This is a genomic window from Pseudomonas baltica, from assembly GCF_031880315.1.
Taxonomy (GTDB): domain Bacteria; phylum Pseudomonadota; class Gammaproteobacteria; order Pseudomonadales; family Pseudomonadaceae; genus Aquipseudomonas.
Genome location: NZ_CP134771.1, coordinates 802,798 through 860,468, shown reverse-complemented (window position 1 = coordinate 860,468; position 57,671 = coordinate 802,798). Strand labels below are relative to the sequence as shown.

50 protein-coding genes and 2 pseudogenes (2 of these 52 only partly in view) are annotated in these 57,671 nt (G+C 60.8%); 37 read left to right on the top strand and 15 right to left on the bottom strand.

All coding sequences use genetic code 11. The features are described from left to right. The 4 genes from REH34_RS03790 to REH34_RS03775 all read left to right on the top strand — a co-directional run. Window positions 1-425 carry the 3' portion of a TetR/AcrR family transcriptional regulator gene (locus tag REH34_RS03790; RefSeq protein WP_311970823.1) on the top strand. Its footprint begins 217 nt before the window's first position, so 425 of the gene's 642 nt are visible here — the last part of the coding sequence; its start codon lies off the left edge, out of view; it ends in the stop codon at window positions 423-425. A gap of 108 nt (window positions 426-533) precedes the next feature. Beyond that, window positions 534-1,562, top strand: a complete 1,029-nt coding sequence (locus REH34_RS03785; protein WP_311970822.1) for an AraC family transcriptional regulator — start codon at window positions 534-536, stop codon at window positions 1,560-1,562. Window positions 1,563-1,694: 132 nt separating this feature from the next. Next, window positions 1,695-2,999, top strand: coding sequence for an alginate export family protein (locus REH34_RS03780; protein WP_311970820.1), 1,305 nt, complete (start codon window positions 1,695-1,697; stop codon window positions 2,997-2,999). Window positions 3,000-3,169: 170 nt separating this feature from the next. Beyond that, window positions 3,170-4,069, top strand: a complete 900-nt coding sequence (locus tag REH34_RS03775; protein ID WP_311970819.1) for a phytanoyl-CoA dioxygenase family protein — start codon at window positions 3,170-3,172, stop codon at window positions 4,067-4,069. A 368-nt stretch (window positions 4,070-4,437) separates the two neighbouring features. Here the strand turns inward: REH34_RS03775 and REH34_RS03770 are convergent, their stop codons facing one another. The 3 genes from REH34_RS03770 to REH34_RS03760 form a co-directional block, all read right to left on the bottom strand. Beyond that, complete coding sequence (locus REH34_RS03770) at window positions 4,438-5,481, bottom strand: alpha/beta fold hydrolase (protein ID WP_311970818.1); 1,044 nt, start codon at window positions 5,479-5,481, stop codon at window positions 4,438-4,440. Window positions 5,482-5,532: 51 nt separating this feature from the next. Beyond that, window positions 5,533-7,176 (bottom strand): NAD(P)/FAD-dependent oxidoreductase, encoded by a 1,644-nt coding sequence (locus tag REH34_RS03765; protein WP_311970817.1) that lies wholly within the window; start codon window positions 7,174-7,176, stop codon window positions 5,533-5,535. A 153-nt stretch (window positions 7,177-7,329) separates the two neighbouring features. Further along, a complete protein-coding gene (locus tag REH34_RS03760) occupies window positions 7,330-8,238 on the bottom strand; it encodes an AraC family transcriptional regulator (protein ID WP_311970816.1) in 909 nt (302 codons plus the stop codon). 440 nt (window positions 8,239-8,678) lie between these two features. Here REH34_RS03760 and REH34_RS30115 point away from each other — a divergent pair. Together REH34_RS30115 and REH34_RS30110 are read left to right on the top strand one after the other, a co-directional pair. Then, a pseudogene (locus REH34_RS30115) lies at window positions 8,679-9,449 on the top strand (PAS domain-containing protein); the annotation flags it as partial. After that, window positions 9,450-9,992, top strand: a complete 543-nt coding sequence (locus REH34_RS30110; protein ID WP_409373308.1) for a methyl-accepting chemotaxis protein — start codon at window positions 9,450-9,452, stop codon at window positions 9,990-9,992. A gap of 78 nt (window positions 9,993-10,070) precedes the next feature. Here REH34_RS30110 and REH34_RS03750 read toward each other — a convergent pair whose 3' ends face one another. Both REH34_RS03750 and REH34_RS03745 read right to left on the bottom strand, forming a co-directional pair. Continuing rightward, on the bottom strand, window positions 10,071-11,465 hold the full coding sequence (locus tag REH34_RS03750; protein ID WP_311970814.1) for a heavy metal sensor histidine kinase: 1,395 nt from the start codon (window positions 11,463-11,465) through the stop codon (window positions 10,071-10,073). Then, on the bottom strand, window positions 11,438-12,133 hold the full coding sequence (locus REH34_RS03745; RefSeq protein WP_226506901.1) for a heavy metal response regulator transcription factor: 696 nt from the start codon (window positions 12,131-12,133) through the stop codon (window positions 11,438-11,440). Before REH34_RS03745 ends, REH34_RS03750 begins: the two co-directional genes overlap by 28 nt. A gap of 224 nt (window positions 12,134-12,357) precedes the next feature. Here REH34_RS03745 and REH34_RS03740 point away from each other — a divergent pair, with 224 nt between their 5' ends. The 3 genes from REH34_RS03740 (at window position 12,358) to REH34_RS03730 (ending at window position 14,433) form a co-directional block, all read left to right on the top strand. Continuing rightward, a complete protein-coding gene (locus REH34_RS03740; RefSeq protein ID WP_226507044.1) occupies window positions 12,358-12,963 on the top strand; it encodes a hypothetical protein in 606 nt (201 codons plus the stop codon). Between the two features lie 83 nt (window positions 12,964-13,046). After that, entirely contained in the window at window positions 13,047-13,670 is a 624-nt protein-coding gene (locus tag REH34_RS03735; protein WP_226506900.1) for a cytochrome b/b6 domain-containing protein, read from the top strand. Then, window positions 13,663-14,433 carry a molybdopterin-dependent oxidoreductase gene (locus REH34_RS03730; RefSeq protein ID WP_226506899.1) on the top strand — a complete coding sequence of 257 codons (771 nt, stop codon included), beginning with the start codon at window positions 13,663-13,665 and terminating at the stop codon, window positions 14,431-14,433. The genes REH34_RS03735 and REH34_RS03730 overlap by 8 nt, the downstream gene beginning before the upstream one ends. Window positions 14,434-14,497: 64 nt before the next feature. On the opposite strand, the gene REH34_RS03725 is transcribed toward REH34_RS03730, so the two are convergent. After that, on the bottom strand, window positions 14,498-15,202 hold the full coding sequence (locus REH34_RS03725; RefSeq protein WP_311970813.1) for a Crp/Fnr family transcriptional regulator: 705 nt from the start codon (window positions 15,200-15,202) through the stop codon (window positions 14,498-14,500). A gap of 57 nt (window positions 15,203-15,259) precedes the next feature. On the opposite strand from REH34_RS03725, the gene REH34_RS03720 reads away from it, so the two are divergent. From REH34_RS03720 to REH34_RS03710, 3 genes are all read left to right on the top strand, one after another. Continuing rightward, window positions 15,260-15,778 (top strand): Mpo1-like protein, encoded by a 519-nt coding sequence (locus tag REH34_RS03720; protein WP_311970812.1) that lies wholly within the window; start codon window positions 15,260-15,262, stop codon window positions 15,776-15,778. Between the two features lie 91 nt (window positions 15,779-15,869). Beyond that, on the top strand, window positions 15,870-16,679 hold the full coding sequence (locus REH34_RS03715; protein WP_311970811.1) for a helix-turn-helix transcriptional regulator: 810 nt from the start codon (window positions 15,870-15,872) through the stop codon (window positions 16,677-16,679). A 96-nt stretch (window positions 16,680-16,775) separates the two neighbouring features. Beyond that, entirely contained in the window at window positions 16,776-18,185 is a 1,410-nt protein-coding gene (locus REH34_RS03710; RefSeq protein ID WP_409373241.1) for an NAD-dependent succinate-semialdehyde dehydrogenase, read from the top strand. 100 nt (window positions 18,186-18,285) lie between these two features. On the opposite strand, the gene REH34_RS03705 is transcribed toward REH34_RS03710, so the two are convergent. Continuing rightward, window positions 18,286-19,242 carry a WD40 repeat domain-containing protein gene (locus REH34_RS03705; protein WP_311970810.1) on the bottom strand — a complete coding sequence of 319 codons (957 nt, stop codon included), beginning with the start codon at window positions 19,240-19,242 and terminating at the stop codon, window positions 18,286-18,288. Window positions 19,243-19,379: 137 nt separating this feature from the next. On the opposite strand from REH34_RS03705, the gene REH34_RS03700 reads away from it, so the two are divergent. The 7 genes from REH34_RS03700 to cobF all read left to right on the top strand — a co-directional run bounded on the left by REH34_RS03700 (window position 19,380) and on the right by cobF (window position 27,261). Further along, window positions 19,380-22,706, top strand: a complete 3,327-nt coding sequence (locus REH34_RS03700; protein ID WP_311970809.1) for a DUF637 domain-containing protein — start codon at window positions 19,380-19,382, stop codon at window positions 22,704-22,706. 10 nt (window positions 22,707-22,716) lie between these two features. Then, window positions 22,717-23,040: a DUF6572 domain-containing protein gene (locus tag REH34_RS03695; protein ID WP_311970808.1), complete on the top strand. Its 324-nt coding sequence runs from the start codon at window positions 22,717-22,719 to the stop codon at window positions 23,038-23,040. A 613-nt stretch (window positions 23,041-23,653) separates the two neighbouring features. Then, complete coding sequence (locus REH34_RS03690; protein ID WP_311970807.1) at window positions 23,654-24,145, top strand: hypothetical protein; 492 nt, start codon at window positions 23,654-23,656, stop codon at window positions 24,143-24,145. Further along, window positions 24,142-24,546 (top strand): DUF6911 family protein, encoded by a 405-nt coding sequence (locus REH34_RS03685; protein WP_048725531.1) that lies wholly within the window; start codon window positions 24,142-24,144, stop codon window positions 24,544-24,546. The genes REH34_RS03690 and REH34_RS03685 overlap by 4 nt, the downstream gene beginning before the upstream one ends. 218 nt (window positions 24,547-24,764) lie before the next feature. After that, window positions 24,765-25,106: a hypothetical protein gene (locus REH34_RS03680; RefSeq protein ID WP_311970806.1), complete on the top strand. Its 342-nt coding sequence runs from the start codon at window positions 24,765-24,767 to the stop codon at window positions 25,104-25,106. 924 nt (window positions 25,107-26,030) lie between these two features. Beyond that, window positions 26,031-26,468 (top strand): hypothetical protein, encoded by a 438-nt coding sequence (locus tag REH34_RS03675; RefSeq protein WP_311970805.1) that lies wholly within the window; start codon window positions 26,031-26,033, stop codon window positions 26,466-26,468. Between the two features lie 37 nt (window positions 26,469-26,505). Then, window positions 26,506-27,261, top strand: a complete 756-nt coding sequence (gene cobF / locus REH34_RS03670; RefSeq protein ID WP_311970804.1) for a precorrin-6A synthase (deacetylating) — start codon at window positions 26,506-26,508, stop codon at window positions 27,259-27,261. 185 nt (window positions 27,262-27,446) lie between these two features. On the opposite strand, the pseudogene REH34_RS03665 reads toward cobF, so the two are convergent. Continuing rightward, a pseudogene (locus REH34_RS03665) lies at window positions 27,447-27,743 on the bottom strand (short-chain dehydrogenase); the annotation flags it as partial. Window positions 27,744-28,058: 315 nt separating this feature from the next. On the opposite strand from REH34_RS03665, the gene REH34_RS03660 reads away from it, so the two are divergent. Then, on the top strand, window positions 28,059-28,940 hold the full coding sequence (locus REH34_RS03660; RefSeq protein WP_226504885.1) for a manganese catalase family protein: 882 nt from the start codon (window positions 28,059-28,061) through the stop codon (window positions 28,938-28,940). A 49-nt stretch (window positions 28,941-28,989) separates the two neighbouring features. Here REH34_RS03660 and REH34_RS03655 read toward each other — a convergent pair whose 3' ends face one another. Beyond that, entirely contained in the window at window positions 28,990-30,093 is a 1,104-nt protein-coding gene (locus tag REH34_RS03655) for a Gfo/Idh/MocA family oxidoreductase (RefSeq protein WP_311970803.1), read from the bottom strand. 211 nt (window positions 30,094-30,304) lie between these two features. Here REH34_RS03655 and REH34_RS03650 point away from each other — a divergent pair, with 211 nt between their 5' ends. Continuing rightward, window positions 30,305-31,606: an FAD-binding oxidoreductase gene (locus REH34_RS03650; RefSeq protein ID WP_311970802.1), complete on the top strand. Its 1,302-nt coding sequence runs from the start codon at window positions 30,305-30,307 to the stop codon at window positions 31,604-31,606. Here the strand turns inward: REH34_RS03650 and REH34_RS03645 are convergent. Beyond that, window positions 31,555-32,436, bottom strand: coding sequence for an IclR family transcriptional regulator (locus tag REH34_RS03645; protein ID WP_311970801.1), 882 nt, complete (start codon window positions 32,434-32,436; stop codon window positions 31,555-31,557). The genes REH34_RS03650 and REH34_RS03645 overlap by 52 nt on opposite strands. 165 nt (window positions 32,437-32,601) lie before the next feature. Between REH34_RS03645 and REH34_RS03640 the strand changes: the two genes are divergently transcribed. The 8 genes from REH34_RS03640 (at window position 32,602) to REH34_RS03605 (ending at window position 41,186) form a co-directional block, all read left to right on the top strand. Further along, a complete protein-coding gene (locus REH34_RS03640; protein WP_311970799.1) occupies window positions 32,602-33,300 on the top strand; it encodes an SDR family NAD(P)-dependent oxidoreductase in 699 nt (232 codons plus the stop codon). Continuing rightward, window positions 33,300-34,634: an FAD-binding oxidoreductase gene (locus REH34_RS03635; protein ID WP_311970798.1), complete on the top strand. Its 1,335-nt coding sequence runs from the start codon at window positions 33,300-33,302 to the stop codon at window positions 34,632-34,634. Before REH34_RS03640 ends, REH34_RS03635 begins: the two co-directional genes overlap by 1 nt. Before the next feature lie 126 nt (window positions 34,635-34,760). Then, the gene (locus REH34_RS03630; protein WP_311970797.1) at window positions 34,761-36,437 is read left to right on the top strand and encodes a peptide ABC transporter substrate-binding protein; all 1,677 of its coding nucleotides are present in this window, start codon (window positions 34,761-34,763) and stop codon (window positions 36,435-36,437) included. 60 nt (window positions 36,438-36,497) lie between these two features. After that, window positions 36,498-37,448 carry an ABC transporter permease gene (locus tag REH34_RS03625; RefSeq protein ID WP_311970796.1) on the top strand — a complete coding sequence of 317 codons (951 nt, stop codon included), beginning with the start codon at window positions 36,498-36,500 and terminating at the stop codon, window positions 37,446-37,448. Between the two features lie 25 nt (window positions 37,449-37,473). Further along, window positions 37,474-38,358: an ABC transporter permease gene (locus REH34_RS03620; protein ID WP_226504877.1), complete on the top strand. Its 885-nt coding sequence runs from the start codon at window positions 37,474-37,476 to the stop codon at window positions 38,356-38,358. Further along, complete coding sequence (locus REH34_RS03615) at window positions 38,355-39,395, top strand: ABC transporter ATP-binding protein (protein ID WP_311970795.1); 1,041 nt, start codon at window positions 38,355-38,357, stop codon at window positions 39,393-39,395. The genes REH34_RS03620 and REH34_RS03615 overlap by 4 nt, the downstream gene beginning before the upstream one ends. Continuing rightward, window positions 39,392-40,450: an oligopeptide/dipeptide ABC transporter ATP-binding protein gene (locus REH34_RS03610; protein ID WP_311970794.1), complete on the top strand. Its 1,059-nt coding sequence runs from the start codon at window positions 39,392-39,394 to the stop codon at window positions 40,448-40,450. The genes REH34_RS03615 and REH34_RS03610 overlap by 4 nt, the downstream gene beginning before the upstream one ends. 97 nt (window positions 40,451-40,547) lie before the next feature. Continuing rightward, window positions 40,548-41,186 carry an isochorismatase family cysteine hydrolase gene (locus REH34_RS03605; protein WP_311970793.1) on the top strand — a complete coding sequence of 213 codons (639 nt, stop codon included), beginning with the start codon at window positions 40,548-40,550 and terminating at the stop codon, window positions 41,184-41,186. 176 nt (window positions 41,187-41,362) lie between these two features. Here REH34_RS03605 and REH34_RS03600 read toward each other — a convergent pair whose 3' ends face one another. After that, window positions 41,363-42,259 (bottom strand): LysR family transcriptional regulator, encoded by an 897-nt coding sequence (locus REH34_RS03600; protein WP_311970792.1) that lies wholly within the window; start codon window positions 42,257-42,259, stop codon window positions 41,363-41,365. 132 nt (window positions 42,260-42,391) lie between these two features. Here REH34_RS03600 and REH34_RS03595 point away from each other — a divergent pair, with 132 nt between their 5' ends. After that, the gene (locus REH34_RS03595; protein ID WP_226504871.1) at window positions 42,392-42,820 is read left to right on the top strand and encodes a cupin domain-containing protein; all 429 of its coding nucleotides are present in this window, start codon (window positions 42,392-42,394) and stop codon (window positions 42,818-42,820) included. A gap of 515 nt (window positions 42,821-43,335) precedes the next feature. Next, a complete protein-coding gene (locus REH34_RS03590) occupies window positions 43,336-45,882 on the top strand; it encodes an HWE histidine kinase domain-containing protein (RefSeq protein ID WP_311970791.1) in 2,547 nt (848 codons plus the stop codon). A 68-nt stretch (window positions 45,883-45,950) separates the two neighbouring features. Here REH34_RS03590 and REH34_RS03585 read toward each other — a convergent pair whose 3' ends face one another. Together REH34_RS03585 and REH34_RS03580 are read right to left on the bottom strand one after the other, a co-directional pair. Further along, entirely contained in the window at window positions 45,951-47,558 is a 1,608-nt protein-coding gene (locus REH34_RS03585) for a sensor domain-containing diguanylate cyclase (RefSeq protein WP_226504868.1), read from the bottom strand. 138 nt (window positions 47,559-47,696) lie between these two features. After that, window positions 47,697-48,281: a phosphatase PAP2 family protein gene (locus REH34_RS03580; RefSeq protein ID WP_311970790.1), complete on the bottom strand. Its 585-nt coding sequence runs from the start codon at window positions 48,279-48,281 to the stop codon at window positions 47,697-47,699. Between the two features lie 369 nt (window positions 48,282-48,650). Between REH34_RS03580 and REH34_RS03575 the strand changes: the two genes are divergently transcribed. The 4 genes from REH34_RS03575 to REH34_RS03560 are packed head-to-tail and all read left to right on the top strand — an operon-like array spanning window position 48,651 to window position 53,548. After that, window positions 48,651-49,103, top strand: coding sequence for a (2Fe-2S)-binding protein (locus REH34_RS03575; RefSeq protein WP_226504866.1), 453 nt, complete (start codon window positions 48,651-48,653; stop codon window positions 49,101-49,103). Between the two features lie 9 nt (window positions 49,104-49,112). Next, window positions 49,113-51,317, top strand: a complete 2,205-nt coding sequence (locus tag REH34_RS03570; protein WP_311970789.1) for a molybdopterin cofactor-binding domain-containing protein — start codon at window positions 49,113-49,115, stop codon at window positions 51,315-51,317. Continuing rightward, window positions 51,314-52,534 (top strand): c-type cytochrome, encoded by a 1,221-nt coding sequence (locus REH34_RS03565; RefSeq protein ID WP_311970788.1) that lies wholly within the window; start codon window positions 51,314-51,316, stop codon window positions 52,532-52,534. Before REH34_RS03570 ends, REH34_RS03565 begins: the two co-directional genes overlap by 4 nt. Window positions 52,535-52,579: 45 nt before the next feature. Continuing rightward, window positions 52,580-53,548, top strand: coding sequence for an XdhC family protein (locus REH34_RS03560; RefSeq protein WP_311970787.1), 969 nt, complete (start codon window positions 52,580-52,582; stop codon window positions 53,546-53,548). Between the two features lie 50 nt (window positions 53,549-53,598). Here REH34_RS03560 and REH34_RS03555 read toward each other — a convergent pair whose 3' ends face one another. Next, window positions 53,599-54,675: an aldo/keto reductase gene (locus REH34_RS03555; RefSeq protein ID WP_311970786.1), complete on the bottom strand. Its 1,077-nt coding sequence runs from the start codon at window positions 54,673-54,675 to the stop codon at window positions 53,599-53,601. Between the two features lie 155 nt (window positions 54,676-54,830). Between REH34_RS03555 and REH34_RS03550 the strand changes: the two genes are divergently transcribed. Together REH34_RS03550 and REH34_RS03545 are read left to right on the top strand one after the other, a co-directional pair. Then, window positions 54,831-55,700 carry an SDR family oxidoreductase gene (locus REH34_RS03550; RefSeq protein ID WP_311970785.1) on the top strand — a complete coding sequence of 290 codons (870 nt, stop codon included), beginning with the start codon at window positions 54,831-54,833 and terminating at the stop codon, window positions 55,698-55,700. After that, window positions 55,693-56,940: an AGE family epimerase/isomerase gene (locus REH34_RS03545; protein ID WP_311970784.1), complete on the top strand. Its 1,248-nt coding sequence runs from the start codon at window positions 55,693-55,695 to the stop codon at window positions 56,938-56,940. The genes REH34_RS03550 and REH34_RS03545 overlap by 8 nt, the downstream gene beginning before the upstream one ends. 392 nt (window positions 56,941-57,332) lie before the next feature. Here REH34_RS03545 and rimI read toward each other — a convergent pair whose 3' ends face one another. Continuing rightward, a protein-coding gene (gene rimI / locus REH34_RS03540) for a ribosomal protein S18-alanine N-acetyltransferase (protein ID WP_311970783.1) crosses the window boundary here: on the bottom strand, window positions 57,333-57,671 show its 3' end. It continues 759 nt past the right edge of the window; the window shows 339 of its 1,098 coding nt (coding positions 760-1,098); the start codon falls outside the window, past its right edge; it ends in the stop codon at window positions 57,333-57,335.

Genomic DNA, 57,671 nt, shown 5'->3' with positions numbered 1-57,671 from the left:
TGCTGTCGATGATCCGCGCCAAGATCGAAGTCTTCGTCACGCAGTTCGTCGCCATCGCCAGCGACACCGCGCGCACTGCTGAAGAACGTCTGGTCGACGTGATCGAGCAGGACATGGAAGCCGCCCGTGATCCGTGGATCGCTTCGTTTTCCTTCCAGAGCTGGGCGCTGGCCGAGCACGATCAAGCCGTCGGCGAACACCTGCGCGTCATCTACGAGACGTTCTGCCGAGTCATGGCACAGTTGATCCAAGAGGTGAATCCGCAACTGACCGCTGCCCGGGCGGATATCTTCGCGGTGCTGATCGCTTCGCAAATCGAAGGGCTGCTGTTCTACCACAAGCACACCAACGCCCTGTCGCAGAATTGGCAAGAAACCGTCGATACCACCGTAGCCGTATGGCTGACGATGATTCGTGCCGGTTGACCTGATTCGGTCGGCCATCACTCCCCGTTTTTAGGTCACTGCTCACCTGTTGGAACCGCCGGCCCAGGCTTTATGCTCAGGGTCGAATCGAACTCCCGGGTGTGCACCATGGCTACCTCTCACCACTACATCGATCGCCTGGCAACCTTGCACTTCATTGCTTTGGTCAATGCCTTCGTCGCTGAGTCGGGGCATGCGACCGAGCGTCTGCTGCAGGGCACCGAGCTGGTTGCCGATGATTTGCGCGCCGGCGACAAGCTGATTTCGGTGGAGCAGGAATGCGTGATCCTGCGCAACGCCCAGCGCCTGACCCAGGCCCAGCATCTTGGCCTGGAACTGGGTCACCGCTGCCGCCTGGCCGCTTATGGTGTATTCGGCTTCACCCTGTTGTCGAGCCGCGACCTGCGCTCGGCCCTCGAGCTGTTTTTCGAATACCCCTTGCCGCTGGGCACCGGCTTCGAGCTGCGCCTGGTGCAGGAGCAGGGCACTGCCTGGCTCAATGTCGATGCGACCTTCGATATCGAGGACGAATTGCGCTGGCTGGCCATCGAGTTTTCGCTGACCGCGCTGCAGAGCGTGATGGCCGATCTGCTCTACCAGCCATTGCCGTTGACGGCGATCAATATCGGCTTTGCCAGCGCGCCCGAGTGCACGCCTTACCGGCGGTATTTCGATTGCCCAGTGACCTTCGACGTTGCCCGGCCCACCAGCCTGTCGTTCGATGCCGCATGGCTCGATCAGCCTTTGCCGTGCGCCAACGCGACGGCGCATAACGAGATGAAGGCGCATTGTTCGGTACTCAAGACTCATCTGGAAAGCCCGCGGGATTTTCTTGCCAGCGTCCGATCGGCCATCTGCGCCGGTTTCGATACCTCGCCGTCATTGAGCAATGTCGCCACTTCCATGGCCTGTTCCAGCAAGACGCTGCAACGTCACTTGCGCGCGGCCGGTACCAGCTTTAACGAGCTGCTCTGCGAAGCCCGTTACCAGCGCGCGCAGGAGTTGCTGTCGCGGCAGATGCCGGTAGCACGGATCGCCGAAAACCTCGGTTTCAGCGAGGCGGCGGCGTTTCGCCGGGCGTTCCAGCGCTGGAGCGGATGCACGCCGTCGCAGTATCGCTTGCAGGGCAAGGACTGAGTGGGCGGTGTCTTCGACGATCCCCTTTTTTGACCTGTTTGCGCCTTCAGCCCTCTGCCTCCAGCCCCGACAATCGGTGCCAAGCGATCAGCATCGGTCGCGGTTTCGATCACGCTAATGGGGAGAGCAGTCATGAAGTTTGCAGCAGGTTTTATCGCGGCCGGGGTGGGGGCGCTGTACGCGAGTTCGAGTTTCGCGCTCGACAGTTTCCAGATCGGTGATGTGCTGGTCGAGCCCAGCGTCACCTTGGGCGCGGCGTATCTCTACGACAAGCATCAGGCCTTTGGCGGGCGCACCAGCTACATCGGCTTGCCGGTGGATCGTACCTCCAGCCGCTTTGAAGGCTTCGCGCTTCCGGGCTTCAAGATCACCGGCCCGCAAACGGCTTATGGCACCTTCTTCGGCGGTGTCTCGGCAATTGGCGCCATGACCCGCGGTGGCAGCGATGCCGCTGGCCTGACCCATGATGATCCGGAGCGCGCCAGCCTGGAAACGGCCTTTGTCGGCTGGAAAAGCGGTGACGTGTTCTCTGGCCTGGGCAAGGACGCGATCACCTTGAGCGCTGGCAAGCAGACCTTCATGGTCGGCGACGGCTTTCTGGTGGGCGACGGCCATGCCGACCAGGGCAAGGACGGCGCTGCCTGGATCGGGCCGCGTACGGCATTCAGCAACACGCTGATAGCCCAGCTCAACACCGGCAAGGTGCACGCCGACCTGTTCGACCTGCGCGCTAACGCCAACACTGACTACTTCGACTACCACGAGCACCTGCGCATGCGCGGCGCGAACCTGGAGTGGCGCGACACCTTGGGCACGCTGGGTGCCACCTACCTGCACACTGTGGACGCCGACAACGCCGCGCGCGATGGCCTGAACGTGTACGATGTCCGCGCCAAGGGCACGCCGTTCAGCGCGGTGCCACAGCTGGGGCTGGCCGGTGAATACGTCTGGGAAAAAGGCGGCGATGCCCGCAAGTCCGGCCAAGGCTGGTATGCGCAGGCCAGCTACGCGTTCACTGATTTGCCTTGGACCCCGACCCTGACCTATCGCCGCACTCAGTACAGCGATGATTACGACCCATTGACCTACGGTTACGGAGGCCAATACGGCGACTGGTACCAAGGTGAAATCGTCGGCGAGTACATGCTGTTCAACAATAACGTCGATATCGACATGCTCAAGTTGGCCGTGGCGCCGCGCCAGGACCTGACCGTCGGCCTGATGGGCTACAAATTCCAGTTCGACAAGAAACCGGACGGCATTACCAGCCGCGACTTTGCCAAGGAAATCGACTTGTACGCCAACTGGACGATCACTCCCGCCGTCACCCTGAGTGCCGTGTATGGCCTGGCCACGCCGGGGGATGGCGCCAAGCAGGCGTTCGGTAACAACGCCCGCTCCAACCTGTTCGAGACCTTGATCACCTGGACCTTCTGATCCGTGTCGACCACCACGCGGGCGCGATGTCCGTGTGGCCTTTATTCACCTGTTAATGTCTGGCGCCAACCTGTCACGCCTGTGGGCGCCACCCTATATTTGCGGCAACGAACTCATTCAGTGCGCGTCGCCAGGCGCCGCACGATTAACCTATCCGCAAGGAATCCATCATGTCCAAGGCTTCCCTCGTCACTCTGCCAGGCAATGCGTCCGTGGAGCAGGTAGTTGAAATCATCGAGCGCGATGGCGGTGTCATCATTGCCGATTTCCTGACCGGTACGGCATTCCAGGAGCTCAAGCAGCAGATCGACGCGGCCCTGGACACTTCCACCTTCGGCCACGAAAACTTCTTCGTCGGCACCTCGACGCGTCGCGCTAGCCGGTTGTTCGCACGTGCCCCGCGGATGGTCGATGTGGTGATGCACCCTCTGTATCTGGGCGCAGCGCGGCAGATACTGCAAAAGCCGGTGTCGGTGTGGTTCGGTCACGAGCGCACCACCATCACGCCGCAGATCCAGATCGGCATGACCCAGGCCATCGAGATTCATCCGGGCCAGGGCAAACAGCCGTTGCATCGTGACGACACCAGTTTCCTCTGGCGCCACCCGCAATATGGCCGTGAGGCGCGCCTGCAGATCATGTTGGCGATGACCGAGTTCAGCGAAAAGACCGGTGCCACCAAGGTCATTCCGGGTAGCCACAAGTGGGATGACGAGCGCCGTCCCGAGCCTGAAGAAACCGTGGACGCGGAGATGGCGGTGGGTTCGGCCCTGCTGTTCATCGGTTCCACTTACCATGGCGGTGGTACCAACAGCAGCGACCAGGCGCGCCAGGGCCTGACCATGGGCATCGATCTGGGCTGCGTGCGCCAGGAAGAGAACCAATACCTGTCAGTGCCGTTCGACATTCTCAAGGGCTTGCCCGAAGAGGTGCAGCGGTTGCTGGGCTGGGATGCTGGCGAAAATTTCATGGGCTGGGTCGAGCAGGGTGGCAAGATGGTCAGCCCGCATACTCACTTGCAATCCGAGGATGTTTTGCGTTCTTTAGGGCTGGTGGGTGGGATGCACTGAGTTCTAAGTTCCAGGTTCACCGAAGGCAGTCCGCGGGCTGCCTTTTTCTGGTTTGGTGGATGTGTTTGCTTGGGTGGGATTTCCCAGTCACCGTGGCCGACCCCGTCCCCGGGAAAATTCTCGCCCATAAAAAAAGGCGTCACTAGGACGCCTTGAGAAATCACCTGTACCAAGGGCAAAGCCAGGTGAGCCAGGCAGATGAGTGGAGCGTTGGTAAGGCGCGGCATCTGCTGGCATCGACGTAATCGACGGAGGCTATTTTACGGCCACAGCCCTGCGGGCACAGGTGCACGGCGGCCAATAAAACTGGCGCAACGTCCAAAACACATTCATGTTCTGCATTGCGGGCTCAGGCTGATCGACGTTGCTCAGCGCAACAGGGCCTTGAGCTCCATATCCAGCAATCTCAACCAGTTGGCATCGGCGCCGAACAACGCCAAGTGCCCGAACGGGCTGTCGATGGATTTGCAGGTCGCGTCCGAGATCAATCGTGCTTCGGCCTCACATACCGACGGCGGGAAAAACTGGTCCTGAGTGATCGGTAGCACGCAGGTCCTGGCAGTGATTCGCCCCAGAGCAGCCCGCAGGTCGCCCCCCGTGATATGGCTGACATCCGCGCCGCGCCATTTCTCCAGCTGGGTGATCAACGCGTTGGGGTCCATGGTCTCGAAGTAGGGCGTCATGAAGCCCTCGACAAACTCGCCGACGCTGGCGAAACGCAAGGATGTGTAGTGCCCGCTCTCGAAGAATTCCGGGCTCAAGCCATGCAGTGTCATTAGCCGCGCGTGCTGTTTCAGGCCCTCGCTGACGTTGGTGGAGTCGGCATACTCGCCGCCCTTGAACTGCGGGTCGGCGCGTAAGCCATGGATGATCGCGTCGCTGATCACCTGATTGATCGGGCTCGTGCGGGCAGTGCCGGCGATGGTTGCCAGGCGCTGCACCATCGACGGATAGCGCGCCGCCCATTCGTAGGCTTGCTGAGCGCCCATGGAACCGCCCATCACTAGCGCTAACTGCTGCACGCCGAAATGCTCGGTCACCAACCGGTACTGCGCGCTGACGTCATCGGCGATGGCGATCTTCGGGAAGTGGCCGCGGGCTTGGGGGCCCTGGGTGTTGTGCGGCGAGCTGGAGAGGCCATTGCCGATCTGGTTGACGATGATGATGAAGTACGTGCCCGGGTCGATAGCGCGCCCGGCACCGATGAATACATCGGCAATGATCCTGCTGGTTCCCGAGTACCAGGTGGGGATCAGGATGGCGTTGTTCCTGGCGGCGTTGAGCTGGCCGAAAGTGGCCACGGCCAATCGACATTGATGCAGGGTCTCACCTGATATCAGTGGTAAAGCGCCGACATCCACGAGCTCATAGGGGCCGTGGTTTTGCTGATTGTAATAGGCGTGCGAGGTCATGGATTCACCTGCGAGTCCGGGCATAGGCCGACCTGTTGGCCGGCCTGCCGATCAGTTGATACGAAAGTCCGCGTAGGCCTGCGCGGCCACGGCGTCACAGTGCTCGCGGTAGACGTTGACGCCCCCGGCATAGGCCAGCAGGCGCTTGGGTTTGCCGTCGACATTGGCGCCGGTGTACCACGAGCGCGTCTTGGCCAGCAGTGAGGTCGAAGCCGCTTCGTCGTGGTGCGCCACCCATCGATCCTGCTGCTCGAGCGTCGGCTCGATGGTGGCGCGCTGGTTGTCTTCCAGGAATCGGATGCAGTCGGTGATCCATTCCACCTGATGCTGCAGGCAGGTCGGCGCATTGCACAGGGCAGCCCCGGGCGACAGCGGCGCGGCGGTGAGGAACAGATTGGGAAACTTGTGCACCATCAAGCCTAGCGTCGTGCGCAGGTCCTTGGACCATTCGTCCCGAAGTAACTGCTGGCCGCGCCCGCGTATATCGATCTGCGTCAGGGCGCCCGTCGAGGCGTCGAAGCCGGTGGCCAGGATCAGTACATCCAGTTCGTGCACCTTGCCGTCGGCGGTCTGCACGCCGTTCTCGACGATGCGTTCTATGGGCGCAGCCTTGATGTCGACGATGCTTACGTTGGGCCGCAGGAAGGTTTCCAGGTAGCCGGTATCCAAAGGGACGCGGCGGGTTCCGAAGCCGTAGTCGGTGGGCACCAGTTGCTTGATCAGGGCCGGATTCTTGATGCGCTCGCTCATCTTTTGCCGCACGAACGCCGACACCTCTTTGTTCACGGCCTCGTCCGTAAAAATCTCGCCGTAGGACCCGGCCCACAGCGCCAACGAGCCATCGTCCCAGAGCATCTCGAGGATTTCCCGGCGATCGTTCGGCGAGGCATCGTGATAGCTGCCATAGGTGAAGTCGAAATCAAAGCCCACAAAACTGTTGCGCACCTGGTGCTTGATCTCGTGAAAGCGGCTTTTCAGTTTTGCCCGATCGGCATCGGTGTAGCACTGGTTGCGCATCGGGATGGTATAGGGTGCGGTGCGCTGGAACACCGTCAGTGTTTTTACCTGCGAGGCGATGCTCTGGATCACCTGGATACCGGTGGCGCCAGTGCCCACCACACCCACCCGTTTGCCGGTGAAGTCCACGGGTTGCTTGGGCCAGCGTGCCGTGTGGTAGACCTCGCCCCGGAATGATTGCTCGCCTTCGAACAGATTGTTCAACGGAGTCGACAGCGTGCCCGCGCAGGAGATCAGATACTTGGCGTCGAGGGTAATGCCCTTGTCTGTGCGCACCTGCCAGCGCTCGCGCGACTCGTCGAAGTCGCAGGACAACACGCGGGTAGAGAACTGGATGTCTTTGCGCAAGGCGTAGCGGTCGGCAACGAAGTTCAGGTAGCGCTCGGTCTCGGGTTGCGCCGGGAAGCGCTCGCTCCAGTTCCAGGCAGTGTTGAGTTCTTCACTGAACCAGTACTGGTAGACGTGGCTGGGGGAGTCAACGCGTGCGCCGGGGTAGCGGTTCCAGTACCAAGTGCCGCCGACGCCGCTGCCGGCATCGATGGCCAGGACTTTGAGCCCGGCTTCACGCAGTCGGTACAGCTGATACAGACCGCCAATCCCGGCGCCGATGATGACGGCGTCGTAGCGCTGGGTATTGTGTGCCGCGCTAGGGCGAGACATTGATGGGGTGACGTTCATACGGCCTCCAGATCTTGTTTTTATAGGTGGCGAGGCATCGTGGCGGTCGTTAGTGCCCGCGCGACGTGCAGCTCGTTGATCGACACGCTACAGACTGGCCGGGCCGGGAGTCTTGAAGGAACGGGTGGTTTTTTTTGAATAATCAGGTGGGGCTCAGCGCGACGGGGCCGTCTCGAAGTCAGCGGCGCGTTGACGCAGTTGCCGAGGCGTTACTCCCAGGGCGGACTTGAGCAAGCGAGTCATGTGCGCCTGGTCGGAGAATCCGCATTGCACGGCAATGTCGCGCAGCGGCAGATCGGCCTCGGCCAGCAGTGACTGTGCTCGTTTGATCCGTGAGCCGACGATGTATTGATGCGCAGGGCACCCGGTGGCCTCCTTGAACGCTCGCGAGAATGCCCACGGGCCCATGCCCATCTGCTCGGCAAGCCGGGCGATGGACAAGCTCTCGTGCAGATGCGCTTCAACGTAGGCCTGCACCGTGCGCAGGCGCGGGCCATCAAACTTGGGCCTTGGTACGTCCCGGCGATAGTCGAGGGTCGAGTAGCGGCGCAGCAAATGCACCGCCATTTGCGTGGCCAGCGCCTCGACGTAAAGGCTGCCGCCCAGGCCCGGCGCCGCTGCTTCGGCGGTAATGGCCTTGGCCAGGCTCGCCAGCAACGGGTCGGTCGTGACCAGCACATCATGCAGGGTGACGCTCGCCACGCTGCGGTCGGCGACGTCTTCGGCGACCTTGGTCAGCAATGTGCGACTGAGGTAAACATGCGAGACATCCAGCGTATCTGCCCAGCGCCAATGGGACTCCTGGGCGACGGACAGCAACGACACATCATCCGCCGCATACCGCTCACGCACCCAGTGTCTGCCAGTGCGTCGCTGCAGTTCCACCGAGCCTGAGCACTGCAGCATGATCGCGAAGTGATCCACCGGCGGCACCACCACATCGACGGCGCGCAGTTGGTAGGAACGCTGGATCAGCCCCTGCCAGCCCAGGGCATCGCTGCCGCTCAGCAGTCGACCGGGCACCCACTGGGGGATCTGGTAAGGCGTGATCGAGTCGGGCATCGCGGTGATCCGGCTGGAGGATTGGCGGGCGCCTGATGGCGAGTGACGCAAGTAATACATGGCTTGCAGAGGTGATGAACAGGTGCGAGCTGGACATTTTCTGCGTTGCCGATGTGTGTTGCGTGGGAGAAGCTTTCGCGTCTGTGCGACCGTCTCACCGGCAAGGTTGCAGCTAGTCATTATCACGGTAGTTGCATTTTGGGTGCCGGACTGCAGGCACGTGATCATGTCTCTGATCTTCACCGTCGATTGCTGAGTGCGGTTGGCCAGCGACCTGACTTCATCCGCGACCACCGCGAATGGAACTTCTGACAAACCACTGAAAGTTCGACATGGCGCGGACAATTGTGTGATTTGAAATCGGCCATTTAATTTATGCGCTCATGTAGCAGGCGACCAAGCCGATAGCCAGTGCAACTCCAAGACATCCGGTGCGCGCTATGTTCAACAATACCCTCAAGAAAGAACTGCTGCTCAAGGATGCCGAGCTGTTGATACTGCGCCAGGTCCAGGCAAGCCTTGAGGCCGAGATGATCAAGTTCTCGGTGGACGAGAATTACAACATCGTGCATTGCAACGCACGCTTTGCGGCGCTGCTGGGCCTCAAGGCGGAACAGATTACCGGCAAGCCGTTGTCGGCGTTCGTGCCGGATTACGTCAAGACCTTGCCGTGCTATGCCAATTTGCGCGCCGCGGTAAGCAGCGGCAGCTCTGTATCCGACAAGTACCGTTTCCTGAAGGCCGACGGCTCGTTGGCGTGGATACAGGCGCACTGGCAACCGCTCAAAGACATCAACGGCAAAGCCACCAGCATCCTGTGCCTGGGCATGGACGTGACGCAGGCGACCGAAACGGCGCGGGAGAATGAGGATGTGATTGCTGCGCTGCAGCGCTCGACAGCGGTCATCGAGTTCGACCTCGGTGGCAACGTGCTGCGCGCCAACCCGCAATTCATGGGTGCGATGGGTTACAACCTTGCCCAGCTCGTCGGCAAGCACCATTCGATGTTCTGTGTCCCGGGCGATACCAGCGCTAGCGATTATGCTGCTTTCTGGCGCCGTCTCAACGCTGGGGAAGTGATGGCGGGCCGTTTCAAGCGCCGTGATAGCCATGGGCGCGATGTGTGGCTGGAAGCGACCTACAATCCGGTGCGCGACACCCAGGACAGGCTGTACAAGGTCGTGAAGTTCGCGACCGTCGTCACTGACCAGGTGGAGCGCGAATCGCGGGTCAACGAGGCGGCTGCGACCGCGTATGAGGTGTCTCGGCAAACCGATTCGACCGCCCAGAACGGCACGCAAGTGGTGAAGAAAACCCTGGAAACCATGGAACTGATCACTCAGGAAATGGCCTCGGCCTCCGCCGGTATCGAAGCGTTGGGCAAGCAGTCTCTATTGATCAGCACGATGGTACAGACCATCGGTGGAATCGCCAGCCAGACCAATCTGCTGGCGTTGAACGCGGCGATCGAAGCAGCGCGTGCCGGTGAACAGGGTCGGGGCTTTGCCGTGGTTGCCGATGAGGTCAGGCAGCTGGCCAGCCGCACGAGCAAGGCGACGGATGAAATCGTGACGGTGGTGCAGCAAAACCAGCAATTGGTAGAGGCGGCCATTGACAGCATCGCCAGCAGCAGAGGCCAGGCCCAAGAGGGCCTGATATTGGCCAATCAGGCGGGCGCAGTGATTGTCGAGATCCGCGAAGGCGCGAAGAAGGTTGTCGATGCCGTGGGGCAATTTGCTAATCGGCTGCAGTGATCCAGGAGCGAGATCGGCGGGTGAGTGCGCCGGGCGCTCCCCCCGATTGATTTAACGGCAATGCGGTACTTGCGCCGCTCACGCCATCGGAAAACTCAACGCAAAGCGGATATACCCAGGGCGTGGCTGCACCACGCTCGCTTCTGCGCCGTGCAGCTGCATGATCGCTGCCACGATGGCCAATCCCAAGCCATTGGAATCCGAGCTCTGGTGCCGCGAAGCATCGCCTCGATAGAAGCGGTCGAACAGTTTGCTCAGGGCCGAGTCACTCAGCACGGGGCCCTGATTTTCGACCTCTATGCGGCAGTGCGCCTGCGCCGTGGTGACGCCGATCAGCACCTCGCTGCCGTGATCGGCGTACCTGATCGCGTTCGCTACCAGGTTGCTCAGGGCCCGGCGCAGCAGCAGCGGGTCTGCGCTGAGGGTTGCGTCCCCCGAGATCAGCAGACGGATCTGCCGTTCTTCGGCGAGCCCTTCAAAGTACTCCGCCACGCGCTGCATTTCGTCATGCACGCACAAAGGCTGGCGTTGCAGTACGGCCTGGGTCTCATCAGCACGGGCCAGAAAAAGAATGCTCTCGACAATCCGCGAGATACGTTCGAGTTCTTCAAGATTCGACGCGAGGAGCGCCTGATACTCATCGGCGCTGCGCACCTGACGCAGCGCGACCTGGCAGTGCCCCATCAGCGAACCCACCGGCGTGCGAATCTCGTGGGCCAGGTCTGCCGAAAATTGCGTGAGCCGTAGATACCCGTCGGCCAGACGATCGAGCATGGCGTTGTAGGCATCGCTCAGTTGTTGCAGCTCCACCGGTGTGTTTTCGCTGCGCATGCGGCTCTCGAGGCGCTCGGGGGAGATGTCGGCGGCATGCGCGGCCATTTCTCGCAGCGGCCGCAAGCCGCGGCGCAACAGCACGAAACCGAGCAGTGCGGTGATCAGAAACGCCAGTGCCACGGCCAGATAGATGCGCTGGCGAAAGTCTGCCAGCAGGCTCATTTCCTTGACCATGATGTGTGCAGCCGTGAGGTTGACCGCCCGCCCGGCGGAGCTCGTTTGCACGGTCGCTGCCCGCAGCGGAACGCCCGACGGGGCCATGCCGGTGCGCAGGCTGGCGGCATCGGCCTGCATGCCCTCGGCAGTCACCGGCAACGGCGGGAGCTCGGCCTGCAGCGGGTTCACCATGATCACCGGCGTCTGGCCGGGCTCGGCGATGATGAAAATATCGTCTTCGCTGTCGAGCATGTTCTCGAATATCTGCGGGCTGCTCTGCAGCTTGTCCAGTGTCAGGTCGTAGTGCAGCAGTTTGCGAAAGTGATCCAGGCGCCCCAGTACCGCGTGGTCGCTGCGCTGCAGCAGCGAGGCTTTCATCGACTCGTACAGATAGAGGCCAGCGCCCGCCACGGTGAGCATCGCCACCAGCGAGAACGCCAAGGTCGAACGCAGGGTCAGGGAAGGTTGGCGTCGGGTTCGCATGGCCGCACCTCGCAGACGTAGCCAATCCCGCGCACGGTATGGATCAGCTTGATCGGATAAGGCGCGTCGACCTTGCTGCGCAGACGCTTGACGGCAACGTCTACCACATTGGTGTCGCTGTCGAAGTTCATGTCCCACACCTCCGATGCGATCTGCGTGCGCGACAGTACGTCGCCTTCGCGGCGCAAGAGTAAATGCAGCAGGGCGAACTCCTTGTTGGTCAGCGCAATGACCTCCTGCTGACGCGTGACCCGTCGGCGCAGCAGGTCCAGCTCAAGATCGGCGAGCTGAAAGCGGTCGGCTTCGCGCACCCCGCCGCGGCGCAGGATGGTGCGGATGCGCAGCAGCAGTTCGGTGAACGAAAACGGTTTGACCAGGTAGTCGTCGGCGCCCAGCTCAAGGCCGCGAATGCGATCCTGCAGCTGATCACGCGCGGTCAGGAACAGCACCGGTACGTCCTGGCGGGCACGCAGCACCTCGATGATCTGGAAACCGTCGATGCCAGGCAGCATGACGTCGAGCACCAGCAGGTCGTAACGGTTTTCCAGGGCGAGGTGCAATCCATCGGCGCCGTGTTGGGCCCAGTCGACGTTATAGCCGGATTCGCCGAGGCCTTTTTTCAGGTACTCACCGGTTTTAGTGTCATCTTCGATCAACAGAATGTGCATCGTCTGGGCTCGCTCGGGCGTTCTCGACTAACTTCTAACAGGCGTGTCGCACAATGCGTGCGCAACGCAGTCTAAACAACGGTTGCAACCGTGTCGGTTACATTTCTGTCATTGACGGACGTGACGGCGCGAATGACAAAAATGTCATTAGCCGGTCATGCTGAGGGGCCGGTTGTTCGTCGAGGATAGCTATACACCCATCGCAAGGAATCGTCTCAATGAAGATCAAGACTGCCCTGTCCTGCACCTTAGGCACATTGTTGTTGAGCGCCGCTGTAATGGCCTCGGCTGCCGACATGCCTGTCGTCAAGCCGATGCGTGGCACGGTCGACAGCGTTGAAAACAATACGCTGTCGTTCACCACTCGAGCTGGCGCTCACCAGACCATTGGCTTGACCGATAAAACCGGTATTCGTCTGGTATCCAAGGCGGATATCGATTCGATCAAGGCCGACAGCTTTATCGGTTCGGCAGCCACGCCTCAGTCGGACGGTACCTTGAAGGCACTGGAAGTCACCGTCTTCGAAGCGAGCCTCAAGGGCAGCGGTGAAGGTCACTACGGTTGGCAGAATGCCGATGGCAGCACCGGCACCATGACCAACGGTACCGTGGGCACTTTGGCGAAAACCAACGGCCGTACGCTTTCGGTCAAATATGAGGGTGGCGAGAAGCAACTGGTGGTGCCACAGGATGTACCGATCGCCTATGTCGAGAAGGGCAAGGTCGAGCAGTTGGTCAAGGGCGCCAAGATCGTCGTGTTCCCTGCCGATGATGGTAAAAGCGCACGTGGCGTCGCCGTCGGCAAAGATGGTTTCCAACCACCGATGTAATCGACTACAACTGTCAGGAGTGCCTGCGCCAGCGAGTCCGCTGGCATCGGGTATCGCCAAGCCTGGTAAAGGAGCGCCATTCGATGGCCAAGCGTCGCATTCACTCCTGGCCCGTGCGCCTTACGCATTGGATCAACGCGTTTGCCATGTGCTGCATGTTCATGAGCGGCTGGGCGATCTACAACGCCTCGCCGCTGTTCGCCTTTCGCTTCCCGACGCAACTGACGGTCGGTGGCTGGCTGGGAGGCGCACTGGCCTGGCATTTTGCAGTGATGTGGCTGCTTGCCGCCAATGGTCTGATCTATGTGCTGTACGGTCTGGCCAGTCGACACCTCAAACGCGATCTGTTGCCGGTGACGGCCAAGGCGGTCAAACGCGATCTGCTTGACGCATTGCGCTTTCGGCTCGTTCACCAAAAGGGCGTGTACAACGCGGTGCAGCGGTTGATGTATTGGCTGGTGCTGGCGGCGGGCGTGCTGATTGTGGTGTCGGGGTTAGCCATCTGGAAACCCATACAGCTACAAGAGCTGGTGGCACTGCTGGGTGGATACGACGTTGCGCGCTATGTGCATTTCACGGCCATGGCGGCGATCGGCGCGTTCGTGGTCGTGCACCTGGTGCTGGTGCTCCTGGTGCCCAAAACCCTGTTGCCGATGATCACTGGCGGCCTACGGCCAATGGAAACCGGGAAACCCGATCATGATTGAATCGCCAAAACGCCGCGGCCCTCCAGTCAAGCTGGAGCCCGCGCAGCGCATCCTGTTGGAAAACATTCAGCGCCGCCATTTTCTGCGTGGCGGCCTGACCGTTGGCGCCATGGCCATGCTCACCGGCTGCAATCTGCAGGACGGCGATCAGGTCGACAAGGTGCTGTGGGCCATGTCGCGCTGGAACGACCGCGTTCAGGCCTGGCTGTTCAGCGGCCAGCGGCTGGCGCCGACGTTCTCCAAGGCGCAGATGACCCAGCCGTTTCCGTTCAACGCCTTTTACGGCGAGGAAGATATACCGGATATCGACCTGGGCAGTTACTCCCTGGCGGTATCAGGGATGGTCCGCGACAAGGCCCCCTGGACCCTGGAAGGGCTGCGCAAGTTGCCGCAACGCACGGACATAACCCGCCTGATCTGTGTCGAGGGCTGGAGTGCGATCGGGCAGTGGGGCGGGGTGCCGTTGCGGACCTTCCTCGAACACATCGGCGCCGACACTACCGCCAAGTTCGTCGGGTTCAAATGCGCCGATCGTTATTACTCCAGCCTCGACATGCCCACGGCCTTGCACCCCCAGACATTGCTGGCACTCGATTATGCCGAGGTCGCCTTGCCGCCCGAGTATGGTTACCCCTTGCGCGTCAGAGTGCCAACAAAACTGGGCTTCAAGAACCCCAAGCATATCGTCGAGATATTCGTCAGCAACGATTATCCGGGCGGGTATTGGGAAGATCAGGGGTATAACTGGTTCAGCGGGATCTAGATGACCCAAGGCCTGTTGTGGGCGCCCCGGTATGGAGGGAAATGGCAGTTTGCGTCTGGCGGCGTCACTCGCTGCCCCTGCCAATCAACCTGTCGATTTCAACAATCACGATCGCCCCCCGCATACGCCGAATCGCCCCGGCCACTTCCAGCTCTTTCAAAGACTGATTGATGGTCTGACGCGAAAGAGACAGCATCGAGCCCAGCGCTTCCTGAGACACCGTAATGGTGCGCTGGCTGCCCTCTGCCAGGGTGCCGAATCCATCGGCCATATTGACCAGTCTTCGCGCCAGGCGAGCGGTCGGCGGGGTCAGTGCCATGTCTTCCATGGCGCTGAAGACAGCCCGTAGTTTCCGCGTCAGCAGCCTGCCAAAGTACAGCCAGTCCTGTGGGTGGAGTTCGAGCATGTTCTCCAGCTTTCGTTGCGCCAGCCTTAACAGGCATGTATCCGCAGTCGCCCAGGCGTCGTGAGTGCGAGGCTCATTATCAAACAGTGCGATTTCGCCGAACCAATGGGGCGGCTCCAGGAGCGCGACAATCATCTCTCGGCCCGCTTCATTGACGGTACTGATGCGCACAGTGCCTTGCAGCACACAGTAAAGCCCGTCCGGCGCATCGCCCTTGGCGAACAGGCGTTCGCCCTCGGTCAGGTCGATCTGTTCGCCAGCGTCGAGGATCCGTTGCTGCAAGGGAGCGGGGAGTGTGGCGAACCAGTCACCGCGTTGCAGGGTGGCGAGAAGGCTGTGGTCTGTCATCGACAAGCGGGGCATTATTTTTCCTTGTGTCGGGTGGCTGACATTCGTACCCGCGGCGCCACGCCATTATAGATGCACCGCTCGACCTCATCCGGGGCTTCCATGAGACGCATAGAACAACACTTGGCAAAATACGGCGCTTATCACCAGGACCGGCGTAACGTCGTCACCCATTTCTTTGGTATCCCACTGATCGTGCTTGGCGTGGCGATCCTGCTGTCCAGGCCGACGCTGCCCGTTGGCCCGGCCGGTATCTCTATCGCATGGCTGGCGGTATCCGTCATCTCGGTCTATTACCTGTGCCTGGACGTCAGGCTGGGGCTGGCCTTATCGATCAGCCTCTGCTGCGCCGCAGCGCTCGGTCACCTGGCGGCGCAGCAGTCGACGGTGGTCTGGTTGCTGCTGGGTGCGGGCAGTTTTGTTCTGGGTTGGGGGCTGCAGTTTCTCGGTCATGTTTGGGAAGGCCGCAAACCGGCCTTTGTGGATGACCTCATGAGTTTGTTGATCGGGCCTTTATTCATCGCCGCAGAGTGTGCTTTTGCCTTGGGATTGATGAGGACGTTGCGCACCAGGATCAATCACCCGGATTGAAACTTCGCTCGATCCCGTCACGGATGCGGGTAGTCGTGCCGCTGCTGGCGCCTTATGATCACCGCACGAAAACTTCGCGCAAGAGTGATTTATGGCAAACAGGCCATCTGTAGAGCAGCGCCGCGAGTTCGGCAAGTTCCTCACCAGCCGACGCGCCCGTCTCGATCCCAAGGACTTCGGCCTTCCTGAAGGGCCTCGGCGCACGCCCGGCTTGCGTCGCGAGGAAGTGGCCGTACTGGCCGGGGTCAGCGTCAGTTGGTACACCTGGCTTGAACAGGGGCGTGATATTCAACCTTCGCCCGATGCGCTGCGGCGCATCTCCACCGTGCTCAAGCTCGACCGCGTCGAATCCGCGCATCTTTATGCGCTGTCCGCACTGGAGGCTCCCGCTGCGGCGACAGGCGGTGGAGTGACCGCGGGTCTGGAGATGCTGGTGCAAGCCATCAACCCGATCCCGGCCTATGTGCGCAATGCTCGACTTGACATCCTGGCCTGGAACGACGCGATCGCCGACTTGTTCGTCGACTACGGTTCGCTGCAACCGCATGAGCGCAACACCCTGCGGCTGCTGTTCCTCTATCCGCCTTACCGGACCGTGATCCTGGAATGGGAGCAGATGGCCCGCGGCATGATCAGCGCCTTTCGTGCGGCCCGGGGGCAGGCCTTGGACAAAGCGCCGTTCGACAGCCTGGTTGAAGAACTGTCGGCGCAGAGTCCGGAGTTTCGCGAGTGGTGGCAAGACACCGACGTCAAAGGCTTCGAAGAAGGGCGCAAGCGTTTGCTGCACCCCATCAGTGGCTACATCGATTTCACCTATGTGGCCCTCACGCCGGAAGGGCGGCCGGACCTGTCGCTGGTCACCTACATCCCTCGCCACACTGCCTATGACCCGCAGTCATAGGATAACAACACGCCTTCCTGGCATTCTCGGGTGTACCTAAAGTGGCGGTCATCGCAGCGCAAACAGGGCTGCCGAACCGTCAACGAGGTGATACCGATGAGCAACTTGAACGCAGCATCCAGCCATGCCCCCGTGGCAACGTCGCGCAACCCGGCAACCGGTGAGCTGATCGCCACGTATTCGTTTCAGACGCCCAGTGAAGTCGAGCAACTGCTCGATGTGAACGCCGCCGCCTTCCGCCTGTGGCGTGCCACCCCGATGCACGAACGAGTGGCGGCCTATCGGCGCCTGGCCGCTATCCTGCGAGAGCGCGCGCAACCCCTGGCCACGCTGATCACCGCCGAAATGGGCAAGACCCTGCTATCAGCGCGGGGAGAGGTGGAGAAGTGCGCCGCCACCATTGAGTGGGTGGCCGAGCATGGCCCGGCGATTCTGGCCGATGAGCCGGTCAAGGTTGAGGGGGACGATCAGGTGCATGTTTCTTTCCTGCCGATCGGTACCGTGCTGGCGGTCATGCCCTGGAACTTCCCGCTGTGGCAGGTGATTCGCGCCTCGGCGCCCATCATGCTGTCCGGCAATGGCTTCATGCTCAAGCACGCCCCCAACGTCATGGGCTCGGCTTACGCCTTGCAGGACGCCTATGAAGCGGCCGGTTTCCCCAAGGGCTTGTTCGTCAATCTGGTGGCTGACAACGATACCGTGGCCCGCACCATCGAAGACCCACGCATCGCCGCCGTGACGCTGACCGGCAGCATGCGCGCCGGTGCTGCGGTAGCCGGCACCGCCGCACGGGCTCTGAAGAAAAGCCTGCTGGAGCTCGGTGGTTCCGACGCCTTTATCGTACTGGCCGACGCCAATATCGACCTGGCGGTGAAAGCGGCCGTCGAAGCGCGGTTTCAGAATGCCGGCCAAGTGTGCCTGGCGGCCAAGCGCTTCATTGTCGAGCAACCGATTGCGCAGGCATTCACCCGCAAGTTCGTGGCTGCCGTCAGCCAGCTGACAGTCGGTGATCCGCTGGACAGCGCTATCAACCTTGGCCCGATGGCCCGTGCCGATTTGCGCGATGAACTCGATGGGCAAGTGCAGCGCACCCTGGCCGCCGGTGCGAGCTTGTTGCTGGGGGGGCACAAGCTCGAAGGCCCGGGCAATTTCTATGCGCCGACGGTGCTGGGTGACGTTCAGCCTGGCATGGCGGCCTTCGATGAAGAGACCTTCGGGCCGGTCGCGGCCATTACCGTGGCCGACACTGCGGAACACGCCATCGCACTGGCCAATACCAGTGATTACGGGTTGGGCGGCAGCCTCTGGACGCAAGACCTGGGCCGCGCGCAACGCATCGCCCGGCGCCTGGAAACCGGTGGGGTATTCATCAACGGCTACCCGGCCACCAACGCGCGTATACCGGTGGGGGGCGTGAAGAAGAGTGGTTATGGGCGTGAACTCTCGCACTTTGGATTGCGCGAGTTCACCAATGCGCAGGCTGTCTGGGCCAAGAGTATTATCTGACGCCCATTGAAAGTTCGGCCTGCGTCTGACCCCAGCCTCGGGGCGTACCGCTCAGCGCGGTACGCCCCGCTTTGGTGTCAGAGATCACGAGTGTTCATGCTCAGCGCTCGAAGTACGCCAGAATTTCGCACCCCTGACCCACCGGTACATGGCCGAGGGTTTTGCGCTTGGCGATGTCGATCACGCTGACGGTAGCGTCGTTTTCATTGGCTACCAGCAGGTAATCCTGGGCGGGGCTGAAGCAACCGTCCAGCGGCTTGTCACCGAGTTCAGCGTTGAACAGCCATTGCAGATGCTCATCGAAAAAGCTCACCACCGGATCGAAGTCGCCGATGACCGCCAGCAGCCGGCCGTCGGGACTGAAGCGCACCACCTGTCCAGGGCGCTGATGCCCGGGCAATTCGATCGAGTGAAACACGCGGCGCTCCGTGGTATCGACCGCGTAGATCACTGGCCGGTCTGCGTCCGAGGCGATCACCCAGGGCCGCAGGGGCGAGGCATCGATGCCATTCAACGGGCCGGGCATCGCCAGGGTGGCGGCCACCTGGCCGGTGTTGCCGTGCACGTCGATGGCGTACAACTGGCCGTCTTCCTCGCTTTCAGCCCATACCTGATCGGCATGGGGCAGCGGGATCAGCCTGTGCACGTTGTTCGATGGGACCTCGATGTGCCCGACTACCTTGTCCTGGCTGGGGTCGATGATGATGACCGTCGCGCTGTTTTCACAGCACAGGTAGACCTTGCCATCGCGGCCCAGGCGCCCGGTATGGGGCGACAGAAACGGCAGGGTGTCGATAAACCCGGTCAGGCTGCGGCTGTCGAGATCGATCACCGCGACCTGGTGGTTCGGGTGAGGGTTGTCACCGTGCACGCCGTCGCCATAGATGGGCACGTAGGCTTTGCGCTGCTGCTGGATGATCAGCAGTTCGTGGGGCCGAGCGGGCAAACCGGTGATGGCCGCGCGCACTGACAGATCCCCAGGGTCGAGAAACAGCACCTGCTGGCCCTGCTTGTCGACGGCAATGATTTCCTGTGTGGCGCTGTGGTGGAGGTTCATTGATGCGCTCCTGTACTCAAGGTCAAAAAAACTCTCGATGTGTGGGTGGAGAGCCTTCGCGGGGCTTAAGTTCCGCTGGATTCGTACAGTCCGAGCGCGCAGGTGCGGTGTTCGATGAACACTGAGTTTTCTTTAATTTGACGTCGTACCTGATCGAAACCAACCCCGCGCTCACCAACCTCAAGCAGTTCATGAGCTCGGACTACATGCTTGCCGCGCTGGGCTACGATCCCGACACCAGCGCCAAGCGCCTGGGCGACGGTCTCTATGAACAGACCCTGGTCGACCAGGCCATCGTCGCCCGCACCGGCGCGCGCTTCATCGACGGCCAGACCAGCGATACCGCGCAGTTCAAATACCTGATGGACAACGGTATCGCCGCCCAGCAGCAACTGAACCTCAGCGTCGGCACCGCCTTGTCCTCCGAGCAAGTCGCGGCCCTGACCCATGACATCGTGTGGATGCAGAGCGAAGTGGTCGACGGCCAGACCGTCCTCGTGCCCGTGCTCTACCTGGCCAACGCCAACAACCGCCTGGCCGCCAACGGCGCGCTGATACAAGGCACCGACGTCAACCTGATTGCCGGCAGCGACCTGAGCAACGCCGGCACCCTCAAAGCCACCGGCAGCCTCTCGGCGATCGCCGGCAACAACCTGGTCAACAGCGGCGTGGTGCAGGCCGACAGCCGCCTCGACCTGCTGGCCGGCAACAACCTCACCAACACCGCTGGCGGCATCATTGCCGGGCGCGATGTTAGCCTGACCGCCGTCGACGGCGATGTCAGCAACGAGCGCAGCATCACCACCCACCAAAGCGCTTTGGGCTCGGCCACCGAGCGCACCGACCTGGTCGACAGCGCCGCCCGCGTCGAAGCGGCCGGTAGCCTGACCATCAATGCCGGGCGCGACGTCAACAACACCGGCGGTGTGCTCAGCAGCGGCACCGGCACCACGATCACGGCCGGGCGCGACGTCAATATCGTCGCCGCACAAGCGGTCGATGCGAGCACCCGGACCAGCAAGTTCACGCGCTCCACCACCACGCAGGACAGCGCCAGCGTCACAGCCGGTGGTGATCTGAGTATCACCGCCGGGCGGGATCTGGCGGTGACAGCGAGCCAGCTGGCGGCGGGTGGAAACGTTGCTCTGTCGGCGACGGACAACGTCAGTGTGTCGTCGGCGGCGGATGAGGCGCATAGCTATACCGCGAGTAGTCACAAGAAGTGGCAGAACGATGACGTTACCCAGGTGGCGAGCACGGTCACTGCGGGTGGCAGCGTCGCCGTCGGCGCCGGCCAGGACCTGACCCTCACCTCAAGCAACGTCACCGCTGGCACCGACGCGTATCTCTACGCCGGTGACAAGCTGCAGATGCTTGCCGCGCAAGACAGCAGCTACTCGCTGTACGACATGAAGAAAAAGGGCAGCTTCGGCAGCAAGAAACTGCAGCACGACGAAGTCACCCAAACCACCAACGTCGGCAGCAGCGTCACCACCGGCGGCAACCTGACCCTGGCCAGCAACGGCGACCAGCTGTACCAGGCCGCCAAGCTCAACAGCGGCAACGACCTGACCGTTGCCAGTGGCGGCGCCATCACCTTCGAGGGCGTCAAGGACCTGGATCAGGAAACCCACACCAAAAGCAGTTCGAACCTCGCCTGGACCAGTGCCAAAGGCAAAGGCAACACCGACGAGACCCTGCAACAAACCGAGATGGTCGCTCGTGGCAAGACGGTGATCACAGCCGTCAACGGCTTGAATATCGACGTCAAGCAGATCGACAAGCAGACCGTCAGCCAGGTGATCGACACCATGGTGGCGGCGGATCCGAAGCTGGCGTGGCTGAAAGATGCCGAGGCGCGGGGTGATGTGAACTGGCAGCAGGTGAAGGAGGTTCATGACTCCTTCAAGTACAGCTCCCACGGCTTGGGTGCGGGCGCCGAAATCATTCTGGCCATTGCCATGACTCTGGCCATGGGACCGGCAGGTCTTGGCATGGGTACGGTGAGCGCAGCAGGTGCGGGCAGCCTGGCAACCACCGCCGTCAACAGTGGCATTTCCAATAACGGCGATCTAGGGAAGGTGCTGAAGGACACTGTCAGTGCGAGCAGCTTGAAAAGCGCGGGTGTGGCGATGCTGACGGCTGGGGTTGGAGAGGAGCTGCAGTTCGATCCAGAAGTTCTGAGTACCAATACCATTCTGAAGGCCACGGAGACGGCGGTCGCGGATGCCGCTATCACCACCGCCATCGAAGGAGGGAGCTTCAGTAAAAACCTTGTGGGTTCGTTGGCAGGGCAGGCAATCAACGTCGGTGGTGCATACGGCGCCAATGAAATAGGCAGCACTGCGTTCGCCAATGGTTCACTGACCAAAATCGGTATGCATGCGCTATTAGGCGGCGTGCTGTCGATGGCTCAAGGCGGTGATTTTGCGACCGGCGCGCTAGCCGCCGGGGCGGATGAAGCCTCAGTGCAGGCGCTGGCCAAATTGGTCATGCCGTCCCAAGACGAAGCCACGCCCCTCACCGTCGCCCAAGGCGACCAAAAGATGATTGCGCTGTCGGGGTTTATCGGCGTTCTCGCTGCGGCCGTGACGGGTGGGGACCCAAGTGTTGGAGCCTCAGTCGCTCAGAACGTGACCCAAAACAATTATCTGGGCAATGCGTCGAAAGATAAGCGCAAGTTGGGCGATGTCGATCAGATGGTGACTGATCTGGTGGCGTGCCGGGCCAATCCCGATCCAGCGTCTTGCCGCGGGACAGTTCAGAGCAAATACCAAGCGATCAGCGACCAAGATACGGGAGTAGCACTGAAGCGCTGTGGGGATAACTGCGGTACGATAGCTCAGGATGCCAATACAGGCACGGATGCGCTTGATCGATGGGCTGCATCAACTGCGTTGACACCGGAAGAGCTGGATATCATTGATCACTTTCAGGCGAAGAATGAGAGTGATTATAGGCTTGCCGATAGTACTGCGCTTCAGGGAGAAATGGCGCAGATTGTTGCTGGTGTGCTGAGTGGTGGCGCGGGCGGATGGGCGGAAGCGGAGGCGAAGGCAGGGGTTGCAGAGGTTACTGGTGCAAAAGACACACGCGCTCTAGCAGGAGAGAGCACCATAAGTGATACAACCAGTCAGCTAGCTAAAAATAAAGCTGCTGGAGATGCTTTTGAAGCACAAACGATGGACAAGCTTCAAGAAACTCAAACTGGAGTCGTTCAGCAGGTGACCGTTAAAACCCAAAGTGGCACCAGAACCAGAATTGATTTAATGGGTAGAGATGCAGATGGAAATATTGTTTGTACAGAATGTAAGGCGTCGGAAACTGCGCCTCTGACCACAAATCAAAAAATAGCCTTTCCTGAAATTCAAGAGTCAGGAGCAGTTGTTGTAGGCAAGGGAAAGCCAGGGTTCCCAGGAGGTACCCAAATTCCGCCTACGACGGTGAATGTGGTTAGGCCTTAAAGGATGTTATATGTCAATTGAACAAGTTAATGTCGTTGATGCTATTGGTGTTGACAAAGAGACCGGGCAGGTTTTTTTGACGATAAGTGATCATTTGGAATGGAATGATGAGCATTTGTTGCTGCTCCAAGAGAAGCTTAATTTATATATTAGCTTTGTTGAAAGTGGAGAGTTGCTTGAGGTATATCCTGATTCGAAAGGTCGCGAGGTTGTTATAAGTGTCGTCTGTAAATATCCCCCGAATGTAAGAGGTAAGGACTTTTTAAGTAAAGTTGGCTCTGTTGTAGAGCAGGTGGGGGCTAGATTTGCTTTTCAGGTTTCTAATTTGAGTTAGCGGTGCAAAAGTAACAGGTGGTGCAGTAGAGCTAACGTTTGACAAGGCTACCCGGACTTGGACAACTCCAGCTGGTCTAGACTATGGACCAGGATCGGTTCAAGGAAACAGAGTTTTGCATGTTTTAGAGCATGCGGAGCCGAATCCTGCCAAGACAACACATAGCGTCTCTAGTATGGACAGAAAAGAGATTTTAGGCGCTGTCGATGAAGCATGGCTCAAGAAAGGTAGTCCTGTAGTAGGTGATCCGGGTGCATATGTTGTCCCGATGGGCCGAGCGATTGGTACTTCGGGAGAAACGAGTATTAAAATTATTGTTCGGCCTGGGACCAGTCAGGTCATTACCGCCTGTCCTGTTAAATAGAGAAGTTTTATATGTTGTGTCCAAGGTGTGAGCAGGGAGATATTGTCAAGGCTAAAATTATAGCTGACAACACTTGCTTGTTCGTATGTCAAGAGTGCGAGGCCTCATGGTTTTTACACGAAGACATTGGGGTTAGGGCCTTTTTCGACTATGGGACTTATATGGAAAGTCTAGGGCTAAAACCACTATGGAGTGAGTTGAAAATTATTCCTGAGTAGGTGCAAAAGCTACTGTCTCTAAAAATCCCAATTGATAGGGGGACCGATCGGGTTCGCATCGGCTGAGGCGAAGGCCGGGGTTGCAGAGGTTGCTGGTGCAAAAGGTATTTCTCCGGTTGTCACCGCAGAGGGAAAAATTGGAGATGCGGCATTTACTGATGTAAACCAAACAGCTCGTCCAGTAGCTCAGGCAAATCCAGATGAGCCAACTCTGATAGCTGATCGAGTAACGGCCAAAACTGAAGCAACAGGAAAATCTTTGCCGAATGGAAATATGGCTGACGCTCATGCAGAAATTGGCGTGATACAGCAGGCATATAATGCTGGCAAGACTCAAGGTGCTGATATGGCTATGAGCGTTGCAGGTAAAGATGTATGTGGATTTTGCAAAGGTGATATAGCAGCCGCTGCGGAAAAATCCGGATTGAGTTCTTTGACAATTCAAGCGATAGACGACGTAACTGGATTACCAAAAAAATATAATTGGGTGCCGGGAATGCGGTCGATTAAGGAGGTGCCATGAGTATGGTTTTTGGCGGCTATATTGTTGACGCTGATGGATATCGCCATCAGTTAGAAGCTATCATGGATCCCGAAGAATTGGATGTTCGAGGGGTATTGACTTCCATTGGTAAAGGCTCCGGCGTTATCAAGATGCGGTGCGAGTCTGAATCTGAAGGTCGCCCCTATGAATTGGCGCTTTATGTTGAAAGTGAAAATTTTTTACTGATGCTTAGCGAGTATGATAAGGATGGTGAGCATGTCGTCAGAACTATGACTGATCTCAACTCAAAAAACGAACTCGTCAGCATTTTAGGGGAGATGTATCCTGCTAGAGCCGTCACACATGATGTGGAAATTGTTTGTGCTATTTTTATCGAGTTTGCTCGTTCAGGAAATGTGTCTGTGGATATCATGGCGTAAGTTTCACTAAATATCGTCTGACTAGTTGGTGCAAAAAGCACAGCAAGCGATGGCGTCGATCTCTTTCTGACCTACAAATCAGGATGGACGGACGCGCAACGTGCAGCAGCAGATGCAAAAGTTAATATTCTGAACGACGCAGATACCGTCCTAACAACGCCAGTACGCTCTGGAATTTTTCGTTAATATAAATCTGTTAATAAGGTGGGCTGAGGCTTATGAATAAATTAAACGAGCAAGCACAACTGCGTTCTCGATTGTTCGCGTCTCTGGTCGCCAAGCAGGGCGCGAATGTGATGCCCGGTCGCTACGGTGGGGGTTATAATAACGATCAATTGGCATATCAGGAAAATGATGGCGTTGTTACATTGCTTTTGGGATTAAAGCTCACAGGTGATGACGTTGGGATTCAGCTGGACACCGAATCCCTGGGGGCCCCATACGCAATATACGAAGCCTTGGTGCTCGGCATTGGTTCAGTGCTTGCTGCTGAACCCGGAATCAGTCCCATATGGAGAAAAAATAAAGGTGGCTTTGGACAGTGGGAAGTTGGTCGCTGAAGTTGTAGGTATGAATGCGGAGACTCATGCAGTGTTCATGATAAAAGTCGAAGTGGGCGATTGAAACGGGCCGGTGCTCTTAGTGGCTTTGCGTTTCGGCGCCGCCTATTGCATCTCCACGAAGCAAGACTTTTTGACTGCTGACGGATTTGTACAAAACCACCAGCTTTCAGCAGGCACTGGGCGCTGCATCTGGTGAATTCAAGGCGAACCTGGATAAGTTGGGCGAAGACCTAGAGATAGGGGGAGATGATAAAGCCGAAGATCTGGGGTATAGGTTTGGTAAGGCATTGGCGACCGCGGTGCACTGATAGCAGCGCCGCAAAGTGATGCGGCCATGGGGGCGAAAGCCCTGGCTGATCTGGGTGTGACGGTGTCGAGTAAGGGCCTATACTGCGCTTCGCGCGAAGGTCGTGGTGGAGGCTGTTGGGGATATTCCGGTTGTTAGCAGTATCTACCGTTCGCATAATTACGGACACGGGGGGCAAGTAGTAATCGCATTTCCTAAATAAGAAGGAATCGAAAGTGGCATATTGGCATAGCGATTGCCCCGCATGTGAGTAAGGACGTTTATTCGCCGAGAAAATTCTGGATACAGGCGAATTATTCCTTCTCTGTGAAGAATGTGAATATGCATGGCGGACTCCAGATGAAATAAGTCTCAATACTCATTTTGATTTTCAAAACAGGAGGGTGGAGAGTGCCACTTGTGAAGATATTGAACGTCATAGATGGCTCCGATATTCGCTAACGCACGCGTAGTAACGCGAAATGAAAGAACGTTTCCAGACGGAGTATTTACCGGAAAGAGACCGTTTCAGACGACTGCTGAAATAGGGAGCAACCCAGCGACTGGGAAGCTGGAGGAATCCGTGATCGAATACGAGCAGTATGGCGGGCAGGTTAAAAGAACGGATTACAATAATGACGGATATGGGAATCAAGTTAAGTCTGCGGAATATCATTCCGACCCGCACACGCATACCTATGAATATGGTCCAGGCTATGGCTCCAATGGGAAAGAGACGAGGGTCAACAGTGATTAGTCTTCCAGAGTTGAATGAATTGCTTATTGCTCACAATTGCTTACATGCAATCAGTATTGAGCTGGATGTGGATGGGATGGGTTATGATTTGTCACTATCGATTTCTGCCTCCGAGAAGATCGGGGCTGATGTCGTGCGTATCAAATTCATTGATGTTAGTCAGGTTACGTCCCGTGATTTTGGCGGCGGATTAACTCAGCTGATGCATATGAAGGTTAATAAGCTAGATTCGGGCTTTGACCAGATGCGTTATCAATTTAATGACCTTGAAGATAGAAAGTTATCGTTTTATTTTTCATCGTTCTCGGTTGGTTAGGTCAGCGCCGCAAGGCGATACACCCCAGAGGCCCCTTATGAAAACCATCCTCATCATCGGTATCGGTGCAGGAAACCCTGAGTACATCACCGTCCAGGCAATCAAAGCCCTTAATCAGGTCGATGTGTTCTTCTTCATGGACAAGGGCCAGACCAAGGAAAAACTCAATCACCTACGCAGGGAAATCTGCGAACGCTACATCGAAGCCCACCATTATCGAATCGTCGAATCGTTGACCCCGGAGCGCGAGCGCACCGAAGGCGATTACCTGCAGGCCGTCGATCGCTTGAACACGGACAAACAAATAATCTTCGAGCGCTTGATTGCCGAAGAACTGGAGGAAGGCCAGTGCGGCGCGTTTCTCGTCTGGGGTGATCCGTCGCTGTACGACAGCACTCTGCGTATCCTCGATGCCATTATCCAGACCGGCCGACATGCGCTCGAATACCGGGTCATCCCTGGTATCACCAGCGTTCAAGCACTGACCGCGCAACACAAAGTCGCGCTCAATCACATCGGCCGCTCCGTCGAGATCACCACCGGCCGGCGTCTGGCCAACGGCTTTCCCGAGAACGTCGACAGCGTGGTGGTGATGCTCGATGCCGAGAACACGTTCACGACGCTGATCGATCAAGACATCGATATCTACTGGGGCGCCTATCTCGGCACCCCTGATGAAATCCTTGTCAGCGGCAAGCTCAAGGAAGTCGCTGCACAGATAGAGCGGGCTCGCGAGGCTGCCCGTGAAGCCAATGGCTGGATCATGGACACTTACTTGCTAAAACGTCGCTGACGGCGCTTGCAGGTACATCAGAATCAGCGAGTCTTTGAGCCCAGCAGTGCCGCCACATAGCCGCCCATTACCGCCGCCGCTGTCAGTACCAACAGGCGTTGCCCCGGTTTCGCGTCACTCCACCTGCTGTTTGCGGTGGATGGAGGGCTCGGTGGCGAGGACTGTTCCTGGCCATCCTCATTGGCGGCTTCGTTCGGGACGGTGACATGTATTTTGGTCAGCGGTAGCAAAACGCCGTCGGCCATCTTCAAGGTCAAATCCTCGACGACACCGGCCACCCCATCGGGAAATACGGGGCTACCCGCTGCGTCGAGATCGTCGTAGAGAAACTGCTGACCTTCCAGCCAGCCGACGGCGGTCAGGAGTTCAGAGTCCAGATAATATTTGCCATCCAGAAAAAAGCCCTGGAACTGATGTGCGCGTTCCAGGCTTTCTACCGCATAGCGTTCGCCTGGCTTCATACCGGTTGCTGAATCGATCATCGTGATTGCCTCCTCTGGCTATTGAATCGGTAGAGGAGGGTGCCTGGTATTACGTTCCATCCGACTGGCCGAGTGGCAACGCGGGTTGCGCTCGCACGTGGCCTGAAAGCCCTCTGAATGTATAGATAGTTATTATCGACCCCATAGCATTATTCATTGAACGAATTGCCTCATACCTCCCGTCTGCGGAGTCAAATTCTTATGGATCGTCTGATTAGAGCTATAGCTCCTAATTCATGACCGCACTGCTGTATTTCCTCACGCTTTATCGAGCGAAGCGGTGCCCATGAGAAGAGTGAGCCTGAGGAAATAACCATGTTCTTGCACAACAAGCGTCTGCAATACACCGTTCGTGTAGCTGCACCCAATCCTGGCCTGGCCAACCTGCTACTGGAGCAGTTCGGTGGCGCACAGGGCGAACTGGCCGCAGCGGGGCGGTATTTCACCCAAGCGTTGGCCGAGGATGATCCTGGTCGTAAAGATCTGCTGATGGATATCGCCACCGAAGAGCTCAGTCATCTTGAGATCGTCGGCTCGATCATCGTCATGCTGAACAAGGGCGCGAAGGGTCAGTTGGCTGAGGCTGTCGAAGAGGAAGGTGAGCTGTACCGGGCTATCAACGGCGCGGGCAATGATTCACACATCACCAGCCTGCTCTACGGTGCGGGTGCGCCGTTGGTCAACTCGGCAGGGGTACCATGGACGTCGGCCTATATCGATACCATCGGCGAGCCTACCGCTGATTTCCGCTCGAATATCGCAGCAGAGGCGCGCGCCAAGATTGTCTACGAACGCCTCATGAACGTTGTGGACGATCCCGGTGTGAAAGAGGCGTTGGGCTTTCTGATGACTCGCGAGATTGCTCACCAGCTGTCTTTCGAGAAAGCGCTGCATGCCATCCAGCCGAACTTCCCCCAGGGCAAGCTGCCCGGCATGCCCGAGTTCACCAACAAGTACTTCAACATGTCCGGCGAACCCAATGTTCGTGGGCCATGGAATGAAGGGGAGGCGTGGGAGTATGTCGAAAGTCCGGCACCTGCCGTCGATGGTGGAGACGGTCTGGCAAGCGTGACATTGCCAGCGGCTGATCTGGACGTATTGGAGGCGCTCAAGGCTCGGACGATGTCGGATCCGATGAGCAATCCAATCACTGGCGCTGATCTGGGCTCTGGCTTTATGCAGGGCAAAGATGCCTGAGTAATGTCCCGCGACCGTTTTTCAGGTCGCGGGAACCCTTCTGCTGGAATCAGTTAGGCTTCTGAGCATTGATCAACGCCGGGCCCTTGGCAAATGGCAGTTGCCGGACCTGATCCTTGCTCGGCAGCCGTTTACGTGGAAGAGGCTCCAGGGTTTGAGTTTCTCCGGTCGTCAAAGCGCGCTCGACAGCCGCCAGGATACGCACGTCTCGCCATCCTTCTTCAGCACCCGCTTCGGGTGTCAGATCATTCAAGATACAGTCAGAAAAATACGCGGTCTCGCCGGCAAACTGATCGACCACAGGATGAGCATGCTCCTTGGTTTCGCCGTCTATGGTCGCGCGGTAGGTGATGCTGACGCCTTCGCCATAGCCGAAGCAGGGCGCCGCCTCTATCTCGCCTTTGGTGCCGATCAATTGAAACCTTTCGCTGCTCGGCAGGCTGTAGCTGACGGTGAACTGCGCGAGGCGTTCCTCAGGAAAGCGCAGCGAAACAGTCACCGTATCCGGTGAGTCGAGCGGACTGCCGGGGGAAGTGATGCCCATGGCGCTGACCTCGATGGGCTCGTCGGCGAACAACTGGCGCAGCATGTTCAAAGGGTAGGGCGCCATGTCCAGCACCGGGCCCGCGGCGAAGCCATGCTTCATCCGATGGTTGGTCGCCGGGACCTTTTGAGTGAACGTAGCGGTGAACACTCGGGGGTCGCCGAAATCGCCAGCGCGCACGCGCTCGATCATTTCCACCGTGCCGGGCTCGCAGTGCAGGCGGTAGGCAATCATTAACTTCGCCGCGCTGTTTTCAGAAGCGCGCAGCATCGCCAGGCAATCCTCCTCGCTGCTGGCCATGGGTTTTTCCAGCAGTACATGGATACCTGCCTCCAGCGCCGCCAGCACGAATTTGCGGTGATCGAAGTTAGGCGTCGCGACGTAGACCGCGTCGATCTCCCCAGAGGCGAGCAACGTTGGGTATTGTTCGTAACTGTAGCTTTTGAGGCCGTATAGGCTGGCCAATTTATCAGCCTTGACCGGGTCGCCCGTCACCAGCGCCGTCATGACCGAGTTTTGCGTCTGTCCCACGCCGGGCATGAAAGCGTCTTGCGAGATAAAGCCGCCGGCGACGACTGCGTAACGAATCTTGCCATTTGAATCGGGCATCTGAGCCACCTCCTGTATGGGCCATCGATTGATCGCCTTATCAAGAGTTGGCCGCAGCGCACATCATGAGTTCCGTTTGATTGACCCAGCTCACCCGCTGCGCACCGCTTGATCCCACCATGTGAGAGCATGGCGCCGTTCGTTGCACCAATGCTTGCCGCTCTTCGGCCCACGGGGTAAACCTTGGGTAACGACTGCCGCAGGAATGTCCATGTACCCGCAAATCGCCCACGTCGAAAGCGATCATCAGCTGCCCAGCCATGCCGACGTGGTGGTGATCGGTGGCGGCATCGTCGGGGTGTGCACCGCCTATTATCTGGCGCAGCGGGGCGTCTCGGTGGCGTTGGTGGAAAAGAGCGGCATTGCCCACGAACAGTCCTCGCGCAATTGGGGTTGGGTGCGCACCATGGGCCGTGACGTTGCCGAAATCCCTTTGGCGATCGCCAGTCTGAAGCTGTGGGATACCTGGGCCGATCAGCTCAAGCACGACACCGGCTTTACCCGCGCCGGCATTCTCTACGCCTGTGAGTCCGAGGCTGAAATGGCAGCCAAGCAGGCGTGGCTGGAGCAGGCCAAGCCCATGGGGATCGACGCCCAGTGGCTCGATAAACCGCAGATCGAAGTCTGCCTCGGGGCCGCAGTCCCGGGGGCATGGCAAGGCGCGCTGTATACGGCGACCGATGGCCGCGCCGAACCCGACGTCGCCACGGCGGCCATCGCCCAAGGCGCCCGCGCGCTGGGTGCCCGAATCTTCACGCGCTGCGCCGCTCGGGGCCTGGAAACCGAGGCGGGACGGGTCAGCGCGGTGATCACTGAGCGGGGCGAGATAAAGTGCAAGAGCGTGGTGCTCGCGGCAGGCGCCTGGTCGAGCCTGTTCTGCCGCAATCTGGGTATTCGCCTGCCGCAACTGCGCGTGCTTGGCTCGGTCATGCGCACCGCGCCGCTACCGGGCGGCCCGAATTGCGCGGTGGCCACCGACAAGGTGTCGTTCAGAAAACGCGCCGACGGTGGCTACACCCTGGCGATGCGCAACGCCAATATCGCGCCTTTGGTGCCTGACAGTTTTCGCTACCTGCCGGATTTCTTGCCGATGGTCAGGGCCCATCATCAGGAGTACCGGTTGCGGGTGACGGGCCAGAGTTGGCAAGAAATCAACACGCCTGGTCGCTGGGCCAACGATCAGCCGACGCCATTCGAGAAACAGCGCCTCTATGACCCAAGACCGGTTGACGCCTTTCTTGACGAGGCATTGAGGTCGCTCGCTCAGCAGTTTCCGCTGTTTGCCCAAGCGCGCATCGAGCAGCGCTGGGCGGGTTTGATCGACGTCACGCCGGACATCCTCCCAGTGATGGATGAGGTGCAGTCTGTGCCTGGGTTTTATCTGGCGACCGGGTTTTCGGGGCATGGCTTCGGGATCGGGCCAGGCGCCGGGCACTTGATGGCGGACCTGATCACCGGTGCTCAACCGCTGGTCAACCCCGCAGCGTTTCGTTTTGCCAGATTCGCCCGATGATCCACCGGGTGCGGCGTGGCGCTGACCGCAGGGCACAGGCGCTGGGCGATACTCTCGGCTTCGCGCTGCATCGCCTCGACCAGCCGCGACCGATAGGCATGGGTCAGGCGCGACGTCGGCAACGCACTGCTCAGCGCTCCCAGCGGTTCGCCCTCGGCGCCGCGAATCGGCACCGCCACACCGGTGTACAGCGGCAGGATCTTGTCGCTCAGGCCACAGGTATAACCCTGCGCGCGAACTTGAGTGACCGCCTCGCGTACCTGCGCCGCAGCGATGCCGTACTCGCGCAACAGTCGCGGCGCGTTGTGGGTGAGGATCTCGTTGCGCTTGGCGTTGGGCAGGTCGCTCAGCAAGGCCAGCGAGCCCTGGCCGACGCCGCTCAGCACCTTGGAGCCGACGTAATGGGCGAAGCTTTTGGTAGGGTTGTGGCCCTCCTGGATTTCCAGGCACAGGGCGTAGTAGCCGTCCTGCACGAACAGAAAAAAACTGTCCTGAAACGCCTCCGAGAGCCGCATCAGGGCAGGGCGCGCGTGCTCGCGCAAACCGCCGGTATTGCCCGCCTGGGCGCCGAGGGTCAGCAGCTCGTAGCCGAGAAAATACGGGCCGCGCAGGCGTGGCAGGCGCACGAACCCGTAGGACTTCATGGCTTTGAGCAGACGGTACAAGGTCGCTCGGCTCAATTGGGTGTCGCTGCTCAGCGCCTCGATGCTGGCGCCCTGTTCGCCACGTGCGGCGATGGCCTGCAGAATTTCGAAGGAGCGGTCCAGCGTTTGCGTGCCTTGGGTACTGCAGCGTTGCACGCGTGGCGCAATCGGATCGTTTTGGGGCATGTTCGCCTCTCGTGGGAAACAGACGATTGCCGGCCCATGATCAGCCTGGGCTGACCTAGGCTGAGCATCAGTACACAAATGATGATCGCCAGGTTCTGGTCGATCATTGCGTTGCAATTTTCAGGCCTTGCGAATATTGAAGGGCTGTTTTGAAGGAGAGCATCCATGCAGCAACAACGCGTCGCGTTGATTTCCGGTGCCAATCGCGGGATTGGCGAAGCGATTGCCAGGCAGTTGGTGAGCAGCGGTTGGTGCGTGTCGCTGGGCATGCGTACGCCCACATCGGCGGCCTGGCATGCCACCGATACGGTGCAGGTAGTGCCCTACGATGCTACCGATGCAGCGGGCGAAGCGCGGTGGGTCAGCGCGGCGCTGGAGCGTTTCGGGCGCATCGATGCAGTGGTGGCCAACGCGGGCCTGATGATCGCGAAAACCGTTGTCGAAGCCGACGAGGCCGACATGGACGCGCTGCTGGAGGTCAACGTCAAGGCACCACGCCGACTGGCCGCCGCTGCCTGGCAGGCGTTGAGCGTGAGCGGCAGGGGGAGGGTGATCATCATGGCGTCGCTGTCTGGCAAACGGGTCAAGTCAGCCGGCTCGAGCCTGTATTCGGTCAGCAAGTTCGCCGCGCTGGGCCTGGCTCACGGCCTGCGCCACAGTGGCTGGGAGCTGGGTATCCGGGCCACGGCGATCTGTCCGGGTTTCGTCGCCACCGACATGGCCCGCCGCCTGAGCACCCGCGAGGACGCGCAAATGACTGCCCCCGCGGACCTGGCGCTGCTGATCAATACCTTGCTCGACCTGCCCAACGAAGCGAGCGTCGCGGAGTTGAATATCAATTGCCAACTGGATGACAGCTACTGATGCCTGGACCTCGCGTAGTACCCGTGCAGGGTGATGAACAACTGCCTGACCGCGTCGATGCGGTGGTGATCGGCGCCGGCATCATCGGGGCGTCGACGGCATTGGAGCTGGCCGAGCGCGGCTTGCGCGTGGCGCTGTGCGAAAAAGGCGGCGTCGGCCATGAGCAATCGAGCCGCAACTGGGGCTGGGTGCGCATATCCCGCCGCGATCCTCGCGAGCTGCCGTTGATGGCCCACGCGCTGCAACTGTGGGATGGCCTGGCGGCGCGCATTGGCAAGGATGTTGGCTACACCCGCGCCGGCATTCTGTTTACTTGCGCCGACGACCAGAGCTACGCCGAGCACGAACGCTGGAAGCGCAATCTGGAGGACTACCCCGTCAGTGCGCAGATGGTGTCTGGTGCCGAGCTCAACCGCCTGTTGCCAGAGGTCAACCGCTTGCAGGTCAAGGGCGCGCTGTATACCCCGGATGACGGCCGCGCCGAGCCGCAACAGGCGGCCCCGGCGATTGCCGAAGCTGCGCGGGCCAAGGGCGCGTCCATCTTCACCGAATGTGCGGTGAGGGGGATCGAGCGCTCTGCCGGGCGTGTCAGTGGGGTCATCACCGAGCGTGGAACGATTGCCTGTTCGTCGGTCGTATTGGCAGGCGGTGCGTGGTCCAGTCTGTTCTGCTCGCCGCTAAGCGTGCATTTGCCGCAGTTGAAGGTGCTCAATTCAGTGATCCGCACCACGCCCATGGAGGGCGGCCCGGAATCGGCCATCTGGACCAGCGAATTCGCCATTCGCAAGCGTCAGGACGGCGGCTATACCGTTGCCTCGGGCCATGAAAACATCGCCGACATCGTGCCGGATTCGTTTCGCTACGCACGGCAGTTCTGGCCGGCGTTCAAGCACGAACATGCGTCATTGTCGCTGCGCCTGGGCCAGCGTTTTTTCCAGGAAGCGCTACTGCCACGGCACTGGGCATTGGATGAAGCGAGTCCGTTCGAATACCGCCGGGTGCTCGATCCGGTGCCTTCCATCCGCCAATCGAACCGCGCGCTGGCAAACCTGGCCAAGGCATTCCCGATCTTCAACAACGTGCGCATTGCCCAGCGCTGGGGCGGCATGATCGACGTCACCCCCGATGCGGTGCCGGTCATCTCGGCGGTGGATGCGGTGCCGGGATTTTTCATCGCCACGGGGTTCTCCGGTCACGGCTTCGGCATCGGGCCGGCGGCGGGGCGCCTGATGGCCAATCTGGTGACGGGCGAGACGCCTATCGTCGACACCAAGGCGTTCAGCTTGTCGCGCTTCAGCGATGGTTCGACCCCTATGCCCATTTCCGGATTCTAGAGGCCCGACCCTACGCCAGATACATCACGCAGCAGCCTAGAAGCTCGCCAGAACGAGCCAGGTTTCATCGGTTACGACGACTTCAGGCGCAAGCCACCTGCCTTCATTGTTTACAGGAGCTTCAGCATGTCGCAGCGCGATGATTCGGAAAACCGCCACAGCCTGCTCAACCCTACGCGGCGCCAGGCGCTGGCGATGGCCATTATCGGTGCCGCCGGCACGATGTTGCCGCTCGGGCGCTCTGGCCAGTCCTTTGCGGCCATGCAACCCACGGCGAGCGGGCAAGTGATCATCGGGCTGTCGCAGGAGCCAACTGTCTTCAACCCGCACATGCCCCACATCGAGGTGGACGAAGGCATTCACTGGAATGTGTTCGATCCGCTGTTCGGGATTTCCCCGAGTGGCGAGTTCGTCCCGGCCCTGGCGGTAGAAGTCCCGACCGTGGCCAATGGCGGCATTTCGGCCGATGGCTTGCAGTGGAAGGTCAAGCTGCGCAACGACGTCAAATGGCACGATGGCACGCCCTTTACCGCCGAGGACGTGAAATACACCCTGGAGCTGATCGTGTCGCCGACATTCCGCAGCGGGCGCCGCGCCGGGCATGATCTGGTCCGCGATATCACCGTGGTTTCGCCCGAAGAAATCCACTGGCGCATGGAAAAATCCTACGCTCCTTACGCGTCGATTCTGTCCTGGACGTTCATGGTGCCCAAACACGTGCTGTCGGCCGCCACAGACGTCAACAGTGCGCCCTTCAACAATGCGCCCATCGGCACCGGGCCGTTCAAATGGGCCAGCCGCGTGGCCGGCGATCATATCCAGCTCAAGGCCAACCCGGATTACTACGGCACCGTGGCGCAGATCGACAGCGTGATTTTCAAGTACATCCCTGACCTGACCGTGCTCTATACCCAATTCAAGACGGGCGATATCGACGTCACCGCCATGCAAGGCATCTCCCCGGATCACTATGAAGAAGCCAAGGGCCTGGCCGAGCGCAATGTAGTGATTCTGCCGGTGGCGACGGTCGAATCCCTGGCGTTGAACATGGAGCGCCCGCAGTTCAAGGACCCGGCGGTGCGCAAGGCGCTGTACCTGGCCATCGACAAGAAAACCATCATCGACGAGCTTTACTACGGCCTGGTGCTGCCCACCGAAACCTACATGCCGCAGCAATCGGCGTACTACAACCCCAACCTGCCCAAGCAGAGTTTCAATATCGACGAAGCCAACAAGATCCTCGACCAGGCTGGCTGGAAGCCCGGCGCCGGGGGTATTCGGGAGAAGGCCGGGGTGCGCCTGTCCTTTACCAACTCGACCACCGCCGGCAACCAGATCCGCGAGCAGGCGCAGCAGTTCATCCAGCAAACGTGGCTGTCCATCGGCGTCGAGATGAAGATTGCCAACCTGCCGCCAGCGGTCATGTGGGGTGACTACTGGATGCAGTCCAAATTCGACTCGGTGGTGGTGGGCATCAATTTCCTCACCGGCGCCGATCCGGATACCCGCGATTACTTCGGCTCGACCTCGATCAGCGCCAAGGGCGGCGCCGGGCAGAACACCACGCAGTACAGCAACGCCAAGGTCGATGAGTTGCTCGCCCAAGGCGCGTCCTTGCAGGACGTGGCGCAGCGCAAGGCAGTGTACGTGCAGGTGCAGGACATCATCCGTGCAGACCTGCCGATCCTGCCGCTGTTCCAGTACACCTATGTGCGTGGCTACAAATCGAAGCTCAAAGGCTTTGCCGGCAACATCAACCTGCGCATCGAACCGTGGAACGTGAACACCTGGTCCTGGACCTGATTGCCCCTCAGCGCCCGGCACGTTCGCTGGGTGTGGTTCTGCTTTCAGAAGGAACACGCCATGCCTCGATACATCCTCAACCGCCTGGGCCAGAGCGCAATCGTACTGGTGCTGGTATCACTGATCGGCTTTGTGGTGCTCAACCTGGCACCCGGCGGACCGATGTCGCAGTTCGCCCTCAACCCTGGCATGAGCCAGGCCGAACTTGATCGTATCGCCGCGCAGATGGGCCTCGATCGGCCGCTGATGGTGCAGTACGTCGAGTGGTTCTCGCGCCTGTTCATCGGCGACTGGGGCCACTCGTTTCGCGATGGCAGGCCGGTGCTCAGCGTGATCGCCGGTCATCTGCCGGCCACGCTGCTGTTGATGGGCACGGCCACGGTGTTTTCGGTCATCGTCGGCACCTGGGTCGGAGTGCTTGGTGCGGTGCGGCGCTATTCGGTATTCGACACGCTGGCCACGGTGGGGGCGATGGTGGCGTTGTCGATTCCGACGTTCTGGTTCGGGCTGGTGGCGATCTTTTTGTTTTCATTGCACCTGGGCTGGTTGCCGGCGGGCAACATGTACACCATCGGCGACCAGTCGGTGGGCGACTACGCAATCCATCTGATTTTGCCCGTGGCCGTCCTGGCGCTGGTCAACGTTGCGATCTGGAGCCGCTACATGCGCTCGGCCACCCTGGACGTCATCGATCAGGACTTCGTGCGTACCGCGCGGGCCAAAGGCTTGCCGTACCGGCGGGTCCTCACCCATCACGTGATCCGCAACGCGCTGCTGCCGATGATCACCCTTGCCGGGTTGCAGATCCCGACCATTCTGGGCGGGGCGCTGGTGACTGAAACGGTGTTCACCTGGCCGGGCATGGGCCGTCTGTTTCTCGACAGCCTGGGCTACAGCGATTACCCGGTGATCATGGGCATTCTGATGTTTTCGGCCATCCTCGTGCTGCTCGGCAACCTGCTTGCCGATCTGCTGGTGGGTGTCGCCGATCCCCGCGTCCGACTCGGTTAAGGTTAAGGTTAAGGGAGCACTGCACATGACCACTGCCACGTATCTGCGCTCGTCTGCACGCCTGAGCTGGCTGAGCAACCCGACGCTGGCGCGTTTCATGCGCCATAAACTGGCGGTGCTGGGCGTGGTGATGATCACCCTGCTGGTGCTCGCCTGCGTATTCGGGCCCGCTCTTTTGCACTACAACGACCTGTCCATCGACATCCGCAACCGCTTCTCGCCGCCGCTGACGGGCAGCCATTATCTGGGCACCGACGCGCTGGGTCGCGATACGGCGGCGCGCTTGCTCAACGCCGGGCGGATCTCCCTGACCGTGGGGTTTTTCGCAATGCTGATCAGCACCGTGATCGGCACCCTGATCGGCGTGGTCGCCGGCTACTATCGAGGCTGGATCGGCGCGACGTTGATGCGTTTCGTCGATGCCTTTCTGTCGTTTCCCAGCGTGTTTCTGGTGCTGGTGCTGGCCGCCTTCATCAAGCCCAGCCCGTTGATGATCACCCTGATCATCGCGGTGACCAGCTGGATGGAAATCTCGCGCATCGTCGAGGCCGAGATTCGTTCGTTGCGCGAGCGTGATTTCACCCTGGCGGCGCGCATGGTGGGGGCCAGCAATCGGTGGATCATGTTTCGTGAACTGGTACCGAACGCCATCGGCCCCATCATCGTCGCGGCGACCCTGACCATCGCCAACGCGATTCTGCTGGAGGCCTACATCAGCTTTCTCGGCTACGGTATTCAGCCGCCGCTGCCGAGCTGGGGCAACATGCTCAACGCCGCGCAACAGTACCTGGGCAAAGCGCCGTGGCTGGCGATCATTCCCGGCCTGGCGATCACCCTGGCGGTGACCAGCTTCAACTTTATCGGTGACGGCCTGCGCGATGCGCTGGACGGCAGGAGCGACCTGAAATGAACGCAGACGAAAAGATCGTCGTCAGCCATCTCAGCGTTGCCTTTCGCCGAGGCAGCGGTTATGTGCCGGTGGTGCACGATATCAACTTCAGCATCCGCGCCGGCGAGACCTTGGCTCTGGTCGGCGAGAGCGGTTCGGGCAAGAGCGTGACCAGCCTGGCGATGATGAAACTGCTGGCGGCAGCGCCCAGGACGCGCATCGAAGGCAGCGCCGTGGTGGCTGACAGCAACGGCCACCCGATCGATCTGGTGGCGATGAGCGAACAGCAGATGCGCCATGTGCGCGGCAACCGAGTGGCGATGATCTTTCAGGAGCCGTTGACCTCCCTGAACCCGGTGCACAGGATCGGCGATCAGATCGCCGAGGCCATTCGTTTTCACGAGCACCTGGACAAGGCCCAGGCGCGAGCCCGAGCGCTGGCCTTGCTGGAGCAGGTGGGGATCTCGGAGCCTGCGCGGCGCATGGAGAGCTTCCCCCATGAACTGTCCGGCGGCATGCGCCAGCGGGTGATGATCGCCATTGCCCTGGCCATGGAGCCCGACGTGCTGATCGCCGACGAGCCGACCACGGCGCTGGACGTCACGGTGCAAGCGCAGATCCTCGATCTGTTGCGCACGCTGCAAAAAAAGAATGGCATGGCGATCTTGTTCATCACCCACAATTTCGGGGTGGTGGCGGAAATCGCCGACCGCGTGATGGTCATGTATGCCGGGCGTATCGTCGAGCAGGGCAGTGTCACTCAGGTGCTCGCATCGCCGCGCATGCCCTATACCCGAGGCTTGCTGGCCGCCGTACCGCGCTTCGAACACGCCGGGCTGGGGCAGGGTGAGCTGGGGACGATCCCGGGCTTTGTCCCCGACCCGTCGGCGCCGCCCAGCGGGTGTGCGTTCCATCCACGGTGCGCTTTCAGCATCGCCGGACGTTGCGATACCCAGGCGCCGGTGTTCGAGGAGGTAGAGCAGGGTCACCAACTGCGGTGTGTACGCTGGCAGGAGTTGCCTGCCGGTATCGAGTTCGCCCAAGGAGGCGTTAGATGAAACAGCCGCCCTTGATCGAGGCCATTGGCCTGAAAAAGTACTTCCCGGTGCGCAAGAAACTGTTCGTCAACAGCCGTGGGCGCGATGACAATCTGGTGCGCGCCGTGGATGGCGTCGACCTGTCCATCGCCCGAGGTGAGGTGCTGGGGCTGGTCGGCGAGAGCGGCTCGGGCAAAAGCACCCTGGGGCGCAGCCTGATGATGCTCGATCCACCGACGGATGGGCATGTGGTCTTCGACAATACCGAAATCACGCCCTTCAACGACCGTTTGCTGAAACCCTATCGCAAGCGCATGCAGATGGTCTTCCAGGACCCTTATGGCTCGCTGAACCCGCGCATGACCATTGGCGAGATTCTCGCCATGCCGCTGCGTTTTCACGCCAAGGACCTGGACGCCCAGGGACGCCGCCACAAGGCCGAAGAGGCGCTGCACACCGTGGGCTTGCCGGCGCAGTACCTGGACCGCTATCCCCACGAGTTTTCCGGTGGCCAGCGCCAGCGCATCGGCATCGCCCGCGCCTTGACCCTCGAGCCCGAATTCATCATGGCCGATGAGCCCGTGTCGGCGCTCGACGTGTCGGTGCAGGCGCAGGTGCTCAATCTGTTTTCGCGCATCCGCCAGCAAATGAACCTGACGATGCTGTTCGTCACCCATGACCTGGCCGTGGTCGGGCATATCGCCGACCGCGTGGCGGTGATGTACCTGGGCCGCATCGTTGAAGTGGCACCCACCCGCGAGCTGTTCAGCCACCCGCGTCATCCCTATACCGAGGCGCTGATGTCGGCGATCCCCATGCCGAACCCAGGGCAGCGGCGCCAGCGCATCGTTTTGCAGGGCGATATTCCCAGCCCGATTTCACCGCCCTCCGGATGCGCCTTTCACACCCGCTGCCCTTATGTGCTGCCCGCGTGCAGTCAGGCGCGACCGGCGCTGCGCCTGATCGGCCCCGAGCACGCCACGGCCTGCATCCGTGATGATCTGTCGCTGATCTCGCCCCTGCATGAACAACGCGAGACGCTCTGTGAACCCCCGCGCCGGGAGAGTGCGGTATGAGGTTCTCGGCGTTCGATACAGGGTGTTTATTGAAGCTGAAGACATCCCTGACACCCCCTCGACTTGCTGTCGTGGTCATTGAGAAAGGAACCGCCCCGTGAGCAAACCGCTGGTCAAATGGAAGGTAAACCCTCGGCGCACGGCGGTTATCGTCGTCGATATGCAGAAGGTTTTCTGCGAGCCCGCAGGCGCCTTGTACGTGAAAAACACGGCCCGCATCATCGCGCCGATTCAGGCACTGTTGGCCGCTGCACGGGAGCAAGGGCTGACGGTCATCTATCTGCGCCACATCGTGCGCGGCGATGGTGCCGATACCGGGCGCATGCGCGATCTGTATCCCAATGTCGACGAGATCCTCGCGCGCGGCGATCCGGATGTGGAAGTGATCGACGCCCTCAAGCCGGCCCCTGCGGACATCGTTGTCGACAAGCTCTTCTACAGCGGCTTTCACAACACCGACCTGGACACCATCCTGCGCGCGCGCGACATCGACACCCTGGTGGTGTGCGGCACCGTCACCAACGTCTGTTGCGAAACCACCATTCGCGACGGCGTGCACCGCGAATACAAGATGATCGCCTTGAGCGATGCCAACGCCGCCATGGATTATCCCGACCTGGGTTTCGGCGCGATCAGTGCGGACGAAATTCAGCGCCTCTCGTTGACCACCATCGCTTATGAGTTCGGCGAGGTGACGACTACGGCGGATATCATTGAGCGTTTGCGTGGTTGCTGAGCTTGGGCATGGATGTCGGCACCTTGGCTGAACTGCCGTCTGGGGCTGGAACAGGCATTGCCGACCGCCATGGTCATGGTCTTGCTGGCAGCGCCGTGCCTGCAGGGGGGGGCGGTGCTGGCAGGGCGCAAACGGTACGTGGACCAATAAGTTTCGTAGCCATCGCCTGAAGCGCGTCAATAGCCCGTGCCACGCAACGCCGCGATCACCAGCCGCACGGCCATCGACGAATGCCGGCGCGTCGCGTAGTAGGCATGAGTCCCGGTGAACGTCGGAAACCAGTCTTCCAGTACCCAGCTCAGTCGCCCTGCCTGTACATGGGCTTCGACGAGGGGTTGGGGCAGGTAGGCCAGGCCGAAACCCTGCAACGCCGCATCGAGCATCTGATAGGAATTGTTGAACACCAGTTGGCCGCTGACCTTCACTTCGATGCTTTGCCTGCCCTTGCTCAGTTCCCACGCCATCAGGGCGTCTTTGGTCGGTAGCCTCAAGTTGATGCAGTTGTGCGCCGTCAGATCATGGGGCGATTGCGGTGCCGGGCGTTCACGCAGGTAAGCCGGTGATCCGACGATCGCCATGGTTTCATCCGGCGCGATGCGCACCGCGATCATGTCCTTTTCTACCTGATCGCCCAGACGAATCCCGATATCGAACCGCTCCGCGACGATGTTCGACAAGCCGTAGTCATTGATCAGTTCGATACGCAACTCGGGGTGCTCGCGCAGCAAGCCTTGCAGCCTGGGCCATACATATTGGTTCGCGGAATAGTCGGTGGCGGTAATGCGCACGGTGCCGATCGGTCTTTCGCGCAACTCGGCCACGGCCAGCAACTCGGCTTCGATTTCTTCAAGCTTGGGCGCAACCGAGTCGAGCAGGCGCTGGCCTGCCTCGGTGGTGGAAACGCTGCGGGTGGTGCGGGTAAGCAGATGCATGCCGAGTTGGGTTTCGAGTGCCGTGACTGTCCTGCTCAGCGATGACTGGGAAACGCCCAGCTGTGCGGCGGCCTTGGTGAAGCTGCGCGCACGGGCGACCGTCAGCAAGGCAACGAGGTGGTTCAGATCAGGGATGGGCATTGATGCACCTGTGGATTAGTCTGTGCCGATTTTGCCATCTAGTGCCACAGTCTCCAAGGGACTAAATTGCCTGCAGCGGTATTCGATTGGTCCGGTTCACGTGACCAAACCCTACGCGATAGAGAGCATCCAATGAGCAATCCAGGCCAGACCATCATCCGCAGCGGTACCAAACCCTCGATCAAGGGCCCGGAAAACTGGTTTACCGGTTCCGTACGTATCGACAACGCCTTCCAGCTGGAAGCGCCGGGCCAGGCGACCGGCGCCATTGTGACCTTCGAGCCCGGCGCGCGGACTTTCTGGCATGCACACCCTCAGGGCCAAGTGCTGGTTATCCTGACCGGAGTGGGTTGGACGCAATGCGAAGGCGGCCCGCGCACCGAAATCCGCGCGGGCGACCTGGTGACCTGCGCTTGTGGCAAGCGCCATTGGCATGGCGCGGCGGCGACCACGGCAATGTCGCACTTAGCCGTGACCGAGACCATCGACGGCAAGAACACCGATTGGATGGAGCCAGTGACGGACGAGCAGTACCAGGCAGGCACGCTCGTTACCGAGTGATGCCTTGGGCACTGGACAAGGGTTTTGGTCATCATAATTGATGAAAGGTCGGTAGCGACCACGATGCCGGCAATCACGAGACTGTTCAGCGCCATGTGGAATGCCGAGCACGCACAAACTACCTGGAGGGGTAGTTCATGGGCCCGGAAGATAGAAATAACGGGATGGGGCGTCGGGGAAAGCCGTGTCAAATATTTGTTGAGACAGACACGACTTCAAGTCCCCGGTGAGGAGCTCGGGAACACTCCACTACATAAAGTTTATCGAACATTCGGGGCCACGCCGCATGGCCGCGACCCCGGGGGCGATGGAAAGTTGAAACTATTGGGTGTGATCAATGCGCAAGATTGGGAGAAATTGATTGTACGGTAATGATCGAAAATAAAGTAAAGGCGCTGTTCAGTGGGGCGCGGAGTAGGAACCCGCGGCGCGAGTGGATAGAATGTGGCCTTTGCAGGTCCCAATATCCTCGGCGGTCATTCAGGCAGCCGGTCTTTTGTCAGTCGGCAGGGCCAATGACTTCTGAAACGCACGTCAATCTGACCAACTGTGATCGCGAGCCGATCCAGATCCCCGGCAGTATCCAGTCACACGGTTGCCTGCTCGCTTGCGACGCCTCGGCGAGTATCATCCTGCGCCATTCGGCCAATGCAGCGGACATGCTGGGCCTGCCGAGTGACGTGAATGGTCGGCGCCTGGACGAGTTGCTCGGCGAGGAGGTCGCTCATATCCTGCGCAATTCACTGGCACGCACCAAGGAGGCGTCCCGGCCGGCATTGACGTTCGCGCTAATGCTCGCGTCGGGGCAGGCGTTCGACGTCGCCGCCCATCTGTTCAAAGGCACCGTCGTCATCGAATTCGAGCCGTGCGGCGCCAGCGTCGCCGAGCCGATCGAGCTCGCCCGCACCGTGATCGCCCAGGTTCGCGAGATCGACCATACCGACAAGCTGTTTCGCGATGCGGCGCGGTTCGCCCGGGCCATGCTCGGCTACGACCGGGTGATGATCTACCAGCTCGGGCCGGACGGCGCCGGCAAGGTGATTGCCGAGTCCAAGCGCGGCGATCTCGAAAGCTTTCTGGGGCAGTATTTCCCAGGCTCCGATATCCCCCAGCAGGCGCGTGCGCTGTATCTGCGCAACCCTATTCGGGTCATCTCGGACATCTCGCTCGGCACTACGCCAATCGTGCCCGTACTGGACTTGTCAGGCGAACCACTGGACCTGTCCTACGCTCACCTGCGCAGCGTTTCGCCGGTGCACTGCGAGTACCTGAGCAATATGGGCGTGGGCGCCTCGATGTCGATCTCGATCATCGTCAACGGCGTGCTGTGGGGGCTGATCGCCTGCCACCACTACGGACCACGGGCGCTGACCATGGGCCAGAGGGTGGCCGCCGAGATGTTCGGCGAATTTATCTCGCTGCACATCGAGACCCTGCGCGCCCGGCAGGCGCTGGAGTACGCCGCCCACGCTCGGCAGGTGCTCGACGCCTTGCTGCGCGACGCCAGCCATGCCACGGATATCGAAGAATTCTTGCGTTCGCGGCTGGCGGACTTCAAAGCGCTGATCCCATGCGATGGCATCGGCATGGCGCTGGATGGCCGCTGGAGCGCGGAACAATTGACACCGCCCAAGGGGGCGATGCCGGATTTGCTGCGCTTCGCCGAGGGCGTAGCAGAGGGCCGGACCTGGGCGTCCAATCGCCTGTCGATGGTCCATGTCCCTGCCGCCGACTACGCCGTCGACGTCTCGGGCATGCTGGTCATTCCGATGTCGCAGCACCCCAGGGATTACCTGCTGCTGTTCCGCAAGGAGGTGGTCGAGACCCTCGACTGGGCCGGCGATCCGCACAAGACCTACGAAAGTGGCCCGCTGGGCGAACGCCTGACCCCGCGCAAGAGCTTTGCGATCTGGAAGGAGACGGTGCACCAGCAGTCATTGCCCTGGACCGAGCAGGACCGCCAGTTCGGCGAAGCTATCCGCGCCGCGATCGTCGAGGTGGCGCTGCACAACAGCGAACTGCTGGCCAGCGAACGTGCGAAGGCAGACGTGCGCCAGCGCATGCTCAATGAAGAGCTCAACCATCGGGTCAAGAATATCCTCGCGCTGATCGGTGCGCTGGTGGCCCATCCCACCGCCGAAGGGCAAACGCTCAACGGCTACGTGGCCACCCTGAAGGGGCGCATCCAGGCGCTGTCGCTGGCCCACGATCAAGTCGTGCGGGGCGACGGCGGCGGCGGGCTGTTGGCGTTGCTGGACGCCGAACTGCTGCCTTATCGCGCGCCGTCCAGCACCATAGAGCTGACCGGGCCGAACGTGGTGCTCGATGCCCGTGCCTATTCGGTCATGGCGTTGGTGCTGCACGAATTGGCCACCAACGCCGCGAAGTACGGCGCGTTGTCGCGGGCCGGCGGCAAGCTCTCGATCAAGTGGACAATCGACGCTGGCGGCGCCTGTGACATCGCCTGGCTTGAGAGCGGCGGCCCGACGGTTCGCCCACCGAGCCGAAGCGGCTTCGGCTCGGTGCTGATCGATCGCAGCATCCCCTTCGACCTGGGCGGGACCAGCACGGTCGAGTACCTGCCGGACGGCATGCAGGGGTTCTTCAGGATTCCGGCTCGGCACCTCACGGTGGCTGAACCGCTGGAGGCCGTGAGCTCGGCAGTGGAGATCGCTCAACTGGGCGAGGATTTCAGCGATCTGGCCGATGCCTGCGTGATGATCCTCGAGGACCAGTTGGTCATCGCGGTCGGGCTCGAGCAGATTCTGGCCGGTGCGGGCGTCGACGATGTGCTCACCACCAGCTCCGAGGCCGAGACCACCAGGGTGCTCGCTCAGCGCAGGCCCGATGTCGCGGTGCTGGATGTCAATCTGGGCACGGGGACCTCGATTGCCGTGGCCGAAGAACTGGCACGGCGCAACATCCCGTTCCTGTTCGCCACCGGCTACGGCGACAGCATCAGCATCCCCAGTCACTTGAAGCACGCTCCGGTGGTGCGCAAACCCTACGACGCGGCTTCGATCCTCTCGCACCTGCAACAGTTGATCCGACCTGCGTCCTGACGTTGCCGAACGTGGCGCCGCAGGCTGGGCCGGCGCGCTGCAAGCGTGCCGGGCACAGCCTCGCCGGATCAGCCCCGGTTGCGCGGGCGCACGAACACTTCCAGCGTGCTGTTGCCTATCGCTGAATGCCAGCGGTTTCGTCCGCTGTTCTTTGCCAGGTACATGAAGGCATCGGCGGCCTTGATAAGGCCACCCGCGGTGACATCGTCGGAGGTCGGCAAACAGGTGCCAATGCCTGCACTGACTGTGACGAAACCGAGCGGGTGGTCGCGGTGTTCGATGTTCAATTCGCGGATCGCGTCGAGGATTTCTTCGGCCAGCCGGTTGGCGCCCTCGCTGCTGGTATTAGGCAGCAGCACGCAGAATTCCTCGCCGCCGTAGCGCACCGCCAGGTCAGCGGGCCTTTTGAGTGTTCGCCCAATGGCGCCGGCGATGCTGCGCAAGCAATCGTCACCCGCCGCATGCCCATACATGTCGTTGAAGCGCTTGAAGTAATCGACGTCGAGCATGATCAGCGCGACGGCCGCGCCTTCGCGTCTGGCGCGGCTGATTTCCTGGCTCAAGACCATGTCCAGTTTGCGCCGGTTGCCCAGGCCGGTCAGGCTGTCCGTCAGGGCCATTTCCCGCATCGCCAGGTGGGCGCGGCGCAGGTCGTCTTCCGCGCTGATGCGCTTGCGCAGCTGTTTGATCAGAATCAGCCCAAACACCAGCAGCCCGGCGATCAACACCAGTGAATACATGCTGGTCTTGATCACATCCTGGCGCCACGGCCCGATGATGGAGTCGCGCGACAGGCCCGCTTCGGCCACAAGGGGATAACTGGACAGGGCCCTGTAGCCGTAAAGCCGCTCGGTACCATCGACAATGGCCTTGGTTTCCACCGTCCCGGTGTCGGAGGTCGGCAGGTAGCGCTTGAAGACGTCGCCCTCGGCCAGGCTTTTCTCGGTGACGCCATTGACGAACGGGCGCCTGACCAATATTCGGCCGCTGCGCAAGGCAAGCACCAGCGTGCCTTTGTCATCGATCTTGAAGTCGCCGTAGTAGTCGACGAAATAACGGACCTTGAGGGTGCCCAGCAGTACCCCTGCAAACGAGCCGTCGGGATTGTCCAGGCGCCGCGAGACAGGGATGATCAGCTCGCCCGTGGAGCGGCTGGTGATGACCTCGCCGATGCGCACGCGTCTATCGGTGTGAGTACGGTGATAGATGAAATAGTCTCGGTCGGCGTTGTTGACGCCGGGGGGGGTGGCCGTTTTGTCGGTCACTATCCATTGGCCATTCGGGCCGTACACGAACAGGCCGTCGAGCTGAGGCATGATCCTGGCTTGCTGAACCAGCAGCCCGTGGATACGCACGACATCCAGATTCGCCAGGCCGTCACCCTCGATACGCTCACCCAGTGCATCGGTAAGGGCATCGACCTGGCGGATGGCGTCCTCAGCATGCTGGGCGGTGGCCCGTACCAGGTTGGTCACCGAATCGTTGGCCGAGGCGAAGGCCTGTTGGTAGTCCCGCCAGGCGCGCCAGCCTTCAATGCCGACGAACATGCAGATGACCAGCGCGATAAACCACACGGTCGGCCGAATGATCGCCGTGGAGCTGCCCGCAGGCGCATCGGCGTCTTGGGGGTCCGGGGGGAGCCTTTCAGGTGGCTCGGCAGGGTTGCGTCCTGGCATGCAGATTCTCCTCGGCAGCGATTTGCTGCCATACCACCTGAGAGTCTAATTCGCCGCCATCGTTGCAGCCAAGTGCTGGCGAGGCTGCATTGCACAGCCTTGCGCTCTTGGGAACGGGCTCTGCCCGCGAACAGTCGTTCACTTTCGTTGCCTGCCCAGGGGCATGTTCAAAAGGGCTCGATGCGCCTGTTCGAGTCTGTCGACCAGGCGTGTGCCCAGATTCCTCCAGGCCAGTAAGGTGACCATGGCCCAGGTGCTGGCGATGGCGACCAGCAACCCACCGATGATATCGAACGGAAAGTGCACGCCCAGATACACCCGCGACCAGCCCACAGCTACGCCCAGTGCCGCGACCACCGCCCCCAGCCGACGCCGGCCGGCAGCACACAGTGCCAGGCCGAAGGCAAAGAAGATCGTCGCGTGGTCGCTGGGGAACGAGGTTTCAGCCTTGTGGGATATCCAGCTATGCCCCAGCGGGACCATGAATGGCCGCGGATGCATGAACGACAGCCCGATGAGCAGATTGCCCAGCAAGGCCAGCAGTACGCACAGCACTGCGGTCACAGCGGCTGTGCGCGCACCCCGCAACCAAAGCAAGACCAGTAGCAGGGGTAACAGGATGATTGCCTGCTGCGCCAGCACTTTCGCCAGGCAGAGGACGGCGAAGGAGGGGTGATCCCCGGCATTGAACATTAGATACAGTGAGCGATTGAGTGCTTCCATCTTGTCCCCGATGACTACGACGCTGGCCCTCTAACGTGGGGCCGTGTGGCGAGTGTGCTGGGGACCAAGTCAAAACCAGGTCAAAGCGGGGCTTGGCGTGCACAGATATTCAGCCGGCGACGATGAAGCTTTATTTAACCGGCCGGCGTCCGTTTCCTGCCGCGCTCGTTGCCGCCGCGCACAGCCGTGCGCGGCAAATTGCCCCGATCTTGCATTGGCGGGTTGTATATCGTCTGCAAGCGTTACACTATTCCCAAGTATTACAAAATATTCCAAGGCCAGCCCGCATGTACGGGCTGGCCGTTGTTCGTGCTGGCGGCGCTGTTCCCGGCCACCCACGAGCCCCCGTGATTTATGCTTGAGGCTGACATGCAGACACTATCGATCAACGGCCAGGACCAGGTCGTGGATGTCCCCGAGGACATGCCGCTGCTCTGGGTACTGCGCGACGTGCTGGGTTTGACCGGTACCAAATATGGCTGCGGTATCGCGCAGTGCGGTGTCTGCACGGTGCATCTGGATGGCAAGGCGGTGCGCTCGTGCGTGCTGCCGGTCAGCAACGCGGTCGGGCACCAGATCACCACCATCGAAGCCATCGACCAGACGCCGGTCGGCCAGGCCGTGCAGAGCGCCTGGCTGGCGCACGAAGTGGTGCAATGTGGCTACTGCCAGTCGGGTCAGATCATGGCTGCGGTGGCCTTGCTGCAGACTCATCCCGACGCGGACGATCAGCAGATCGTCAACGGCATGTCCGGCAACATGTGCCGATGCGCCACCTACACGCGCATCCGCGCGGCGATCAAAAGCGTCAGCAAAGCCTGAGGATTACCCATGTCGACAGTCAACAAGACGCCTGACGGTGTGTCCCGTCGTGGCGTGCTCAAAGGTGGCACGAGCGCTTTCGCCGGCCTGCTGATCTCTGCCTGGTTGCCGCCGCTGGTGCCCCGCAGCGCGGCCGCCGATGCGGTGGCCGCCGGCCGTGGTGCGGCGGATGCCGGGGGCGGTTTTGGCGCCTTTGTGCGGGTCGGCCACGATGGCCACGTCACCGTGATTTCACCCAAGATCGAGATGGGTCAAGGTGTGCAGACGGGCATCGCGATGATGGTCGCCGAAGAGCTGGAAGTCGGTATGGATCAGGTCAGCATCGAGGAAGCACCGCCCAGCGCGCTGTATATCGATTCGCTGCTGCAGTTCCAGGCCACGGGTGGTTCGTCCTCGACCCGCTTTACCTGGGAGCCCCTGCGCAAGGCCGGTGCCAGCGCGCGGACAGTGCTGATCCAGGCCGCCGCGATTCGCTGGAACGTCGCGCCCAGCCAGTGCCATGCCGAACGTGGCGTGGTCTTCGGCCCTGCCGGGCAGACCGCCGACTATGGTTCGCTGGTCGACGCGGCCGCTGCGCTGCCGCTGCCAACCGAAGTGGCACTCAAACGCATCGAAGATTTCAAGCTGCTCGGCAAGCCGACACCGCGCCTCGATACCCCGGACAAGGTTAACGGCAAGGCGCGCTTTACCATCGATCTGCAGATCCCCGGCATGCTGGTTGCCTCGTCGCTGACCTGCCCGGTCTACGGCGGCACCTTGCGCAGCGTCGACGAAGGCGCGGCGCGGCAAGTGCCGGGCGTGCGCGATGTCATCAAACTGGCCAATGCCGTGGCGGTCACGGCCAGCAACTTCTGGGCCTGCCAGCAGGGCCTCAAGGCCCTGCGCATCGAGTGGGACCTGGGCGAACACGCCACCGGCGACTCGCTGCAATTGGACAAAGCACTGCTGGCGGCCAGCTCCGGCGACGGCGTGGTGGCCAAGCACGAAGGCGACATCGCTGCGGCGCTGGGCAACGCCAAGAGCCAATTCGAAGCGGTCTACGAGCAGCCGTTCCTGTCCCATTCGCCGCTCGAACCGATGACCTGCGTCGCCCATGTGCGCAGCGATGCCTGCGAGCTGTGGGTCGGCACCCAGGCGCCGATGTTCGCCCAGGCCGGAGCCGCCAAGATCAGCGGCCTAAAGGCCGAGCAGGTGATCATTCACAACCAGCTCATCGGTGGCGCTTTCGGTCGGCGGCTGGAGTCGGACTTCATCTTCCAGGCCGTCGATATCGCCCGCCAGGTGGACTACCCGATCAAGCTGATCTGGAGCCGTGAAGAGGACATGACCCACGACCGCTACCGGCCGCACTACGTCGACCGCCTCAATGCCGCGCTCGACGACACTCTGCGACCGGTCGGCTGGGATCATCGGATCGCCGGTGCCTCGGTGATCGCGCAATTCATCGGCAAACTGCCGGACAACGGCATCGATGCCGATGCGGTAGAAACGTCCATCGAGCCGATTTACGCCCTCAAGCACTTGCAAGTGCGCTACGTACGCGAAGAGCCCAAGGTCATCCCGGTTTCCTGGTGGCGCGGCGTTGGCCCGTTGCGGGCGACCTATGCGCTGGAAAGCTTTATCGACGAACTGGCGCACAACGCCAATGCCGATCCCGTCGCTTACCGTATGGATTTGCTGCAGGCCCAGCCGCGCGCCCAGGCGGTGCTCAAACTGGCGGCCGAGAAAGTCGGCTGGGACCAACCGTTGCTCGTCGGTACCGGCCGTGGCGTCTCGGTGGCCAACGTGTTCGGCAGTTACATCGCTACCGTGGTCGAGCTGCAAATGCACGGCGAGCGTGGCCTGCGCATCAATCGACTGGTATCGGTGATCGACTGCGGTTTCGTCACCAACCCGACCTCGGTGCACTCGCAGATCGAAGGCGGCACCTTGTTCGGCCTGTCGGCGGCGCTGTTCAACGAAGTGCTCATCGAAAAAGGCCAGGTCATGCAAAACAACTTCCATCAATACCGGCAGATCCGCATGAGTGATGCGCCGCCAGTGGAGGTACATGTGATCAACAGCCTCGAAACCCCCGGTGGCGTCGGCGAAACCGGCGCGGTACCGATCGCGGCCGCGCTGGTCAACGCCCTGCACGCCGCCTCGCACGCGCGGGTGCGACGCTTGCCCTTGAGCCGTTCCGGCTACTTCACCGTACAAGGAGCGATGGCATGAAGGCCTACCAGATCGCCCTGGCACTATTCGGCGCCAGCCTGTGGCACGCCGCCCAGGCCGATGACAGCACCCCCATGAGCAACGGCGAGTACCTGACCCGCGCCGCCGATTGCGTCGCCTGCCACACCACGGCAGGCGGCAAGCCCTTCGCCGGTGGCCTGGCGTTCAAGCTGCCGTTCGGCACGCTGTACTCGCCCAACATCACCGCCGACCCGGACACCGGTATCGGCAAGTGGAGCGACGATGATTTCGTCAGCGCCGTGCAGCGGGGCGTGGGCAAGGACGGCAAGCACTACTACCCGGCTTTCCCGTACACCTCCTACAGCAAGATGCCGCGCGACGAGATTCTGGCCATCAAGGGCTATCTGTTCAGCCTGACGCCGGTCAAACAGGCGCCGAAGGAAAACGATATTTCGTTCCCCTTCAATCAGCGCTGGGGCATGTGGTTCTGGAACACCGTGTTCCTCGACAACAAACCCTTCGTCGCCGACCCACAGCAGTCCGCCCAGTGGAACCGTGGTGCCTACCTGGTCGAAGGGCCGGGGCACTGTGGCGAGTGTCACTCGCCGCGCAACTTCGCCCAGGCGGTCAAACAGAGCGAGTCGCTGGCCGGTACCCTGCTGGGCAACTGGCGCGCCTACAACATCAGCTCCGATGCCCAGTACGGCATCGGCGCCTGGCCGCAGGAAACCCTGGTCAAGTACTTCGCCACCGGCCAGGCACCTGGCTTCGGCATGGCGGGTGGGCCGATGAGCGACGTGATCGAGCACAGCCTGCGCTACCTCACCCCTGAAGATCAGCTGGCGATGGCGGTGTACCTCAAAAGTACCCCGGCGCGCGCCACCGGTGTGCCCCGGCCCAGCCTTGAAGTGCGCGAGCCGGCGCCCGTGGCGGGGGATGGCCTGGGCTTGAAGGTGTTCAACGATGCTTGTGCGGCATGTCACCGGGCAGACGGGCAAGGGAACAATAGCCCGATCGCGACACTCTCAGGACTCAAAACCGTCAACGACCCCGAGGGTACCAACCTGATCGGGGTGCTGCTGGGCGGTCACAATGATGCGGTGCGCAGTGATCAACGCATGCCGGATTTCGCCAAGGGCTACAGCAACGAGGAGCTGGCTGCGGTCAGTACCTACTTGCTCAGCCGCTTCGGCCAGTCGGGTGCGCGTATCACACCGCAAGACGTTGCCAAAAGCCGAGCGCTGGGGCTGCACTGAGTGCGGTCAGGCTAGGGCCTGATGTTGACTTGAGGGTTTGGGGTAATGAAACAGCTTGATCTTCAAGTGATTCAGCAGGCCAGAGCATGGATAGCCGAGGGGCGTCCGATCTGGCTCTGCACCGTCATCACCACCTTCGGCTCGGCGCCGCGCGGGCCGGGTGCGATGTTGGTGTGCCTGGGCAGCGGCGAGCATTGCGGCTCGTTGTCGGGCGGCTGTGTCGAAGATGATTTTCTCGAGCGCGTGGGTGAGGGGTTCTTCCCGCCCGTCAGCCAGGTGGTGCGCTACGGGGAGGGTGGCTTGGCACCCACGCGGGCATTGCCGTGCGGTGGCGTGCTGGATGTGCTCGTCGAGTATCTGGCGCCGAGCGCCGAATCAGAAGCCCATCTGCACGCCATCGAAAGTGCGTTTGCCGGCTCGTCATTGATCGTCCGTCGGGTGTTGCTGGGTACCGAACAGCGCAGCATCACGCCTGGGAGCATGGCGGCGGCCAAGGTCGAAGTGGATACCGAGCAGGTCGCGATACGCATTGGCGCGGTACAGCGGCTATTGCTCGCCGGGCTGTCGCCGGTCGCCCAATTCTGTGCCAGCTTCGCGCTGTCGCTGGGTTACGAAGTGATCGTCTGCGACCCCCGCAAGGAGGTCACCAGCGCGTTCTCGTTGCCGGGCGTCGAGGTGCTGGAGGTGTTGCCGGCGGTATACATCGCCAACGGTGGTTGCCACGCATCCACCGCGGTCGTGGCCCTGACCCACGATCCGCGCCTCGACGACCTCACGCTGCTCGAGGCGGTGCGCACGCCGGCGTTCTACATCGGCGCGATGGGCTCGCAACGCACCAGCAGCAAGCGCTTCGAACGCCTGGCGCGTATTGGCGGGCTCGATGAGGCGACCTTGCAACGTATTCATGCGCCCATCGGCTTGCGGCTGGGCAGCAAGACGCCGGCAGAGATCGCCCTGGCGGTGATGGCCGACATCCTGCGGGTGTCGAACGGCATAGCGCGTGATGCGTTGTAAATTCGCGGCAGGGCGCGGCTATCCCGTCGCCTGCCGCTGCGCAACGTGTCCTATTTGTCGGTGCGCGCCTCGATGGTCTTGCGATGCTCTGCCAGGAAGGGCTGCTCGGCTTTATCAAAGCGATCTATCCCGGCAGTGAAGCGGTGCCAATACGGATAAAGCGGCTGGCGACGTGTCACGGATTCGATGCGGCTGGTCTGCGCTTCAGTCAGCTGCAGATCGACCGCCGCCAGATTGTCGCGCAGGTGCTCTTCGGTCCTTGCGCCGACGATGAGCGAGGTGATGCCGGGTCGATCCTTCAGCCAGGCGAGGCATACCCGCGCGACCGAAACACCGTGCTCCTCGCCAACACTTGCCAGCGTTTCGATGATGTCGAGCGCGCGCTCCTGATCATGCACGTAGGGCTCGGGCCAGTCGCTGCCCTGGCGGGTGTTGGCGGGTGGCTTGTGGCCGCGGCGCGTCGATCCGGTCAGCAGTCCTTCGCCCATTGGCCCCCACACCAGTGTCCCCACGGATTGATCCAGCGCCAAGGGCAGTAGCTCGTATTCGGCCTCGCGCGATTCAGGGGTGTAGTAGATCTGCTGAGTGATGGGTTTGAGCAGGCCGTTGAGCTCGGCCTTGCCGAGGGTTTTCATCATTTGCCAAGCCGTGAAGTTGCTGGTTCCGAAATAACGAATCTTGCCCGAGTTGACCAGATGGGTGAGCGCCTCGAGGGTTTCTTCAATGGGGGTGACGCCGTCCCAGTTGTGCAGTTGGTACAGGTCCAGGTGATCGGTGCGCAAACGCTTGAGGCTCGCCTCGCAGGCGCGGATCAAGTGATAGCGCGACGAGCCGGAGTTGTTAGGGTTGTCGTCCACCGGGCTGCGGCCTTTGGACGCCAGTAGCACATCTTGGCGTTTTTCACCCAGCGCCTGACCGACCACTTCCTCGGCCAGCCCATGGGAATACAGGTCGGCGGTGTCGACCATGTTGACGCCGGCGTCGAAGGCGATATCGAACATCCGCTTGGCGGTGCTCACATCGACGGCGCCACATTTTGCGAACTCCGCGCGTCCACCAAACGGGACGGTGCCGAGGATTATCTGCGAAACCATCAGCCCTGAATGACCAAGTTGTCGATACTGCATGTTGCCTCCCGGATAACGTTGAACGTTCTTTTCTGAGGGGCGGTATGGTGAGAAGTTTTAACGGATTAAAGAATTTTCATGGAACGGCAGGCGGCAGGTCCAGTCACTTTGATACGCGCTTGCTGAAGCGATTCACTTGATCAAGGAGACGCCCTATGACGTATTCACCCGATAGCCAGACCATCCCTGCACAGAGCCAGGATCGTGCCCCCGGTTCCGAAAAGGCCCTGCAGCCAGCCGCTGTGCACATCCGCCCCGACTACCGGGGATCGGGCAAGCTCAAAGGCAAGCGCACGCTGATTACCGGTGGCGACAGTGGCATCGGGCGCGCCGCCGCCCTGCACTTTGCTCGCGAGGGCGCCGACGTCGCCATCCTGCATTTGCCCATCGAACAGGATGACGCCAACGACACCCTGCGCCTGATCGAGGCAGAAGGGGTGCGAGCGTTATCCATTGCCGGTGATATCGCTGATCGCGCCGTCTGCGATCAAGCGATCGCGACCGTGGTGGCGACCTTTGGCGGCATCGATGTACTGGTAAACAACGCCGCGCACATGCGTGGTGAAGAGGAGTTCACCGATACCACCGACGAATCCTGGCTGCGCCACTTCGAGGTCAATGTGCATGGCGCCTTCTACCTGACCCGCGCCGCCCTCGGCCATATGGGCAAGGGCAGCTCGATCATCCAGACCACCAGCGTCAACGCCTTCGCGGGAGCGCCCGTCGTCACCGCCTATACCGCCACCAAGGCGGCGCTCGCAGGCTTTACCCGCGCCTTGGCGCTGCAGGTCGCGAACAAAGGCATACGGGTAAATGAAGTCGCGCCGGGGCCGATCTGGACGCCCATCCAACCGCAAGGCTGGCCCGCCGAACAGGTCCCGCATATGGGTGACGATACGCCGATGGGACGCATGGGCCATCCCGCTGAGCTCGGCGCGGCCTATGTCTATCTGGCCAGCGAAGACGCGTCCTACGTGACCGGCCAGACCTTGCATGTGAACGGTGGGATGATCGTCAATGGCTGACGGTGGCGCGGTATCCCAAAACGGTGGCGAGCGCTGGCGGTCCGGCACTCGCCACCGGCGCTGGCTCGAAAACCAGGGCCAACGGTTGCTCGATTTCTCCAAACACAGCCGCGTCGCTGGCGGTTTCGCCGCGTTGGACACCGACGGTGAGCTGCCACATGACGCTCAGGCGCAGGTGATCATCACCGCACGCATGACTCATGCTTACGCCTTGGCCGCCATGCAAGGCCTGCCCGGTTCGACCCCGCTGGCAGACCACGGTGTGCAGGCCTTGGCCGGCTCGCTCAAGGACCCTCGGCACGGCGGCTGGGACGATGGCTCGGGCCGCAAGATGGCCTATGCCCACGCGTTCGTGGGGTTGGCGGCGGCGACGGCGAGCATCGCCGAACGTCCGGGTGCTCGGCAGCTGCTTGCCGATATCACTCAGGTCATCGAAGCGCGCTTCTGGTCGGAGGACGAAGGCGTGATGCGCGACAGCTTCTCGCTGGATTGGTCGCAAGAAGAGGACTACCGCGGCGCCAACGCCAATATGCACAGCGTCGAGGCCTTTATGGCGATCGCGGATGCGACCGGCATGCCAGTTTGGCGCAGCCGTGCATTGAGGATTTGCGAGCGGTTCATTCATGCCATAGCTTCCAAGCATGACTTTTGTGTGGTGGAGCACTTTGATCGTCAGTGGAACATCCTCAGCGATTACAACCACGACAAGCCCGATCATGATCTGCGTCCATTTGGCATGACGCCTGGCCATTTTGTGGAATGGTCCCTTCTGCTGCTCAAACTGGAAGCCGCGCTATTGCGCAACTCGGTGCCTGCTCCCAGTTGGCTGCTGCCTGCTGCCATGGGGCTGTTCAGGGCCGGCACCACTTATGGCTGGGCTGTGGACGGCGGCCCGGGGCTGGTTTACACCATCGGCTGGGCGCACGAGCCGCACATGCGCCATCGAGTCCACTGGGCCCACGCCGAAGCCATCACTGCTGCCGCCGCGTTGCTCGATCGTACCGGTGAACCGGAATATGAGGGCTGGTATCGCACCTTCTGGGACTACCTCGACTTGCATATGATCGACCGCGCAGGCGGCTCCTGGCACAACGAACTCGACGAACACAACAGGCCAAAGGAGCAGATCTATCAGGGCAAGGCGGATCTGTATCACGCTTATCAGTCGACGTTGACGCCGCTGTTGCCGCTCAGTCCGTGTATCGGCCTGGCGATACACCAAGGGGCATTGGCGCCCTAGCCGACCGCAGCAAAGACGGGTCGTGTGAACTGTGCGGGGTGCATTCGGCCTCTTGATCGAGGCCGAGTCCCAGCGCCGTCGACCAAGCTTCAGCCGGTCGAAACCCTTGAGCCGATAAAACGCGACCGACACCAGCCAACTGAACACGAAAATGCCGATGATCAGATAGCCCAGCATGCCGAAGTGGTCGTTCTTGTTGCCAACGAAGTCCCAGAGCGGCCCGTCAAGCGGCAGCTTTGCTGCAATAATTCATACCGCTGGGGTTTACCCGCGCGATGCGCAAAAGCGACGATTCTTGGGTGAAACATTCAGCGGCTGTGTACATCTACGGGCTGTGCCGAGGCGTTCATTACCCAGGGGAGTAGGGGGCGTCTTCAGTAGATTGCTCGCCACTACGCCTGCGTGAACAAGGTCACCGAAGCTCGCAGTTTGCTGCCGCCGAACAGGCTCATGCGTTGAAACTCTTCGTGGCTCACCGGCAAGTACTGGCAGTCCATTGCCTCACGATGGCGGCTATGGTCGATGTCGGGGTCATGGAGGTAGATGAAGTCCTCATCGCAACCGGTCACCAACACCCAGTGTGGCGCCTTGGTGCGCGTCAGCCGGTAATTGCTGATCAACACCAGAGGCTGACCGCCATCAGCCAGAAGGCCGTGTATGTCGAGTTGGCTGCTGCGCACCTGGTGCACGGCGCTCTCTTGCAATTGGCTGCAAAATTCCTGGTGGACCAG

Coding starts and splice junctions, on each gene's coding strand:
- REH34_RS03580 (WP_311970790.1), bottom strand. CDS start 48,281: ATGGAAGCACTCAATCGCTCACTGTATCTAATGTTCAATGCCGGGGAT.
- REH34_RS03610 (WP_311970794.1), top strand. CDS start 39,392: ATGAAACAGCCGCCCTTGATCGAGGCCATTGGCCTGAAAAAGTACTTC.
- REH34_RS03770 (WP_311970818.1), bottom strand. CDS start 5,481: ATGACCTCGCACGCCTATTACAATCAGCAAAACCACGGCCCCTATGAG.
- REH34_RS03675 (WP_311970805.1), top strand. CDS start 26,031: ATGACGGATATGGGAATCAAGTTAAGTCTGCGGAATATCATTCCGACC.
- REH34_RS03720 (WP_311970812.1), top strand. CDS start 15,260: ATGCACCGCTCGACCTCATCCGGGGCTTCCATGAGACGCATAGAACAA.
- REH34_RS03650 (WP_311970802.1), top strand. CDS start 30,305: ATGTACCCGCAAATCGCCCACGTCGAAAGCGATCATCAGCTGCCCAGC.
- REH34_RS03630 (WP_311970797.1), top strand. CDS start 34,761: ATGTCGCAGCGCGATGATTCGGAAAACCGCCACAGCCTGCTCAACCCT.
- REH34_RS03545 (WP_311970784.1), top strand. CDS start 55,693: ATGGCTGACGGTGGCGCGGTATCCCAAAACGGTGGCGAGCGCTGGCGG.
- cobF (WP_311970804.1), top strand. CDS start 26,506: ATGAAAACCATCCTCATCATCGGTATCGGTGCAGGAAACCCTGAGTAC.
- REH34_RS03560 (WP_311970787.1), top strand. CDS start 52,580: ATGAAACAGCTTGATCTTCAAGTGATTCAGCAGGCCAGAGCATGGATA.
- REH34_RS03730 (WP_226506899.1), top strand. CDS start 13,663: ATGATTGAATCGCCAAAACGCCGCGGCCCTCCAGTCAAGCTGGAGCCC.
- REH34_RS03680 (WP_311970806.1), top strand. CDS start 24,765: ATGAATAAATTAAACGAGCAAGCACAACTGCGTTCTCGATTGTTCGCG.
- REH34_RS03780 (WP_311970820.1), top strand. CDS start 1,695: ATGAAGTTTGCAGCAGGTTTTATCGCGGCCGGGGTGGGGGCGCTGTAC.
- REH34_RS03705 (WP_311970810.1), bottom strand. CDS start 19,242: ATGAACCTCCACCACAGCGCCACACAGGAAATCATTGCCGTCGACAAG.
- REH34_RS03760 (WP_311970816.1), bottom strand. CDS start 8,238: ATGCCCGACTCGATCACGCCTTACCAGATCCCCCAGTGGGTGCCCGGT.
- REH34_RS03615 (WP_311970795.1), top strand. CDS start 38,355: ATGAACGCAGACGAAAAGATCGTCGTCAGCCATCTCAGCGTTGCCTTT.
- REH34_RS03695 (WP_311970808.1), top strand. CDS start 22,717: ATGTCAATTGAACAAGTTAATGTCGTTGATGCTATTGGTGTTGACAAA.
- REH34_RS03750 (WP_311970814.1), bottom strand. CDS start 11,465: ATGCGAACCCGACGCCAACCTTCCCTGACCCTGCGTTCGACCTTGGCG.
- REH34_RS03635 (WP_311970798.1), top strand. CDS start 33,300: ATGCCTGGACCTCGCGTAGTACCCGTGCAGGGTGATGAACAACTGCCT.
- REH34_RS03655 (WP_311970803.1), bottom strand. CDS start 30,093: ATGCCCGATTCAAATGGCAAGATTCGTTACGCAGTCGTCGCCGGCGGC.
- REH34_RS03620 (WP_226504877.1), top strand. CDS start 37,474: ATGACCACTGCCACGTATCTGCGCTCGTCTGCACGCCTGAGCTGGCTG.
- REH34_RS03785 (WP_311970822.1), top strand. CDS start 534: ATGGCTACCTCTCACCACTACATCGATCGCCTGGCAACCTTGCACTTC.
- REH34_RS03660 (WP_226504885.1), top strand. CDS start 28,059: ATGTTCTTGCACAACAAGCGTCTGCAATACACCGTTCGTGTAGCTGCA.
- REH34_RS03565 (WP_311970788.1), top strand. CDS start 51,314: ATGAAGGCCTACCAGATCGCCCTGGCACTATTCGGCGCCAGCCTGTGG.
- REH34_RS03725 (WP_311970813.1), bottom strand. CDS start 15,202: ATGCCCCGCTTGTCGATGACAGACCACAGCCTTCTCGCCACCCTGCAA.
- REH34_RS03585 (WP_226504868.1), bottom strand. CDS start 47,558: ATGCCAGGACGCAACCCTGCCGAGCCACCTGAAAGGCTCCCCCCGGAC.
- REH34_RS03775 (WP_311970819.1), top strand. CDS start 3,170: ATGTCCAAGGCTTCCCTCGTCACTCTGCCAGGCAATGCGTCCGTGGAG.
- REH34_RS03625 (WP_311970796.1), top strand. CDS start 36,498: ATGCCTCGATACATCCTCAACCGCCTGGGCCAGAGCGCAATCGTACTG.
- REH34_RS03715 (WP_311970811.1), top strand. CDS start 15,870: ATGGCAAACAGGCCATCTGTAGAGCAGCGCCGCGAGTTCGGCAAGTTC.
- REH34_RS03555 (WP_311970786.1), bottom strand. CDS start 54,675: ATGCAGTATCGACAACTTGGTCATTCAGGGCTGATGGTTTCGCAGATA.
- REH34_RS03575 (WP_226504866.1), top strand. CDS start 48,651: ATGCAGACACTATCGATCAACGGCCAGGACCAGGTCGTGGATGTCCCC.
- REH34_RS03600 (WP_311970792.1), bottom strand. CDS start 42,259: ATGCCCATCCCTGATCTGAACCACCTCGTTGCCTTGCTGACGGTCGCC.
- REH34_RS03595 (WP_226504871.1), top strand. CDS start 42,392: ATGAGCAATCCAGGCCAGACCATCATCCGCAGCGGTACCAAACCCTCG.
- REH34_RS03710 (WP_409373241.1), top strand. CDS start 16,776: ATGAGCAACTTGAACGCAGCATCCAGCCATGCCCCCGTGGCAACGTCG.
- REH34_RS03645 (WP_311970801.1), bottom strand. CDS start 32,436: ATGCCCCAAAACGATCCGATTGCGCCACGCGTGCAACGCTGCAGTACC.
- REH34_RS03735 (WP_226506900.1), top strand. CDS start 13,047: ATGGCCAAGCGTCGCATTCACTCCTGGCCCGTGCGCCTTACGCATTGG.
- REH34_RS03640 (WP_311970799.1), top strand. CDS start 32,602: ATGCAGCAACAACGCGTCGCGTTGATTTCCGGTGCCAATCGCGGGATT.
- REH34_RS03745 (WP_226506901.1), bottom strand. CDS start 12,133: ATGCACATTCTGTTGATCGAAGATGACACTAAAACCGGTGAGTACCTG.
- REH34_RS03765 (WP_311970817.1), bottom strand. CDS start 7,176: ATGAACGTCACCCCATCAATGTCTCGCCCTAGCGCGGCACACAATACC.
- REH34_RS03550 (WP_311970785.1), top strand. CDS start 54,831: ATGACGTATTCACCCGATAGCCAGACCATCCCTGCACAGAGCCAGGAT.
- REH34_RS03570 (WP_311970789.1), top strand. CDS start 49,113: ATGTCGACAGTCAACAAGACGCCTGACGGTGTGTCCCGTCGTGGCGTG.
- REH34_RS03685 (WP_048725531.1), top strand. CDS start 24,142: ATGAGTATGGTTTTTGGCGGCTATATTGTTGACGCTGATGGATATCGC.
- REH34_RS03590 (WP_311970791.1), top strand. CDS start 43,336: ATGACTTCTGAAACGCACGTCAATCTGACCAACTGTGATCGCGAGCCG.